This window comes from Saccharothrix deserti (assembly GCF_009769385.1).
Lineage (GTDB): Bacteria > Actinomycetota > Actinomycetes > Mycobacteriales > Pseudonocardiaceae > Actinosynnema > Actinosynnema deserti.
In genome coordinates, this window is the sequence record NZ_VKAB01000001.1 from 400,345 (window position 1) to 458,015 (window position 57,671).

Annotated in this window: 48 protein-coding genes and 2 tRNA genes (2 of these 50 only partly in view); 14 read left to right on the top strand and 36 right to left on the bottom strand. The window is 70.9% G+C overall.

Features of this window, described 5'->3' with window-relative positions; all coding sequences use genetic code 11:
- Window positions 1–206, bottom strand: partial view of a D-alanine--D-alanine ligase family protein gene (locus FM051_RS13435; protein WP_158843250.1) — the beginning only. The gene continues 862 nt to the left of window position 1, outside the view; 206 of the gene's 1,068 nt are visible here — the first part of the coding sequence; its start codon is at window positions 204–206; its stop codon lies off the left edge, out of view.
- Between the two features lie 338 nt (window positions 207–544).
- Complete coding sequence (gene pdxR / locus FM051_RS13440; RefSeq protein ID WP_158843251.1) at window positions 545–1,933, bottom strand: MocR-like pyridoxine biosynthesis transcription factor PdxR; 1,389 nt, start codon at window positions 1,931–1,933, stop codon at window positions 545–547.
- A gap of 67 nt (window positions 1,934–2,000) precedes the next feature.
- On the opposite strand from pdxR, the gene FM051_RS13445 reads away from it, so the two are divergent.
- Window positions 2,001–2,648 carry a pyridoxamine 5'-phosphate oxidase family protein gene (locus tag FM051_RS13445; protein WP_158843252.1) on the top strand — a complete coding sequence of 216 codons (648 nt, stop codon included), beginning with the start codon at window positions 2,001–2,003 and terminating at the stop codon, window positions 2,646–2,648.
- On the opposite strand, the gene FM051_RS13450 is transcribed toward FM051_RS13445, so the two are convergent.
- The 4 genes from FM051_RS13450 to FM051_RS13465 form a co-directional block, all read right to left on the bottom strand.
- Window positions 2,632–3,099, bottom strand: a complete 468-nt coding sequence (locus tag FM051_RS13450) for a cysteine dioxygenase (RefSeq protein WP_158843253.1) — start codon at window positions 3,097–3,099, stop codon at window positions 2,632–2,634. The two genes, FM051_RS13445 and FM051_RS13450, sit on opposite strands and share 17 nt — an antisense overlap.
- Window positions 3,100–3,356: 257 nt before the next feature.
- Window positions 3,357–4,460: a cystathionine gamma-lyase gene (locus FM051_RS13455; RefSeq protein ID WP_158843254.1), complete on the bottom strand. Its 1,104-nt coding sequence runs from the start codon at window positions 4,458–4,460 to the stop codon at window positions 3,357–3,359.
- On the bottom strand, window positions 4,457–5,461 hold the full coding sequence (locus FM051_RS13460) for an NAD(P)H-dependent glycerol-3-phosphate dehydrogenase (RefSeq protein WP_158843255.1): 1,005 nt from the start codon (window positions 5,459–5,461) through the stop codon (window positions 4,457–4,459). The genes FM051_RS13455 and FM051_RS13460 overlap by 4 nt, the downstream gene beginning before the upstream one ends.
- A gap of 1 nt (window position 5,462) precedes the next feature.
- Window positions 5,463–6,164, bottom strand: coding sequence for a lysophospholipid acyltransferase family protein (locus FM051_RS13465; protein ID WP_158843256.1), 702 nt, complete (start codon window positions 6,162–6,164; stop codon window positions 5,463–5,465).
- Between the two features lie 107 nt (window positions 6,165–6,271).
- On the opposite strand from FM051_RS13465, the gene cofC reads away from it, so the two are divergent.
- Window positions 6,272–6,880 (top strand): 2-phospho-L-lactate guanylyltransferase, encoded by a 609-nt coding sequence (gene cofC / locus FM051_RS13470; RefSeq protein WP_158843257.1) that lies wholly within the window; start codon window positions 6,272–6,274, stop codon window positions 6,878–6,880.
- 201 nt (window positions 6,881–7,081) lie between these two features.
- Here the strand turns inward: cofC and FM051_RS13475 are convergent, their stop codons facing one another.
- Window positions 7,082–8,641, bottom strand: a complete 1,560-nt coding sequence (locus tag FM051_RS13475; protein WP_158843258.1) for an LVIVD repeat-containing protein — start codon at window positions 8,639–8,641, stop codon at window positions 7,082–7,084.
- A gap of 86 nt (window positions 8,642–8,727) precedes the next feature.
- Here FM051_RS13475 and FM051_RS13480 point away from each other — a divergent pair, with 86 nt between their 5' ends.
- Genes FM051_RS13480 through FM051_RS13490 form a run of 3 tightly spaced genes read left to right on the top strand, consistent with a single transcriptional unit; the run spans window position 8,728 to window position 12,192 of the window.
- Window positions 8,728–8,934 (top strand): hypothetical protein, encoded by a 207-nt coding sequence (locus tag FM051_RS13480; protein ID WP_158843259.1) that lies wholly within the window; start codon window positions 8,728–8,730, stop codon window positions 8,932–8,934.
- A gap of 59 nt (window positions 8,935–8,993) precedes the next feature.
- Window positions 8,994–11,273, top strand: coding sequence for an RNA degradosome polyphosphate kinase (locus tag FM051_RS13485; protein WP_158843260.1), 2,280 nt, complete (start codon window positions 8,994–8,996; stop codon window positions 11,271–11,273).
- 7 nt (window positions 11,274–11,280) lie between these two features.
- Window positions 11,281–12,192, top strand: a complete 912-nt coding sequence (locus FM051_RS13490) for an NUDIX hydrolase (protein ID WP_158843487.1) — start codon at window positions 11,281–11,283, stop codon at window positions 12,190–12,192.
- Between the two features lie 891 nt (window positions 12,193–13,083).
- Here the strand turns inward: FM051_RS13490 and FM051_RS13495 are convergent.
- The 3 genes from FM051_RS13495 to leuC form a co-directional block, all read right to left on the bottom strand.
- On the bottom strand, window positions 13,084–13,776 hold the full coding sequence (locus FM051_RS13495) for an HU family DNA-binding protein (RefSeq protein ID WP_158843261.1): 693 nt from the start codon (window positions 13,774–13,776) through the stop codon (window positions 13,084–13,086).
- A 208-nt stretch (window positions 13,777–13,984) separates the two neighbouring features.
- Window positions 13,985–14,587, bottom strand: coding sequence for a 3-isopropylmalate dehydratase small subunit (gene leuD, locus FM051_RS13500; RefSeq protein WP_158843262.1), 603 nt, complete (start codon window positions 14,585–14,587; stop codon window positions 13,985–13,987).
- Between the two features lie 15 nt (window positions 14,588–14,602).
- Complete coding sequence (gene leuC, locus FM051_RS13505) at window positions 14,603–16,006, bottom strand: 3-isopropylmalate dehydratase large subunit (protein ID WP_158843263.1); 1,404 nt, start codon at window positions 16,004–16,006, stop codon at window positions 14,603–14,605.
- A 71-nt stretch (window positions 16,007–16,077) separates the two neighbouring features.
- On the opposite strand from leuC, the gene FM051_RS13510 reads away from it, so the two are divergent.
- Window positions 16,078–16,779: an IclR family transcriptional regulator gene (locus FM051_RS13510; protein WP_162470707.1), complete on the top strand. Its 702-nt coding sequence runs from the start codon at window positions 16,078–16,080 to the stop codon at window positions 16,777–16,779.
- A gap of 168 nt (window positions 16,780–16,947) precedes the next feature.
- On the opposite strand, the gene FM051_RS13515 is transcribed toward FM051_RS13510, so the two are convergent.
- The 4 genes from FM051_RS13515 to gltX all read right to left on the bottom strand — a co-directional run bounded on the left by FM051_RS13515 (window position 16,948) and on the right by gltX (window position 19,614).
- Window positions 16,948–17,020 (bottom strand) — tRNA-Glu (locus tag FM051_RS13515).
- 75 nt (window positions 17,021–17,095) lie between these two features.
- Window positions 17,096–17,167 (bottom strand) — tRNA-Gln (locus tag FM051_RS13520).
- Window positions 17,168–17,266: 99 nt separating this feature from the next.
- Window positions 17,267–17,950, bottom strand: coding sequence for an HAD family hydrolase (locus FM051_RS13525; RefSeq protein ID WP_158843264.1), 684 nt, complete (start codon window positions 17,948–17,950; stop codon window positions 17,267–17,269).
- A gap of 158 nt (window positions 17,951–18,108) precedes the next feature.
- A complete protein-coding gene (gene gltX / locus FM051_RS13530) occupies window positions 18,109–19,614 on the bottom strand; it encodes a glutamate--tRNA ligase (RefSeq protein ID WP_158843265.1) in 1,506 nt (501 codons plus the stop codon).
- Window positions 19,615–19,702: 88 nt separating this feature from the next.
- On the opposite strand from gltX, the gene FM051_RS13535 reads away from it, so the two are divergent.
- Window positions 19,703–20,950 carry an FAD-dependent oxidoreductase gene (locus FM051_RS13535; protein ID WP_158843266.1) on the top strand — a complete coding sequence of 416 codons (1,248 nt, stop codon included), beginning with the start codon at window positions 19,703–19,705 and terminating at the stop codon, window positions 20,948–20,950.
- Between the two features lie 194 nt (window positions 20,951–21,144).
- Here the strand turns inward: FM051_RS13535 and FM051_RS13540 are convergent, their stop codons facing one another.
- Entirely contained in the window at window positions 21,145–21,915 is a 771-nt protein-coding gene (locus tag FM051_RS13540) for a fumarylacetoacetate hydrolase family protein (RefSeq protein ID WP_158843267.1), read from the bottom strand.
- Between the two features lie 57 nt (window positions 21,916–21,972).
- Between FM051_RS13540 and FM051_RS13545 the strand changes: the two genes are divergently transcribed.
- Window positions 21,973–22,569, top strand: a complete 597-nt coding sequence (locus tag FM051_RS13545; RefSeq protein ID WP_158843268.1) for a S1 family peptidase — start codon at window positions 21,973–21,975, stop codon at window positions 22,567–22,569.
- Here the strand turns inward: FM051_RS13545 and cimA are convergent.
- The 7 genes from cimA to serA all read right to left on the bottom strand — a co-directional run bounded on the left by cimA (window position 22,550) and on the right by serA (window position 34,007).
- Complete coding sequence (gene cimA / locus FM051_RS13550; RefSeq protein ID WP_238412361.1) at window positions 22,550–24,145, bottom strand: citramalate synthase; 1,596 nt, start codon at window positions 24,143–24,145, stop codon at window positions 22,550–22,552. The two genes, FM051_RS13545 and cimA, sit on opposite strands and share 20 nt — an antisense overlap.
- A 214-nt stretch (window positions 24,146–24,359) precedes the next feature.
- Window positions 24,360–25,331, bottom strand: a complete 972-nt coding sequence (locus tag FM051_RS13555; RefSeq protein ID WP_202918814.1) for an ABC transporter substrate-binding protein — start codon at window positions 25,329–25,331, stop codon at window positions 24,360–24,362.
- A complete protein-coding gene (locus tag FM051_RS13560) occupies window positions 25,328–26,080 on the bottom strand; it encodes a heme ABC transporter ATP-binding protein (RefSeq protein ID WP_158843269.1) in 753 nt (250 codons plus the stop codon). Before FM051_RS13560 ends, FM051_RS13555 begins: the two co-directional genes overlap by 4 nt.
- Complete coding sequence (locus tag FM051_RS13565; RefSeq protein ID WP_158843270.1) at window positions 26,080–27,162, bottom strand: FecCD family ABC transporter permease; 1,083 nt, start codon at window positions 27,160–27,162, stop codon at window positions 26,080–26,082. The genes FM051_RS13560 and FM051_RS13565 overlap by 1 nt, the downstream gene beginning before the upstream one ends.
- Window positions 27,163–27,545: 383 nt before the next feature.
- Window positions 27,546–28,583, bottom strand: a complete 1,038-nt coding sequence (locus tag FM051_RS13570; RefSeq protein ID WP_077009438.1) for a 3-isopropylmalate dehydrogenase — start codon at window positions 28,581–28,583, stop codon at window positions 27,546–27,548.
- 227 nt (window positions 28,584–28,810) lie between these two features.
- Window positions 28,811–32,143 (bottom strand): S8 family peptidase, encoded by a 3,333-nt coding sequence (locus FM051_RS13575; protein WP_158843271.1) that lies wholly within the window; start codon window positions 32,141–32,143, stop codon window positions 28,811–28,813.
- A gap of 274 nt (window positions 32,144–32,417) precedes the next feature.
- Entirely contained in the window at window positions 32,418–34,007 is a 1,590-nt protein-coding gene (gene serA / locus FM051_RS13580) for a phosphoglycerate dehydrogenase (protein ID WP_158843272.1), read from the bottom strand.
- A gap of 354 nt (window positions 34,008–34,361) precedes the next feature.
- On the opposite strand from serA, the gene FM051_RS13585 reads away from it, so the two are divergent.
- The gene (locus FM051_RS13585) at window positions 34,362–35,174 is read left to right on the top strand and encodes a hypothetical protein (protein WP_158843273.1); all 813 of its coding nucleotides are present in this window, start codon (window positions 34,362–34,364) and stop codon (window positions 35,172–35,174) included.
- Between the two features lie 217 nt (window positions 35,175–35,391).
- Here FM051_RS13585 and FM051_RS13590 read toward each other — a convergent pair whose 3' ends face one another.
- The 6 genes from FM051_RS13590 to FM051_RS13615 all read right to left on the bottom strand — a co-directional run bounded on the left by FM051_RS13590 (window position 35,392) and on the right by FM051_RS13615 (window position 41,332).
- On the bottom strand, window positions 35,392–36,486 hold the full coding sequence (locus FM051_RS13590; RefSeq protein ID WP_158843274.1) for a CU044_5270 family protein: 1,095 nt from the start codon (window positions 36,484–36,486) through the stop codon (window positions 35,392–35,394).
- Complete coding sequence (locus FM051_RS13595) at window positions 36,479–37,084, bottom strand: RNA polymerase sigma factor (RefSeq protein ID WP_158843275.1); 606 nt, start codon at window positions 37,082–37,084, stop codon at window positions 36,479–36,481. The genes FM051_RS13590 and FM051_RS13595 overlap by 8 nt, the downstream gene beginning before the upstream one ends.
- Before the next feature lie 515 nt (window positions 37,085–37,599).
- The gene (locus FM051_RS13600; RefSeq protein ID WP_158843276.1) at window positions 37,600–37,869 is read right to left on the bottom strand and encodes a DUF397 domain-containing protein; all 270 of its coding nucleotides are present in this window, start codon (window positions 37,867–37,869) and stop codon (window positions 37,600–37,602) included.
- Between the two features lie 70 nt (window positions 37,870–37,939).
- Window positions 37,940–38,953: a ketol-acid reductoisomerase gene (gene ilvC, locus FM051_RS13605; protein ID WP_158843277.1), complete on the bottom strand. Its 1,014-nt coding sequence runs from the start codon at window positions 38,951–38,953 to the stop codon at window positions 37,940–37,942.
- Window positions 38,954–38,984: 31 nt separating this feature from the next.
- Window positions 38,985–39,491 (bottom strand): acetolactate synthase small subunit, encoded by a 507-nt coding sequence (gene ilvN / locus FM051_RS13610; RefSeq protein ID WP_053723072.1) that lies wholly within the window; start codon window positions 39,489–39,491, stop codon window positions 38,985–38,987.
- Between the two features lie 2 nt (window positions 39,492–39,493).
- Window positions 39,494–41,332: an acetolactate synthase large subunit gene (locus tag FM051_RS13615; RefSeq protein WP_162470708.1), complete on the bottom strand. Its 1,839-nt coding sequence runs from the start codon at window positions 41,330–41,332 to the stop codon at window positions 39,494–39,496.
- Between the two features lie 286 nt (window positions 41,333–41,618).
- Between FM051_RS13615 and FM051_RS13620 the strand changes: the two genes are divergently transcribed.
- The 3 genes from FM051_RS13620 (at window position 41,619) to ilvD (ending at window position 44,486) form a co-directional block, all read left to right on the top strand.
- Window positions 41,619–42,122 carry a PH domain-containing protein gene (locus FM051_RS13620; protein ID WP_158843278.1) on the top strand — a complete coding sequence of 168 codons (504 nt, stop codon included), beginning with the start codon at window positions 41,619–41,621 and terminating at the stop codon, window positions 42,120–42,122.
- A complete protein-coding gene (locus tag FM051_RS13625) occupies window positions 42,119–42,562 on the top strand; it encodes a vitamin K epoxide reductase family protein (protein ID WP_158843279.1) in 444 nt (147 codons plus the stop codon). The genes FM051_RS13620 and FM051_RS13625 overlap by 4 nt, the downstream gene beginning before the upstream one ends.
- Before the next feature lie 79 nt (window positions 42,563–42,641).
- The gene (gene ilvD / locus FM051_RS13630) at window positions 42,642–44,486 is read left to right on the top strand and encodes a dihydroxy-acid dehydratase (protein WP_158843280.1); all 1,845 of its coding nucleotides are present in this window, start codon (window positions 42,642–42,644) and stop codon (window positions 44,484–44,486) included.
- Window positions 44,487–44,764: 278 nt separating this feature from the next.
- On the opposite strand, the gene FM051_RS13635 is transcribed toward ilvD, so the two are convergent.
- Both FM051_RS13635 and FM051_RS13640 read right to left on the bottom strand, forming a co-directional pair.
- Window positions 44,765–45,496, bottom strand: a complete 732-nt coding sequence (locus tag FM051_RS13635; protein WP_158843281.1) for a DoxX family protein — start codon at window positions 45,494–45,496, stop codon at window positions 44,765–44,767.
- Between the two features lie 72 nt (window positions 45,497–45,568).
- A complete protein-coding gene (locus tag FM051_RS13640; protein WP_158843282.1) occupies window positions 45,569–46,483 on the bottom strand; it encodes a 2-hydroxyacid dehydrogenase in 915 nt (304 codons plus the stop codon).
- A 30-nt stretch (window positions 46,484–46,513) separates the two neighbouring features.
- Between FM051_RS13640 and FM051_RS13645 the strand changes: the two genes are divergently transcribed.
- Window positions 46,514–47,383 carry an alpha/beta fold hydrolase gene (locus tag FM051_RS13645; protein ID WP_158843283.1) on the top strand — a complete coding sequence of 290 codons (870 nt, stop codon included), beginning with the start codon at window positions 46,514–46,516 and terminating at the stop codon, window positions 47,381–47,383.
- A 10-nt stretch (window positions 47,384–47,393) separates the two neighbouring features.
- Window positions 47,394–48,584: a PQQ-dependent sugar dehydrogenase gene (locus FM051_RS13650; RefSeq protein WP_158843284.1), complete on the top strand. Its 1,191-nt coding sequence runs from the start codon at window positions 47,394–47,396 to the stop codon at window positions 48,582–48,584.
- 18 nt (window positions 48,585–48,602) lie between these two features.
- On the opposite strand, the gene FM051_RS13655 is transcribed toward FM051_RS13650, so the two are convergent.
- From FM051_RS13655 to gatA, 6 genes are all read right to left on the bottom strand, one after another.
- Window positions 48,603–51,089, bottom strand: coding sequence for a M14 family zinc carboxypeptidase (locus FM051_RS13655; protein WP_238412362.1), 2,487 nt, complete (start codon window positions 51,087–51,089; stop codon window positions 48,603–48,605).
- 95 nt (window positions 51,090–51,184) lie between these two features.
- On the bottom strand, window positions 51,185–53,767 hold the full coding sequence (locus FM051_RS13660; protein ID WP_338019470.1) for a CHAT domain-containing protein: 2,583 nt from the start codon (window positions 53,765–53,767) through the stop codon (window positions 51,185–51,187).
- Between the two features lie 147 nt (window positions 53,768–53,914).
- Window positions 53,915–54,193, bottom strand: a complete 279-nt coding sequence (locus FM051_RS13665; RefSeq protein WP_158843286.1) for a hypothetical protein — start codon at window positions 54,191–54,193, stop codon at window positions 53,915–53,917.
- Between the two features lie 379 nt (window positions 54,194–54,572).
- The gene (gatB, locus tag FM051_RS13670; RefSeq protein WP_158843287.1) at window positions 54,573–56,075 is read right to left on the bottom strand and encodes an Asp-tRNA(Asn)/Glu-tRNA(Gln) amidotransferase subunit GatB; all 1,503 of its coding nucleotides are present in this window, start codon (window positions 56,073–56,075) and stop codon (window positions 54,573–54,575) included.
- A complete protein-coding gene (locus FM051_RS13675; protein WP_158843288.1) occupies window positions 56,072–56,263 on the bottom strand; it encodes a hypothetical protein in 192 nt (63 codons plus the stop codon). Before FM051_RS13675 ends, gatB begins: the two co-directional genes overlap by 4 nt.
- Window positions 56,260–57,671 carry the 3' portion of an Asp-tRNA(Asn)/Glu-tRNA(Gln) amidotransferase subunit GatA gene (gene gatA / locus FM051_RS13680; protein ID WP_158843289.1) on the bottom strand. It continues 109 nt past the right edge of the window, so the window shows 1,412 of its 1,521 coding nt (coding positions 110–1,521); its start codon lies beyond the right edge, outside the window; the stop codon is at window positions 56,260–56,262. Before gatA ends, FM051_RS13675 begins: the two co-directional genes overlap by 4 nt.

Here is a 57,671-nt window from a genome sequence, read left to right on the forward strand (position 1 = left end):
GGCAGCTGCCGGTCGCGCACCTCCAGCGCCTTGGTGTCGTCGGCGCCGATCACCCAGGCGCCCTTGTCGGTGATGCCCACCGGCACGACGTCGAACCGGTCCCGGTCCAGGTGCGGCAGGACACTGCCGGCGGACAGGCAGGAGACCATGTGCTCGCTGCTGCGCCCGCCGAACACCACGGCGACCTTGGTCTTGCGCTGTGTCATGGCTCGGACCCTACCCGGATGGCGTAACCGACCCACCGGCCTTCGCCCACCCGAGCGTTGAATTCAGGCGTTCCGAACGCAGGACTCACCCAACGCGAACGTAGGACACACGCGAGAGTCGAACCCCCAGGACCCGAGAGTCGAACCTCCAGGAGCCCCGAGTTCAACACTCAGGTACCCCACCGGCCAACGCGAATGTTGAACTCAGGGCTCCTGAGCGTTCGACTCTCGCACCCTGAACGTAGGACTCTCGCGTGTGTCCTACGTTCAGAACGCGTGTGTCCTACGTTCGGGGGCGGTGTGTCCTACGGTCGCGGTGGGTGTGTTGAGCGTTTGGGTTAGCGGGTGGCGGCGGTGAGGATGCGGATCAGGTCGGGGAGGGCGGCGGTCAGCTGCTCGCGGGAGCAGGCGCTGTAGCCGATGGCGGCGCCGTGGACCTTCGGGCGGCCGGCGTGGTGGCGGCCCAGGCCGTCCAGGCGCAGGCCGCAGGCTTGTGCCTGGGCCAGCACATCGCGTTCCGCTTGGGGGGACGGCAGGGGCACGACGATGTGCGCGCCGGCGTCGTCCCCCAACACGGGAACGCCCGCGTCGGCGAAGGCGGCGGACAGCAGCGCACGGCGTTCGGAGAGTTCACGCCGGAGCTTGCGGAGGTGCCGGCCCAGGTCGCCGTTGCGGGCCAGTTCGACCAGGATCCGCTGCCCCGCCGCGGACGGGCTGGTGCCGGTCCGGTCGCGGTGGGCCAGGACTTCGGCGGCGATCGGTTCGGGTGCGACCATCCAGCCGGCGCCGAGGGTCGGCGTGAGGATCTTGCTCGTCGTACCGAGGTGCACCACGACGTCCGGCGCGAGCGCCGCCAGCAACGGCAACGGCGCGACGTCGTACCGCAGCTCGCCGTCGTAATCGTCCTCGACGACCAGCCACCCCTCCGCCCGCGCCCGCTCCACCAACGCCACCCGCCGCGCGGCTGACATGCGCCCGCCCAACGGGTACTGGTGCGCGGGCGAGCAGTACACGCCGCGCACACCCGGCGGCACGGCCTCCACCAGCAACCCCTCGGCGTCGACGGGCGCCTGCACGACCCGCACCCCGGCGGACCGCAACGCCCACACCGCCCGCTGGTACCCCGGCTCCTCCACGGCCACCGCGTCACCGGGCCGCAGCACGGCCGACCCCAGCTCCACCAGCGCCGCCGTCGTCCCACCGGTCGCCAGCACCAGCTCCTCCCGCAACCCGCCGCGCACGGCCAACCCCCGGTGCCGCAACAGGTGCTCCGCCACCACCGCCCGGTACTCCGGCAGCCCACCGCGAGCCGGCCGGAACATCGGCTGCACGTCCGCCGCCGCCCGCCACGCCCGCCGCCAAGCCGCCCGGTCCAGCCCCTCGGCCCAGGGCGCGCCCGGCGCGAGGTCGACGACATCCGCGGGCAGCGGTGGCGCGGCGGCACGCCGGGGCCGCGACTTCAACGCGCCGGGCGGCGTCGTGGTCACGTAAGTCCCGGAACCGTGCCGTCCCGCGATCCAGCCCTCGGCGTGCAGCTGCTCGTACGCGGCCGCCGCCACGGTCCGGCTCACGCCGAGCCGTTCGGCCAGCGCCCGAGTCGAGGGCAGCCGGTCACCGCTGCGCAGCCGCCCGTCGGCCGCCGCCGCGCGCAGGGCGTCCGCGAGCTGCACGGCCAGCGGCTCGGCCGACGTGCGGTCCAACACCACCGCCAACGCCGTCTCCGACAAAGTGGCCTCCTCAGAACGCCGAGAATTGGCACTTGAAGAATGCCACTCTACCCGAGAAAGTCACCCCATGACGCTGTCACCGACAGACCGCAGCACCATCAAGCGCGGCCGCAAGCGCGCCGTGACCGAACGCGAGGCGCTGCACGCCGTCCTCGACGCCGCCCTGGTCTGCCACCTGGCCGTGGTCGTGGACGACGCGCCGCTGGTGCTGCCCACCGGTTACGGACGCGACGGCAACACCCTCTACCTGCACGGATCGACCGGCGCGCGCAGCATCCGCCAGGCCGCGGCCGGTGTGCCCGTGTGCGTCGGCGTCACGATCGTGGACGGCGTCGTCTACGCCCGCTCGGTGTTCGACCACTCGATGAACTACCGCGCCGCCGTCATCCACGGCACGGCCGTCCCGGTCACCGGTGAGGACGCCAAGCGGCACGGCCTGCGGGTGATCACCGAGCACATCGCGCCCGGCTCGTGGGACTACGCCCGGCAGCCGACGCCGAAGGAACTCGCCGCGACCGCCGTGCTGTCGCTCGACCTCACCGAGGCGTCGGTGAAGATCCGCAGCGGCCCGCCCGGCGACGAGCCCGAGGACGTCGCCGCCAACGAGAAGTGGGCGGGCGTGCTGCCGCTGCGCGCGGTCTGGGGCGAGCCCGAGTCCGACCCGTCGCTGGTCGGCGCCTGGGACGTCCCGCCGCACGTCACCGCGCGGAGGTAGTCCCCGACACCGGGTCGAACCGGATCGGCCGCATGGTGCGCCCGCCGTCGCGGTAGACGTGGATCGTGACGGCGGGGTCGGTGCCGTCGTTGCGCACCTGGTGCACGTACGAAGGGCCGAACACCCGCGACTGCCCCGCCACGAGGTGGTGCATCACCTGGGCCGGGCCCGGTGTGACGATCTCCGTCAACGAGCCGCTGACCACGGTGAACGCGCCGCTGGTCGCGCCGTGGTCGTGCAGGTCGGCGTGCTGGCCGGGCAACCAGCTCATCAGCCACACCTCCTGCTCCTCGGTCTTCTCCACCAGCGCGGCGAAGCGGGTGTCGGGGTCGTAGCGGAGCAGGTGGGCCCAGCGCTCCCGCCGTGCCGCCGTGTCGAGCGCGATCCGCACGGGGTGCAGCGCGGCGTGCGACTGGGGCAGGGCGATGGTGTTCTCCGGAACGGCGAACATGGTTCCTTCTCGGGGTGAGTGCGCGGGAGTAGCGAACCTCACGGGTTCGCGGGACGCGAGTCGATCACCGAGAAAGACAGAGCGCGCTGGCGACCAGGCGGAGGTCGATGTGACCCCGCCCGTCGATCATGGCGCGGAAAGACATGGTGAAGAGGGTGGCAGCACGCCCGTCACCGCGCAACCACGTCCCACACAGTGAACCCACAAGGGGGAACCCGATCTAGGGAAACCCGTCAGCGGGAACGTCAGGCGGACCGTCAGAGGGAACGGAGCACGTCCTCGACCAGGTCGGCGGTGTCCTCGCAGCCCGCGGACAGCCGGACCAGGCCCTCGGGCACCGGGTCGCCCCACTGCGCACGCCGGTCCAGGCTGGTATGCAGGCCGCCGAAGCTGGTGCTCGCGAACACCAGCCGCGACCGCTCCAGGAACGCGGCCACCGCGTCCACGCCCGCCAGCTCGAACGTCAGCACCCCGCCGAACCGCCGCATCTGCCGTGACGCCACCTCGTGCGCCGGGTCCTCCGGTGCGCCCGGCCAGCGCAGACCGGTGACCGCCGGGTGCGCCTTCAGCACGTCGTACAGGGCCGCCGCGTTCGCCGCCTGCCTGCTCAGCCGCAGGTCCAGCGTGCCGAGGCCGCGGTGCGCCAGCCACGCCTCGAACGGGCCGGGTATCGCGCCGCCGGTCGTCCGCGCCGCGCGCACCCGCTCCGCCAGCGCCGCGTCCGAAGTGGACACGTGCCCGAGCAGCACGTCGCTGTGCCCGGCGACGGCCTTCGTGTCGCTGCTCAGCACCGCGTCCGCGCCCAGCAGCAGCGGCTGCTGCCCGAGCGGCGTCGCGGTCGTGTTGTCCACCGCCACCAGCGCGCCCGCCGCGTGCGCGGCCTCGGCCAGCGCCGCGATGTCGCACACGTCCAACCCCGGGTTGGACGGCGACTCCAGCAGCACCAGCCGCACCCCGTCGAACGACGGGTACGGCCCGGCGGTCGGCACCTCGACCACCTTCACCGGCATCTCGGCGACCAGCGTGCGGGTCAGGTAGTAGCCGTCGCCCGGCACCATCACGACGTCACCGGGCGCGAGCACCACGCGCAGGAACGTCGAGATGGCCGCCATGCCGGACGGGAACAGCACGGTCGTGCCGCCGTCCAACCCGCCGAGCGCCACCTCCAGCGCCCGCCACGTCGGGTTGTGCGCCCGGCCGTACGTGTCCTCGCCGCCCAGGTGGTAGGCCGACGCGAACACCGGTCCCGCCAGGAACGGCTCCCCCGGCGCGGCCGGCGTCGAGTGCACGACGCGCGTGCCGTCGCCCCAGGTCCCGTCGCTCCAAGTCCCGTCGCCCCAGGTCCCGTCGCCCCAGGTCACTGCCGTTCCGCCTTCGGCTCACGTCCGAGCAACGCGGCCGTCAGCACGCGCGGGTCCAGCCCTTCGTGGCACACCTGGTGCACGCCGTCGGTGATCGGCATGTCCACCCCGACCCGCACGGCCAACTCCCGGATGGACGAGCACGACTTCACCCCCTCGGCGACCTGCCCGTGCGCGGCTTCCTGCGCCTGCGCCAACGAGTCGCCGCGCCCCAGCCGTTCCCCGAACGACCGGTTGCGCGACAGCGGCGACGCGCACGTGGCCACCAGGTCGCCCAGACCGGCCAACCCGGCGAACGTCAACGGGTCCGCGCCCAGCGCCGCGCCCAGCCGGGCGGTCTCGGCGAGTCCGCGGGTGATGATCGAGGCCATCGTGTTGTCGCCGAACCCCATGCCCGCCGCCATGCCGCAGGCCAGCGCGATGACGTTCTTGCACGCGCCGCCCAGCTCGCAGCCCACCACGTCCACGTTGGTGTAAGGCCGGAAGTAGGAGTTGGAGCACGCGTGCTGGAGCTCGACCGCGCGGTCGTGGTCGGTGCAGGCGATGACCGTGGCGGTCGGCTGCTCGGCGGCGATCTCCTTGGCCAGGTTCGGCCCGGACACCACCGCGACCTGGTCCTCCGGCACGCCGGCGACCTCGCGGATCACCTCGCTCATCCGCTTCAACGTGCCCAGTTCCACACCCTTGGCCAGGCTCACCAGCGTCGCGTCCGGCGGCAGCGACGACCGCCAGCCGCTCAGGTTCTGCCGCAACGTCTGGCTCGGCACCGCCAGCACCACGGCCTGCGCGCCGTCCAACGCCTTCTCGGCGCCGGAGGTGGCGGCCAGGTTGCCGGGGAGGGTGATGCCCGGCAGGTAGTCGGTGTTGACCCGGCTCTTCGAGATGGCGTCGGCGACCTCGGGGCGCCGCGCCCACAGCACCACGTCCGTGCCGGAGTCCGCGAGCACCTTGGCGAAGGCGGTGCCCCACGACCCGGCGCCCAGCACCGCGACCCGGTCCACGTCAGGCCTTCTTGGTGTAGAAGCCGTCGGGCGCCTGCTCCTCGCGGATGTCCGCGAGCAGGCCCTTCACCTCGTTCATCAGCACGTCGGTCACCTCGCGCAGCAACGCGATGCTCTGCGGCTGGGCCCGGTAGGCGGACAGGTCGACCGGCGGGCCGACCTTCGTCACCACCGTCTTGCGCGGCAGCGGGCGGAACTTCTTGCGGTAGTGGTCGTAGAGGTCCCGGGTACCCCAGCGGGCGGCGGGCAGCACGGGGACGTCGTGTTCCAGGGCGAGCCGGGCCACGCCGGTGCGCGAGGTCATCGGCCAGCCGTCCGGGTCTCGGGTGATCGTGCCCTCGGGGTAGATGATCACGATCAGGCCCTGCTCCAGCGCGTCGTGCGCGGCGCGGAGGCTCTGCTGCGCGTCGGCGGTGCCGCGGTAGACCGGGATCTGCCGGGCGCCCTTGATGACGGCGCCGAGGACCGGGACGTTCCACAGGCTGTGCTTGGCGAGGAAGTGCGGCACGCGGCCCTGCCTGTGCGTGAAGACGGCGTCGTACACCGGGTCCAGGTGGGACACGTGGTTCATCACGACGAGCGCCCCGCCCGTCTTGGGGATCCGCTCCCCGCCCTCGTCGCGCCGCCGCGCCATCAGCGCGGTGGCGGGGTAGAAGACCGCCGCGGCGAGTCCCACCCAGAAGCCGCCCTTCTCCTTGGCCACGTGCACTCCTTCTCGTCGTGGACCTGGAGTCTTCCTCACGTCGGCAGGGCGGACAATCAGACCGGAGCCCCCGGCCAGGTCCAGCCGGCATCGGGGAGTATGGCGGGGTGGGAGCCGAAGTGGACCTGGTGGTGCCGGTCAAGACCCTGGACCGGGCCAAATCGCGGCTGGTGGGTGCCCGGCTGGACCGCCCGGCGCTGGCGCTGGCGTTCGCGTTGGACACGATCGCGGCAGCGCTGCCGGTGGTGCGCGGTGTGTTGGCGGTCACGTCCGACCCGGCGGTGGTGCTGGAACTGCGGGCGTTGGGCGTCGAGTCGGTGGCCGGGCCGGAGGGGTTGAACGAGGCGCTGCGGTTCGGGTTCGGGGTGCTGCGGTCCCGTGACGCCGGGTCGGTGGTGGGCGCTTTGCAGGCGGACTTGCCGGCGTTGCGGACGGAGGAGTTGGGGGCGGCTTTGGAGGTGGCCGGTGAGCGGGCGTTCTGCCCGGACCGTCAGGGCACCGGTACGACGCTGTTGCTCTCTGCGGCCGGCGGCGACCTCGCTCCGGCTTTCGGTGTCGGCTCGGCGGCTGCCCATGCGGCGTCGGGGGCGACGGCGCTCGTGGGGCCTTGGCCGTCGCTGCGGCACGACGTGGACACGGCGGAAGACTTGCGGCTCGCGGCGGACCTGGGCCTGGGTGCGCGCACGGCGACGGTCCTGACCCCGGTGGGCAGGTAGTTCACAACCCGGCTGTCCACAACCCAGCCCGGACGGCCTGAAATTGTCAGACCCTTCCGGCAGGATAAAAGCAGGGGTCCCCTTGGCGGGGACGCCTGCGAAGCCACTGCTGCGGCACGGGCGGCAGGGTGGCAGGGGCTTCGCCGGGGTCCTCGGTTCAGCCCCAAGGCCCCCGGCGAGACATCAGCACCGACAGCCGGTTCAGCAACAAGGTTCGCCCGGCGTGCAGCGGCCCACCAACATCGGGCACGCGAAGCCGTAGTCCGGGTCCGGAGCCAACGGCAGGCGTTTGCGCGGGTTCTCCGCCGACCGGAAGACCGCCGCGGCCGGCGACGTCTTCAACGTCACGTTGGTGTGCGAAGCCTGCGCCTCGTACGCGCCCGCCGTGAGCTTCACCACTTCCACACCACGCGCCAGGTCCGCCACGAACGCCCGTCCCCGGTGCCAGTACGGCGCGAACGACACCGCGCCCTCCGGCCGCCAGTACGCCACCTGGATCGGGTTCGCCGGGTCGGAGATGTCCAGGAACCGCGTCCCCTGCTCGTACCAGGAGTAGGCCACGATCCGCTCGTGCACGTCGAAGTAGTGCGCCGAGCAGAACGCGTCCGGCCCCGGCAGCGTGCCTTCCTGGTCGTCCGGGCTCCACACGCCCACCGTCTTCAGGTGGAACGGCTGCTCCGGAGTCGCCCGCCACGACTCGCCGCCCTTCGAACCCTCCAGCGACGAGATCACGAACCGCCCCTGGTCCTCGCACGTCGCCGAGCCGAACGCCTCCTCGGTGTGCAGCAGCAGGCTGCCCGCCGGGTGCTCGCGCGACGGCCTGGGCCCGTCCTTCAGCGTCCGCCCGACCGGCCGGAACGAGTTGTGCGAGAACGACGTCGGCATGTCCAGCTTCGGCGCCGCCCCGCCCGCGTACGGGATCGGGTCGTACGCCGTCGCCTCGCGCACCTGCCCGCTCAACGGATCGCGGTGCCAACCGCGCGTGTGATACCCACGCGTCCCGCCCGTCCCGGCGACCCACGCGATGCCCGCCGCGTCCACCTGGACGTCGTGCGTCATGTGCGTCTCACCCTGGTTGCGGTTCAGGTCCACGTACGTGGCCAGGGTCTTCGGGTTGCGCGGGTCGCGGATGTCGGTGACGAACACCTTGCCGGAACGCCGGTAGGTGTCCGGATCGGTGGACGGCGTGCCGTCGTAGCCGGTCGTCCACAGGTATGAGCAGTCGTTGATGCACGACGTGATGTGGCCGGTGCCCATCGACTGGAAGCTCAGCACCTCCAGCCGCGCCGGGTCGGCGGCGGACACGAAGTAGACGCCGGTCGGCCGTTCGTTGCCGGGCTGCCGGCCGAACGCGCTGCGCTCGCGCGCCAGGAACACCAGCTCGCGGTTCGGGTCGACGGTGACGTCCTCGTTCTCCCAGAACCGCTGCTCCGGGTCGTCGCCCGGCAGCGCCAGCTCCTGCTTGGTCAGGTGGTCCAACAGCTTCGGGTCGTCGACGTTCGTCACGTCGTAGGTCTTCAGCCCGAACGTGCCGCTGAGGAACATCACGTCACGGTGCCGGTGCTGCATGAAGTTGATGGAGACGGCGCCCTCGGTCTCGGGGATCGCGTTGCGCAGCTCGACGTTCTTCGCCGCCGCCTGCAGGCCCGTACGCTCGGCTTCCGCGGTCTCCGGCACCCGGGCGGATGCCGTGCCCTGGCCGGTGACACCACCGACCAAACCGACCAGCAACGCGGTCAGCACCCCTGCCACAACCCTCATGCCCGCTCCTTCCGGTAATGGGGCCACTGCGGAGCGTGGCAGCGACGCCTGATCTGCGACTACCTCCGATCGGCTAGCTTTGGCTCGTGACCGAGCACGGGACCGAGCAGGCGACGGTCAGCGAACATCACCCGGACGGCTCAGCGACCGTGCTGCGCGACGACGGTGTCCTGGTTGACGTGTCCGCCGAAGCGGTCGCCGAGGGCGGTTGGCGGTCACTGCGCGCAGGCCAACGCGTCACCCTCGTGCGCAACGCAGCGGGTGAAGTGTGGGGCGTCCTGCGGCCGGTGTGACGGGGAGTTCACCTCGCCGTCGGCTCCGATCAGCGCATAGTCGCCCATTCTGGGGAACAATGCTGATCGTGAGCACGGAAAACACTCCCGAGCAGCCCGCGCCGAAACGACGGACGAGGACGCCGCGGGCCAAGCCCGCTGCGAGCGCCCCCCGCCGCCCCCGCCCGGCCGTCCGCCGCGGCGGCACGCGCGCGGGCACGACGGCGGCACAGCAGCCGGCGGACACGTCGTCCCGGTCGTTCCCGAGCTCACCGCCCGCCGTGACGGCCACGGAGGCGCAGGCCGACCTGCCCGACGACCGGTACTTCAACCGGGAACTGTCCTGGTTGGACTTCAACGCCCGGGTGCTGGCGCTGGCCGAGGACGCCTCGCAGCCGCTGCTGGAGCGGGCGAAGTTCCTGGCGATCTTCGCCTCGAACCTGGACGAGTTCTACATGGTCCGGGTCGCCGGTCTGAAGCGCCGCGACGAGACGGGCCTGTCGGTGCGCAGCGCGGACGGGCTGACCCCGCGCGAGCAGTTGGCCGGCATCTCCAAGCGCACCCAGGAGCTGGTCGAGCAGCACGCCAGGGCGTTCCTCGACCACGTCCAGCCGGAGCTGGAGAAGCACGCGATCAGCATCGTCAACTGGGCGCAGCTGACCGATTTCGAGAAGCTGCGGCTGTCGAACTACTTCACCGACCAGGTGTTCCCGGTGCTCACGCCGCTGGCCGTGGACGCCGCGCACCCGTTCCCCTACATCTCCGGCCTGTCGCTGAACCTCGCCGTGACGGTGCGCGACCCGGAGGGCGGCGCGGAGCGGTTCGCGCGCATCAAGGTGCCGGACAACGTGCCGCGCCTGGTCCGGGTGGAGAGCGACCGCACCAGCCCGACGGCGACGTTCCTGCCGTTGGAGGAACTGATCGCGGCGCACCTGGGCGAGCTGTTCGCGGGTATGCAGGTGATCGAGTGCCACGCGTTCCGGGTGACCCGCAACGCGGACCTGGAGGTCGAGGAGGACCAGGACGAGGACCTGCTCAAGTCGCTGGAACGGGAGCTGGCGCGGCGCCGGTTCGGTCCGCCGGTGCGGCTGGAGATCGCCGACGACATGACCGAGCACATGCTGGAACGGCTGCTGCGGGAGCTGGAGGTCGACCCGCACGACGTCGTCCAGGTGCCCGGTCTGCTGGACCTGTCGTGCCTGTGGCAGCTCTACAGCGTGGACCGCAAGCAGCTCAAGGACGCGCCGTTCGTGCCGTCGACGCACTCGGCGTTCGGCGAACGTGAGACGCCCAAGAGCATCTTCGCCACCCTGCGCGAGGGTGACGTGCTGGTGCACCACCCGTACGACTCGTTCTCCACGTCGGTGCAGCGGTTCATCGAGCAGGCGGCGGCCGATCCGCGGGTGTTGGCCATCAAGCAGACGCTGTACCGCACGTCGGGCGACTCCCCGATCGTGGACGCGTTGATCGACGCGGCCGAGGCGGGCAAGCAGGTCGTGGCGCTGGTGGAGATCAAGGCGCGGTTCGACGAGCAGGCGAACATCAAGTGGGCGCGGCAGCTGGAGAAGGCGGGCGTGCACGTCGTCTACGGCCTGATGGGGCTCAAGACGCACTGCAAGACGTCCCTGGTGGTGCGGCAGGAGGGCTCGCGGATCCAGCGCTACTGCCACATCGGCACCGGCAACTACAACCCGAAGACGGCGCGGCTGTACGAGGACATCGGCATCCTCACCGCCGAGCCGACCATCGGCGCGGACCTCACCGACCTGTTCAACGTGCTCACCGGGTACGCCAGGCAGGACCACTACCGCAGCCTGCTGGTCGCGCCCTACGGCGTGCGGCGCGGGATCGTGGAGCGCATCGAGCGGGAGATCGAGCACGCGCGGGCCGGTGGGCCCGCCGGTGTGCGCATCAAGGTGAACTCGCTGGTGGACGAACAGGTCATCGACTCGCTGTACCGGGCGTCGCAGGCGGGCGTCCAGGTCGATGTCGTCGTGCGCGGGGTGTGCGCGTTGAAGCCGGGCATCAAGGGGCTGTCGGACAACATCCACGTCCGATCGGTCCTCGGCCGGTTCCTGGAGCACTCGCGGGTGTTCCACTTCGTCGGGTCCGGCGAGCACTGGATCGGCAGCGCCGACATGATGCACCGCAACCTGGACCGGCGGGTGGAGGTGCAGGTGCGGGTGACGGACCCGAAGCTCACCGCGCAGCTGGACGCGATGATGGACTCGGCGCTGGAACCCACAACGCGGTGCTGGGTGCTGCGGCCCGACGGCGAGTGGGAGGCGTCGCCGGCGGACGGCTCGAGCGTGCGCGACCACCAGACCGAGATGCTGCGCGCCCACCGCGCGGTGGGGTGAGGCGTTGATCCGGGCAGCCGGCGCCGTGCTGTGGCGCGATGGTTCCGTGGCGGTCGTGCACAGGCCGCGTTATGACGACTGGTCCCTGCCCAAGGGGAAGGTGGACGCCGGCGAGACGGTGCCCGCGGCGGCGGTGCGGGAGGTGCTGGAGGAGACCGGGTTCCACGCCGTGCTGGGCCGGTACCTGTGCCGGGTGACGTACCAGGCTTTCGGCAGGCCGAAGGTGGTGGACTACTTCAGCGCCCGTGCCGAGTCGGGGTCGTTCGTGCCGTCGGACGAGGTGGACGAGCTGCGGTGGGTGCCGTTCGCCGAGGCGGCTTCGCTGGTGACGCGGGACGAGGACCGGTCGGTGTTGGCGGCTTTCACGGCGGAGCCCGCGGATCTGGCGACGGTGTTGCTGGTGCGGCACGCGAAGGCGGGGAAGCGGGACAACTGGCCGGGGGACGACGACCTGCGGCCGTTGAGTTCGGCGGGGTGGCGGCAGGCGGGCGGGTTGCGTTCGATGCTGCCGTTGTGGGGGCCGGCCCGGGTCCACTCCGCGCCGCGGGTTCGGTGTGTGGAGACCGTTCAGGGGGTGGCGGAGGACTTGGGCGTCGGCGTGCTGCCGGAGCCCCGGCTGTCCGAGGAGGGGTACTGGCCGGACCGCGAGGCCGGGTTGGTGCGGCTGCTGGAGATCGCGGACGGGGTGGGGACGCCGGTCGTGTCCAGCCAGGGCGGGGTGATCCCGGACGTCGTGTCCACCCTCGCCGACCTGGGCGGTCTGTCGTTGGACGGGATGCCGTGCAAGAAGGGCAGCACGTGGCTGCTGGCGTTCCGCCGGCCGGAGCCGGGATGGTCTACTTCGGACTCGCACAACTCCTGGCCGCGGCTGGTGTCGGCCTACTACTTCCCCACCGCCCTCCCCACTCCGACCACCTGACCCCGCAGACCTTCGGCAAACCCACCCGCTCAGGCACCACGAATCGGCCACTCGGGCACCGAACTCGGCCGGTCGGGTCACGGCGAGGGACCACTCGAGCACGGGGAGTTCTCCACAGGCGCCGGTTAGTACGCCAGAAATGTCAGACCCCGCCGGCAATATGAAGAACGGGGGACCCCCTGGCGGGGACCCTTGCGAAGCATCTCCATCACGTCGGCGAGCGGTGGGTTCCTCGGTGTCGGGACGTCGAGTTCGCGGTGCCTGAGTGCACAAGTCGCGGGCATTGAGCCGACAACGTCAGGTCTGAACGCCCGAGCGCGGGCTCGGTTCGCAACTCATGGTGTCCGAGTGCACGACTCGCGGTGTCCGAGTGGCCGGGGTTCACCGTGCCCGAGTGCCCAGCTCGCGTGTTCTGAGCGTTGAACTCGGGGGTCCTGAACGTAGGACTCACCCGGTCTGAACGTACGACTCTCGCGTTCCGAAGGTACGACTCACGCGTTCCGAACGTAGGACACACCGGTTCTGAACGCAGTACTCGCGCGCGCTCCGAACAGGGGACAGACGCGTTCTGAAGGTGGGACACGCGGGTCTGGGCGTTCTGCTCACGCGTTCTTGGCGTGGGAGTCGCGGTGTTCCAGCGGTCGGCTCGCGGGGTTTGAGTGCGGCTCGCGGGAGTGGGCGCGATGGCGGGTGCGGGCGGGCAGTGGGTAGCGAGGGTGCGCGGACAGGTGGCGTGTGGGACACGGAGTGGGGGTGGAGAAGGGCTTAGAGGGCTGAGGTGGGGTTTGGGTGGGGTGGGTGGGTTTGAACGCGCTCAGGGCCCGATGCGCGTCCGCATCGGGCCCTGAGCGTGTGTGTTGCCTACCTGGCCGGCGATCGCCCGGCCCGGTTTCACTTCTTCTTGGCCGGGGCCTTCTTCGCCGCGGGCTTCGCGGCAGCGGCCGTGGTGGTGGTCGCCTTTGCCGGGGTCGCCTTCGCCGTGGTGGCCTTCTTGGCCGCGGTCGCCGGCTTCGCTGCCGGGGTCGCCTTGGCCGCGGTCGTCTTCGCGGCGGTGGCCTTGGTCGCGGTGCTCTTGGCAGGCGCGGCCTTGGTGGCGGTGGCGGCGGGCTTCGCAGCCGCGGTGGTCCGGCGGGTCGCCGGAGCCTTCGTGGCTGCCGCAGCGGCGCGCGTGGCAGTACCGGTGCTACGCGTCGCGCGCGCAGTGGTGGTACGCGCGGTGGTGCTGCGAGTGGCCGGGGCCTTCGTGCCGGCGGCCGGCTTGGCCGCCGCCGCGGCCGCGGGCTTGGCGGCCGTGACGCGCGGCAGCTTCTTCGTGCCGCTGATGACGTCCTTGAACGTCGAACCCGCGCGGAACGCGGGAACGTTGGTCTTCTTGACCTTCACGGTCTCACCGGTGCGCGGGTTGCGAGCGGTGCGGGCCGCACGGGCACGCTTCTCGAAGACACCGAAACCGGTGATGTTGACCTTCTCGCCCTTGTGGACGCTGCGGACGATGACGTCGACGAGCCCGTCGACAGCGGCAGCGGCGTTCTTCTTGTCGCCAAGGCGCTCGGCGAGCGCCTCGATGAGCTGGGCCTTGTTCACCTTCAGTCCCTCCCAGGACGCTCACGGCCCTAGTCGGGCCGACTGATTGCCCACGGTAAGCCCATATGCAAGGAAATACCAATCGCCACGCCAGATTTTCCGTTGTGGCGTGGGCAATTACGACCTGTCGAGGGACACCTGAGCGGCCCCGGAGGGATCGAAGGGGCCGGATTCCCGCTGTTCGGAGGGGAATCCGACCCCTTCGGGGTCAGCTCGCGGGCACTGGATCGGTAGTCGGCAACCAACCCTGCCTGCGCTGCTCGAACTCGGTGATGTCGTCGGCGTGCCGGAGGGTCAGCGCGATGTCGTCCAATCCCTCCAGCAGCCGCCAGCGGGTGTACTCGTCGACCGTGAAGGGCGCGGTGAAGTCCTTCGCCACAACGGTGTTGTTCGTCAGGTCGACGGTGACCTCGGTGCCGGGCTCGTTCTCGAGCAGCTTCCAGAGCAATTCGACATCGGACTGCTCGCACTGGGCGGCCACGAGGCCCTGCTTGCCCGAGTTGCCCCGGAAGATGTCGGCGAACCGGGAGGAGATGACCACCCGGAAGCCGTAATCCATCAGCGCCCAGACGGCGTGCTCCCGGGACGACCCGGTGCCGAAGTCCGGCCCGGCGACCAGCACGCTGCCCGCGCGGAACGGTTCCTGGTTGAGCACGAACTGCTCGTCGCCGCGCCAGGCGGCGAACAGGCCGTCCTCGAAGCCCGTGCGGGTCACGCGCTTGAGGTAGACGGCCGGGATGATCTGGTCGGTGTCCACGTTGGACCTGCGCAGGGGAACGCCGACCCCGGTGTGCGTGGTGAACGCTTCCATGTTCGTAGAACTCCCTCAGACCAGGTCGGCGGGCGACGACAGGGTGCCCCGCACGGCGGTGGCGGCGGCCACGAGTGGCGAAACCAGGTGGGTGCGGCCACCCTTGCCCTGCCTGCCCTCGAAGTTTCGGTTGGAGGTCGACGCGCTGCGCTCACCCGGCTTGAGCTGGTCCGGGTTCATGCCCAGGCACATCGAGCAGCCGGCCTGACGCCACTCGGCGCCGGCCGCCAGGAACACTTCGTGCAGTCCTTCGGATTCGGCCTGTGCCCGCACCCGCATTGAACCGGGCACGACGAGCATCCGTACCCCCTCGGCGACCTTGTGCCCGCGCAGCACGGCCGCCGCCGAGCGCAGGTCCTCGATGCGGCCGTTGGTGCACGAGCCGAGGAACACGGTGTCGACGTGGATGTCGCGCAGCGGGGTGCCCGGCTCCAGCCCCATGTACGTCAGCGCCTTCTCCGCGGCCACGCGCTCGTTCTCGTCGACGATGGCCTCGGGGTCGGGCACGCTGGCGCTCAGCGGCAGGCCCTGACCGGGGTTGGTGCCCCAGGTGACGAACGGCGTCAGCTCGTCGGCGTCGAGGTGGACCTCGGCGTCGAACTCGGCGTCGTCGTCGGTGCGCAGGGTCTTCCAGTACTCGACGGCCGCGTCCCAGTCCGCGCCGGACGGCGCGTGCGGACGGCCCTCGATGTAGTCGAACGTGGTCTGGTCCGGCGCGATCATGCCCGCGCGGGCGCCCGCCTCGATCGACATGTTGCACACGGTCATGCGGGCTTCCATGGACAGCGCCTCGATCGCGCGCCCCCGGTACTCCAGGACGTAGCCCTGGCCGCCGCCGGTGCCGATCTTCGCGATCACCGCGAGGATGATGTCCTTCGCCGTGACGCCGGGCTTCAGCTCGCCGTCCACGGTGATGGCCATGGTCTTGAACGGCCGCAGCGGCAGCGTCTGGGTGGCCATCACGTGCTCGACCTCGGACGTGCCGATGCCGAACGCCAAGGCGCCGAACGCGCCGTGCGTGGACGTGTGGCTGTCACCGCAGACGACCGTCATGCCGGGCTGGGTCAGGCCCAGCTGCGGGCCCACGACGTGCACGATGCCCTGCTCGGCGTCGCCCATCGGGTGCAGCCGGACGCCGAACTCCGCGCAGTTCTTGCGCAGCGTCTCGACCTGCGTGCGCGACACCGGGTCGGCGATCGGGAGCTCGATGTCGATCGTCGGGACGTTGTGGTCCTCGGTGGCGATCGTGAGGTCGGGGCGGCGGAGCTGCCGCCCCGCCAGGCGCAGGCCGTCGAACGCCTGCGGGCTGGTCACTTCGTGCAGCAGGTGGAGGTCGATGTAGAGCAGGTCCGGCTCCGCGCCACTGCCGTGGCGCACGACGTGTGCTTCCCACACCTTCTCCGCGAGCGTGCGGCTCATCGCAACTCTCCCAAGATCTGGACAGTCGATAGATCTGGACTTCCCAGACAGTGGGAAGTTAGTATCGGCTTGTGGGACAGCATAGCGGGATCGGCGTGCTGGACAAGGCAGTGGCTGTCTTGAACGCCGTCGCAAAGGATCCGTGTGGGCTCGCCGAGTTGTGCAATCGGACGGGCTTGCCGAGGGCTACCGCGCACCGGTTGGCGGTCGGGCTCGAGGTGCACCGGTTGTTGCGACGGGGTTCGGACGGTCGCTGGCGTCCGGGCGCGGCACTGGCGGAGTTGGCGGGCGGAGCCACCGACCCGTTGCTCGACGCGGCGTCCTCGGTGTTGCCGAGGTTGCGCGACATCACGGGCGAGAGCGTCCAGTTGTACCGACGGGACGGGATGCAGCGGATCTGCGTGTCTTCCGCGGAACCACCGAGTGGTTTGCGCGACACCGTGCCGATCGGCGCGCGATTGCCGATGACGGCGGGTTCCGGCGCGAAAGTCCTCGCCGCGTGGGCGGATCCCGGAACTCAACGTTCCGTTCTCGCCGATGCCGTTTACGGCGAGCGGACATTGTTGGAGGTTCGGCGTCGCGGATGGGCGCAGTCGGTAGCGGAACGGGAGCCGGGAGTCGCATCCGTTTCCGCGCCGGTAAGGGACAGCACGGGCTCGGTCGTCGCGGCGGTGTCTGTTTCCGGCCCCATTGACCGCATGGGACGCCGTCCGGGCGCACGGTGGGCCGCAGACCTCCTAGCAGCGGCTGAGGCCCTCCAGACGCGTCTCTGACCGCACCTGACCCCCGCCACCAGCAAGGTGGCGGGGGCGCGACACCGGACCACCGCTCGGGGGTGCAGGGGGCGAAGCCCGCCTACCCGGGGTTTGGGGGTAGGACCCCCAATGCAAAAAGCGAAAGATCCCCGTTTCGCAACAGCGAAACAGGGATCTCCCGATCTGTAGCCCCGATGGGATTCGAACCCACGCTACCGCCTTGAGAGGGCGGCGTCCTAGGCCGCTAGACGACGGGGCCAGGAACTTGATATTTACTTTGTCTTGCTGTCCTGCGTTGCGGGTAGCTTACCACACTCTGTTTTCTACCGCGCAGCTGGGGTACCAGGACTCGAACCTAGACTAACTGAACCAGAATCAGTCGTGCTGCCAATTACACCATACCCCATTGGTTTCCCGGCTTGCTCCCTGTGGGTCTTGCTTCAGGGGCTGTCCGTTCCGCCGGGAGGAATACTAGACCACAGGCCCGGCGGAACGGAAATCGGGGTCACGCCGAGGCCGTCGACAGCTCGCAGACGAGCAGTTCCGGCAGCTCAGCGAGGCTGCTGATGGCGGAGATGCCCGCGGGGAGCGCGCCCTCGCGCGGGCCTTGGCGGTTCAGCCACACGCCCTTCATGCCCGCGTCACGCGCGCCGATCGCGTCGGCGTGCAGGCGGTCGCCGATGTGCACCGTGTCGCCCAGGTCCACGCCCAGGTCGGCGCACGCGGTGTCGAAGATCACGCGGTCCGGTTTGGCGGCGCCGACTTCCCCGGCGATGAGCACGGTGTCGAAGTACTGGGCGAGCCCGAGCGAGGCCATTTTGACGCGCTGGTGACGCCCTGAGGCGTTGCTCACGGCGGCCATGGGCAGACCGGTGGCCCGCAGCCACTCCAGGCACGGCACGACGTCCGGGAACAACCGCCAGCCGGACGCGAGGACTTCCTGCCGGCGCTGTTCCCGGCGGGTCGCCTCCTCCTGGTCCAACTCCTCGCCGAGCGCCGCGAAGAAGGCACGGGTGCGGATGTTGCGCATCGTCTCGTATTCGAGCTCGCCGGTGAGGAGGCGTTCGCAGTGCTCGTCGGTGATGCGCTGCCACAGCGGCCAGGCGTCGGCGTTGCCGACCATCGCGGCCAGGGCGGCCCGGGACGAGGTGCTGTAGTCGACCAGGGTGTCGTCGACGTCCAGACACACTGCCCGGATCTCGCCGGTTCTCCGAGGGGTAAAAGTCGGGGCTGCGGTTGTCACCCCGTGAGGCTAGGTGCGGGCACCCCTCGTCCGACTCGACCAGCTAGGTGATATCTACCGGTTCTTGCACGGTCAAGCACCGCTGAACCGCCCGAACGAACCAGTCAGATTGCCCCGAGCGCGCGACGCAATCGCCCGATCGAGCGACTCCGACCGACCAGTTCCATGGATTCGTAGAGCGGAGGCGAGACGGTACGGCCCGTCACGGCAACCCGCACCGGGGCGTAGGCCTTACGCGGCTTGAGGCCCATTCCGTCCACAAGGGACGCCTTCAGCGCCTCCTCGATCGCGGGCGCCGTCCACTCCGGAAGCGATTCCAGGGCGCTGATGCTCGCCTCCAGCACCGGCCGGGCGTCCTCGCCCAACGCCTTGGCCGCCGAGTCCGCCTCCGGCGCGAAGTCCTCCTCCGCGACGAACAGGAACCGGACCATCCCGGACGCCTCGGACAGCACGACCAAGCGCTCCTGCACGAGCGGCGCGACGCCGGCCAGCACGGCCACCTGGTCCTCGGTCGGCTCGGGCGGCAGCACCCCGTCCTTGATCAGGTACGGCAGCACGCGGCTGACGAAGTCCTCGACGGGCAGCGCGCGCAGGTGCGTGGCGTTGATCGCCTCGGCCTTCTTCAGGTCGAAGCGGGCCGGGTTGACGCTGACCTTCTCCAGCTCGAACGCCTCGACCAGTTCCGCCACCGAGAAGATGTCGCGGTCGTCGGCGATGGACCAGCCCAGCAGCGCCAGGTAGTTCAGCAGGCCCTCGGGCAGGAACCCGCGGTCCCGGTACAGGAACAGGTTCGACTGCGGGTCGCGCTTGGAGAGCTTCTTGTTGCCCTCGCCCATCACGTACGGCAGGTGCCCGAACCGGGGCGTGAACGAGGTCACGCCGATCCGGATCAACGCCTGGTACAGCGCGATCTGGCGCGGGGTCGACGGGAGCAGGTCCTCGCCGCGCAGCACGTGCGTGATGCCCATCAGGGCGTCGTCCACCGGGTTCACGAACGGGTACAGCGGGTCGCCGTTGGCGCGCACCAGCACCGGGTCGGGCGTGCTGCCCGCCTTGAACGTGATCTCGCCGCGGACGAGGTCGACCCACGTGATGTCCTCGTCGGGCATCTTCAGGCGCAGCACCGGTTCGCGGCCCTCGGCGCGGAACGCGGACTTCTGCTCGTCGGTCAGGCCGCGGTCGTAGCCGTCGTAGCCGAGCTTCGGGTCCTGCCCGGCGGCCTTGCGTCGTGCCTCGATCTCGTCGGCCGTGGAGAACGACTCGTACAGCTCGCCCGCCTCGAACAGGCGCTTGGCCACGTCCACGTAGAGGTCGCGGCGCCGGCTCTGCCGGTACGGCGCGTGCGGTCCGCCGACCTCGGGACCCTCGTCCCAGTCCAGGCCCAGCCACCGCATGGCTTCCACCAGCGAGAGGTACGACTCCTCGGAGTCGCGGGCCGCGTCGGTGTCCTCGATCCGGAACACCGCGGTGCCACCGGTGTGGCGGGCGTACGCCCAGTTGAACAGGGCGGTGCGGATGAGCCCCACGTGGGGCGTGCCGGTCGGCGACGGGCAGAAGCGGACGCGGACCCCCGTGCCGGCTTCTTCTGGGGTGGCTGCTGATGCGCTCATGACCCGATCAGCCTATCGGGCTTGACCCGCGCCCCGCTCAGGAGCATCCTGAGTTTATTCAACCGACGTTGAAAAGAGAGGGTGGATCATGGAGAGAACGGGTGTCGTGGTCGTCGGGGGCGGCCCGGCGGGCATGGTGTGCGGGCTGTTGCTGGCACGGGCCGGCGTCGAGGTCACGGTGCTGGAGAAGCACGGCGACTTCCTGCGCGACTTCCGCGGCGACACGGTGCACGCGTCCACGCTGACGCTGCTGGACGAGCTGGGCCTGGGGCCGTCGTTCGCGGACGTGCCGCACCAGCTCGTGGACAAGTTGCAGGTGCTGTTGGACGCCGGCCCGCAGACGATGGCCGACCTGAGCAGGCTGCCCGGCCCGCACAAGCACATCGCGATGGTGCCGCAGTGGGACTTCCTCGACCTGCTGGCCGACGCGGGCAAGCGCGAGCCGACGTTCACCCTGCGGATGAACACCGAGTACACCGGGCTGCTGAAGGAGGGCGGCAAGGTGACGGGCGTCCGCTACCGCACGCCCGGCGGCGGGACCGGCGAACTGGCGGCGGACCTGGTGATCGCGGCCGACGGGCGGCGTTCGCTGGTGCGCGAGCAGCTGGAGCTGCCGGTGCACGCGTTCGGCGCGCCGATGGACGTGTGGTGGTTCCGGGTGCCGCGCGAGGAGGGCGAGCTGAGCGGCGCCACGGGCCGGTTCGGGCAGAGCGACGGGCTGGTGCTGATCAACCGCGGCGACTACTTCCAGTGCGCCTACCTGATCCGCAAGGGCACCGACGAGTTGCTGCGGTCCGAGGGTGTGGCGGCGTTCCGGCGGCGGATGGCGAAGCTCGTGCCGTGGCTGGAGGAGCGGCTGGAGACCATCGGGTCGCTGGACGACGTGAAGCTGCTGGACGTGAAGCTCGACCGGTTGCGGCGTTGGCACGCCGACGGCGTGCTGTGCATCGGCGACGCCGCGCACGCCATGTCGCCCATCGGCGGGGTCGGTATCAACCTGGCCGTGCAGGACGCGGTGGCCGCCGCGCGGATCGTGGCCGCACCGCTTCGGCGGGGTGAGTTGAGCCCGGCGGTGTTGGCGAAGGTGCGGCGCAGGCGGTGGCTCCCGACCGCGGTGACCCAGGGGATCCAGCGGCGGATCCAGGACTCGTTCCTCAAGCCGACGCTGGCGGGCACGTCGAGCGCCGCGCGGGGCGGTGTGCCGCGACCGATCCGGCTGATGCAGCGGTTCCCGTGGTTGCAGGTGGTGCCCGCCTACCTGGTGGCGATCGGGCCGCGGCCCGAGCACGCGCCGCGGTTCGCCCGGCGCGCGCCGGAGCGGATCAAGCGGAGCTGACGGCACGGTCGGCTTTGAGGCCGGGGGCATGCTCCGCAGGGGTCCTCGCCAGGGGATCCCCTGATGTTGATCCTCCCAGAGAGGACCGACAGTCCCAGGCCGTCAGGCCCGGCCTGTGGACAACTGCGCTGCACCCCAAAGGGGCCCAAGGGGAAGGAGACAGCCGGGTCACGGAGCCCGGCCGTCTCCACGGGCTAGCGGTTGGCCACCGTGTTCGTCAGCGTGCCCAGACCTTCGACTGTCACCGAGACGGTCTGCCCGGCGGCCAGCGGTCCGACGCCGGCGGGGGTGCCGGTGAGGATCACGTCCAGCGGTCGCAGGGTCATCACCGCCGAGATGTACTCGATCAGCTCGGGGATGTCGTGCAGCAGCAGCGAGGTCCGCGAGTCCTGCTTGACCACGCCGTCCACCTCGGTGCGGATGGCGACGTCGGCCGGGTCGAACTCGGTCTCCACCCACGGCCCCAGGGGGCAGAACGTGTCGAAGCCCTTGGCCCGCGTCCACTGCCCGTCGGCCTTCTGGAGGTCGCGGGCGGTGACGTCGTTGGCGATCGTGTAGCCGAGGACGGCCTGGCGGGCGCGTGAGGCGGGGATGTCCCGGCCGCCGACGCCGATGACCACGGCCAGCTCGCCCTCGAAGTCGACCCGCTCGGACACCGCGGGCAGCTTGATGTCCGCGTTCGGGCCGATCACCGCGGTGTTGGGCTTGAGGAACATCAACGGGTTCTCGGGCACCTCGTTGCCCAGCTCGGCGGCGTGCTCGGCGTAGTTGCGACCGATGGCCACGATCTTGGGCGGCAGGAACGGCGCCAGCAGGCGGACGTCGGCCAGCGGCCAGCGGCGACCGGTGAAGGTCGGGTTGGCGAAGGGTTCGTCGGCGATCTCGGCGGCGGTCAGGTCGTCGCCTTCGCCTTCGATCGCGGCGAAGGCGAGGCCGCCGGGTTGGGCGATACGGGCAATGCGCACGGAGATCACCCTAACCGGCGGCTTGAAACGCCACCGTGCGTGCCTAGCGTCGAAGGGATGCGAACCCTGCTGCTCGTGTCAGCCCTGCTGGTCGCCACGGCGACCCCTGCTTCAGCGGCGACCCCGCTGGATGCCGGCACGACGCTCACCACGTCCACCGGCGCGCGCTGCTCGAACGGTTTCAACGTGCGCGGCTACCTCCTGCTGTCACCGCGCTGCGGCCCGGTCGGCACCACCGTGCGCGCGGGCAGCGCCGTGGTCGGCCGGGTCGTCAGCGTCTCGACCACCTATGCGGTCGTGCGGATCGACAACCCGTCGGCCTGGGTCCAGCGCCCGCGCATCGTCGGCTCCACCACGACCGTCACCGGCTCGGTGGAGGCCGCGGTCGGCGGGGCGGTGTGCATGTCCGGCCGCACCACCGGCTGGCGCTGCGGCACCGTGCAGGCCAAGAACCAGACGGTCAACTTCGCCGAAGGCACGGTCCACGGCCTCACCCGGGTGGGCCTGTGCCCGCAGCCCGGCGACGAGTGGGCGCCGGTCGTGAGCGGGTCACAGGCCCAGGGGCACCTGTTCGGCGGCTCCGGGTGCACCGCCTACTTCCTGCCGGTGAGGCCGATCCTGTCCGCCGGCGGGTTCACCCTCGTGACGGGGTGAGGCGGGTCGCCTTGTGCACCAGCGCGTCGCACAGGGCGAGCCAACTGGCCTCGACGATGTTCCCGTGCACGCCCACGGTGGTCCACTCGCGCTCGCCGTCGGTGGACTCCACCAGGACCCGGGTGACGGCGTCGGTGCCGTGCTGGTCGGTGAGGATGCGGACCTTGTAGTCGTTCAGCTCCACCGCGTCCAGCCAGGACAGGTGGGGCAGCAACGCCTTCCGCAACGCCGCGTCCAGCGCGTGCACCGGGCCGTTGCCCTCGGCGGTGGCGATGACCCGCTCACCGGCCACGTGCACCTTCACCGTGGCCTCGGACACGATCACGCCGTCCTGGTGGTGGTCGAGCACGACGCGGTACGACTCGAGCACGAAGGGTGGCGCGTCCAGTTCGGACAGCTCGTCCTTGATGAGCAGTTCCAGGGAGGCGTCGGCGGCCTCGAACGACCAGCCGCCCGCCTCCAGTTCCTTGACCTTGCGCACCACGTTGGTGAGCGCGTCAGGCCGGCGGGTCAGGTCGATCCCGAACTCACGTCCCTTGAGTTCGAGACTGGCCCGACCCGCCATCTCCGTGACCAGCACCCGCATGTCGTTGCCGACGGTGTCCGGATCGATGTGGTTGTACAGCTCCGGATCCACTTTGATCGCGCTCGCGTGCAGCCCCGCCTTGTGGGCGAAAGCCGACGACCCGACGTAGGCCTGGTGGGTGTCGGGTGCGATGTTCGCGATTTCGGCCAACGCATGGGAGACCCGGGTGAGCTCGGCCAGCGATTCGTGCGGTAGCACCTGCAGGCCGAGTTTGGTCACGAGGTTCCCGACGACCGCGAACAGGTCGGCGTTGCCCGCCCGTTCGCCGTAGCCGTTCGCGGTGCACTGGACGTGGGTCGCCCCCGCCTGCACCGCGGCGATGGTGTTGGCCACCGCGCAGGACGTGTCGTCCTGGCAGTGGATGCCGACCCGGAAGCCCGTGCGGGCGACCACGTCGGCGACGGTCTCGGCCAGGCCCAGGGGCAGCTGGCCGCCGTTGGTGTCGCACAGCACGACGACGTCCGCGCCACCCTCCACTGCGGACTCCAGCACCCGCAGCGAGGTGTCCGGGTCGAAGGCGAAGCCGTCGAAGAAGTGCTCGGCGTCGAGGAAGACCCGGCGGCCCTCGTCCACCAGGAAGCGGACGGTGTCGCGGACCATCGCGCAGTTCTCCGCGACGTCGGTCCGCAGTGCCCTCTCGATGTGCCTGCGGTCCGATTTGGCGACCAGCGTCACGACCGGCGTCCGGGCGTCCAGAAGTGCCCTGACCTGCGCGTCTTCCTGCACTTTGACGCCCGCCTTGCGGGTGGAGCCGAACGCGACGAGCTGCGCGTGCTTGAGCGTGAGCTCCCCCTCGGCGGCACGGGCGAAGAACTCGGTGTCCTTCGGCATGGCGCCCGGCCAGCCGCCCTCGATGAAGCCGACACCCAGCGAGTCGAGCAGTCGGGCCACGGCCAGCTTGTCGTTGACCGAGTACGAGATGCCCTCGCGCTGGGCACCGTCCCGCAGGGTCGTGTCGAAGACGTGGAATGAATCGCCGAGGGGGGTCACGAGGGGGCTCCTAGAGATCTTGGAAAACAAAAAGACCCCCCGCAGGATGCGAGAGGTCAGCGCGCCGGGTGCTTCGAGGGAGCACTAGCCGGCGCGCTCAGAAATAATGATCACGGTGTGGAGAGCCACGTCGCTGATGGTGCCACAACCCGTCCGCGGAGACCAAGCCACGGACGGGTTGTCCCACTCTGTGAGCCGACTTCCCGGCTGTGGTTCAGCTGCCCGCCAAGAACCTGGCGAACGCCTCGATGGCCGCCGGGTTGCGCGGGCTCTCCACCAGAGCCGCGTAGGGCAGCACGAAGAACCGCTTGTCCTTGATCGCGGGCACGTCCTCGAGCGGCTGGTAGGACTCCAGGAACGCCCGCTTCTCGTCCGGTGTGGTCGCCTGGCCGTCCGCGTAGTCGTTGATCAGGACCACGTCCGGGTTCCGGGCGACGACGGCCTCCCAGCCGACCGTGGTCCAGCTGTCGTCGAGGTCGCCGAAGATGTTGTCGCCGCCCGCCTTGCCGATGATGTCGTGCGGCGCGGCGTTGCGGCCCGAGGTGAACGGCTGGTCGAGGCCGCTGTCGTAGAGGAAGACCTTCGGGCGCTTCCGGCCGACGAGCTCCTCGGCGTCCGCGACCTGCTTCCGGTAGCCCGCGATCAGCTCCTCGGCCTTGGCCTCCACGCCGAACACGCGGCCCAGGTTGCGCAGGTCGGTGTAGAGGGCGTCCAACGGCGGCATGATGCCGCGCTGCTTGCCCACGCCGTTCCGGCACGCCTCGGTGAGCTGGTAGGTGGCGATGCCGAGGTCCTCGAGCGCGTCCGGGGTGAAGCCGGTGCTCTCGGAGAAGCCGTAGTTCCACCCGGCGAACACGAAGTCCGCTTTCGCGCCCTGGACGAGTTCCTTGGTGATCTGCTCGCCGAGGTTGGGGACGCGCTCGAAGTCGGCCTTCCACGGTGACGTCTCGACGTCCTTCGCCTGCCCGCCGCCGATGACGTAACCCGCCATCCGGTCGCCCAATCCCAGCGCGAACATCAGCTCGGTGATGCCGGTGTCGTTGGTGACCACTCGGGACGGTTTCGGGTACGCGACCTGCTGCCCGCAGTTGGTGACGGTGACGGTGTCCGCCGCCGCGGTCGGCTCGATCCGGGCGCCGCAGCCCGCCGTGAGCAGGACCATGGTGAACGCGATGAGCCTCTTCACCGGACGACCTCCTGGTGTTCGAACAGCAGTTGGGGAACCCCGCTGGTGGGGTGGCGCACGACGTGGGCGCGGACGTGGAAGACCTCGTGCAGCACTTCGGGGGTGAGGACTTCCTCGGGCTTGCCGCTGCACACCACCCGGCCGTGGTCGAGCACGTGCAGGCGGTCGCAGTAGGCGGCGGCGAGGTTGAGGTCGTGCAGGACCGCGAGGACGGTGACGCCGAGGCCGCGGACCAGCGTCAGCACCGCGAGTTGGTGGCTGATGTCGAGGTGGTTGGTGGGTTCGTCCAGGACGAGGACCTTGGGCTGCTGCGCGAGGGCGCGGGCGATGAGGACGCGTTGGCGTTCGCCGCCGGACAGGGTGAGGAAGCTGCGGTCGGCGAGGTGCGCGGCGTCCACTCGGGACAGTGCGTCGGCCACGATTTCCTCGTCCTGTCGAGGGGTGCTCCGGTGCGGGAGGCGTCCCATCGCGACCACTTCCGCAACGGTGAAGTCGAATTCGACGTGGCTGTCCTGGGTGAGCGCGGCGAGGTCCCCGGCGGTGTCGCGGATCTTGGTGGTGGAGATGTCCCGGCCGCCGATGCGGACCACTCCCCCATCCGGTTCGAGCGCGCGGTAGACGCAGCGGAGCGTGGTGGACTTGCCGCTGCCGTTGGGGCCGACGATGCCGTGCACTTCGCCTGCCGCGGCGTGCAGGTCGACGCCGTGGAGGATGGCGTCGACGGTGACGTGGTCGAGGCGGACGTCCATCAGCGACCGCCGAACACGTAGCCGCGGCGGCGCATCAGCAGGATGAAGCACGGCACGCCCAGTGCGGCCGTGATGACGCCGAGTGGCAGCTCTTCCGGTGCGGCGAGCAGGCGTGCGGCGACGTCCACCCAGATGAGGAAGCAGGCGCCCGCCAACGGGGCCACGGCGAGCACCTTGCGGTGGTCCGCGCCGACCGTGAGGCGGACGAGGTGCGGCAGCATCAGGCCGACGAAGCCGACGGCGCCGCTGACCGCGACCAGCACGCCGGTCATGGCGGCGGTGACGAGGAAGAGCGCCTTGCGGGTGCGGGAGACGTCGATGCCGAGGGTGATGGCGGTCTCGTCGCCCATGGAGAGGGCGTTGAGGTGCTTGGCGCGGCTCTGGAGGTAGGCGACGCCTGCCAGCACGACCGCCGCCGCGATCGGCAGCGATGCCCACGTGACGCCGCCCAGGCTGCCCAGCAGCCAGAACATGGCGGCGCGTGCCGCCTCACCGCGTGGCGACTGGAAGACCAGCAGCATGGCGATGGCGGAGAAGCCGTAGGCCATGGCGGTGCCGGTGAGCACGAGGCGCAGCGGGGTGAGGTTGCGGCCGGCGACCAGGTAGACGACGGCCATCGCGGCGAGCGCGGCGAGGAACGCGGCCGTGGACAGGGCGTAGATGCCGAGTGAGGCGAACAGGCCCGTGGTGGCCACGGCGGTGGCGCCGACGCTCGCGCCGGAGGAGATGCCGAGGACGTACGGGTCGGCGAGGGCGTTGCGGACCATGGCCTGGATCGCCACGCCGACCACGGACAGGCCCGCGCCGACGACGGCGGCGAGGAGGACGCGCGGCAGGCGGATGTCCCAGACGATCCGGTAGGGGCCCGCTTCGGAGGCGTCGATCGTGCCGCCGGTGAGGGCGGCGTGGAGGAAGCGGAGGACGTCGGCGAACGGGAGGCTCACCGGCCCCAGCGCGACACCGCAGACGACCGAGGCGGCGAGGACGGCGGTGAGGATCAGGCACAGGCCCGTCGTCGACGGCCGTCGTGGTGTGGGTGGCGGGGTGCGTTCGGTTGTCGGCGGACTGCTGGGCGAGGTCACCGGTCGCCTTTCGGACAGGTGGCCTCGACCGGTCGGCCGGCACCCGCTCGTGGCAGGCCGGCGCACCCGTCCCGCAGACCACGGCAGGAGTGGAGCTTCTTCCCACCGCCCACGGGTGATCGGGCTCGCCGAGCGGGGTGCTCGGCCTACCGTTGCGGGTCAGCGCCGGAATTCGACCGGACTTCCCCCACGGGCGGCGACTGGTGACCCTACGGCTCCGAAGACGACCAAGGCCACCACGACGGGGTCGTGGTGGCCTTGGTCACGCGTTCCCAGCGTTCAACCCGGGTGTTCCGAACGTAGGACACACGCTTGCTGAAGGTAGGACTCACGCGACGCTAACGTAGGACACACGCGCGCTGAACGTAGGACACACGCGGTGGTCAGCCGGTTCGGACGTTGGACGAGACCAGGGCGGCCAGGCGGTCGCCCACCGCGTAGGTGGCGCCCGGCGACGAGTGGTCGCGGGTCGCCAGGTCGAACGCCACCGACGCCTCGATCCGGCGCGCCGACTCCGACTCGCCCAGGTGGTCGAGCATCAGGGCGACGGAGAGGACCGCCGCCGTCGGGTCGGCGATGCCCTGGCCCGCGATGTCCGGCGCGCTGCCGTGCACCGGCTCGAACATGCTCGGGTTGCGCCGGGTCACGTCGAGGTTGCCGGACGCCGCCAGACCGATGCCACCGGTCACGGCCGCCGCCAGGTCGGTCAGGATGTCGCCGAACAGGTTGTCCGTCACGATCACGTCGTACCGACCGGGGTCGGTGACGAGGTGGATCGTCGCCGCGTCCACGTGCTGGTAGGCCACCGTCACGTCGGGGTGCTGCAACGACACCTCCTCCACCACCCGCGACCACAACGACCCGGCGTGCGTGAGCACGTTGGTCTTGTGCACGAGCGTGAGGTGCTTGCGCGGCCGGTTCGCGGCACGGGCGAACGCGTCGCGCACGACCCGCTCCACGCCGAACGACGTGTTGATCGACACCTCGGTCGCGATCTCGTGCGGCGTGTCCTTCCGCAAGAGCCCGCCGTTGCCGGCGTACAGGCCCTCCGTGCCCTCGCGCACCACCACCATGTCGATCTCGGGCGGGTCGGCGATCGGGCTGCGCACGCCGGGGTACAGCCGGGCCGGGCGCAGGTTCACGTGGTGGTCCAGTTCGAACCGGAGCCGGAGCAACAGACCGCGTTCCAGGATCCCGCTGGGCACCGAAGGGTCGCCCACGGCGCCGAGCAGGATCGCGTCGTGCTGGCGGAGTTCCCCGAGCACGGACTCCGGCAACAACTCACCTGTGGCGTGCCAGCGCGCCGCGCCGAGGTCGTAGCGGGTGATCTCAGCCGCTGGAACGACCTCACCGAGCACCTTCAGGGCCTCGGCGACGACCTCGGGCCCGATCCCGTCTCCTGGGATCACTGCGAGCCGCATCCACACACCTCCCAGGTATCAGTCCCAACTCGCGGGACTAGTTTCCAATGCGAAAGGCTACCTGTCCGAAGCGGTGCCACCGCACTCGGAACACCCCTCCGTGGCCATATCTCCCGGACTGCGGGACACCCGAACGGTTCAGTGCCCCCGTTCAGTCGTCACCCGAAGCGCGTAAACGGCTCTGGCCGGCCGGGGCAACCCCGACCGGCCAGAGCGGTGCACGACGATCAGTCCGCTGAGCGGTTGTCCGTCCTCGCCCGCACCTTCACCACGTCCGCCTTGTCACCCGAGGCGTTGTGGTGGTGCAGGACCAGCAGGCTGTCCGCACCGTCGGTCGCCAGCGCCGCGGCGTCGCGGTTGACCACCAGCGCGGTGCCCGGACGGGACTGGTAGGACAGCGCGGCGTCGCCGCCGCCCTGCGCCCACAGGCCCGGCTTGAGCGGGTCGAACGACAGCGGGTTCGGCAGCGAGTCGATCAGGCCGTTGGACGTGCCCGGAGCCACGTAGTAACCGGCCACACCGACCTGGTAGCCGATCCGCGAGGTGTCCGCCGACGCGTCGATTCCCAGCGCCGACAGCAGCACCGGCAGCACCACCACGTTCGTGTCGGACACGTTGGTGTCGACGTCGCCGAACTGGCCGTTGACGCCCTGGATGTCGACCGTGGCGCCCGTCTTCAGGTTCACCGTGGACGCGACCAGCAGGTCGGTGTCGGTCAACTTGGTCGCGTAGACCTCGTAGTCGAACGCGCCGTCACCGTTGGTGTCGATGTCGATGAACGGGATGGTGTTGTTGCCCAGGCTGTACCAGTTGCCCCAGGTCGCGACACCGAACGCGAGCATCGCGTTCTCCGGCGTGCCCTGCGCCTTGGCCAGCGGCGCGGTCGACGCGGCGCCGACGTAGCGCAGGTCACCGCCCTTGGCCGTGTTGTTCAGCACACAGTTGGTGGTGACGTTGCGGCGGCACTCCGGCAACTGCGGCGAGGACGCCTGCAGCTCCAGGACGCTCACCAGGGACTTGTACGCGCCCTGGTTGACGCCCCGGCCGGTGAGGTTGAGCACGGTCTGGCCGGAGGAACCGGGGACCCGCACGCTGCTCGGCACGTTGATGTCCGACACCGGCTTCGGCGCCGAGTACACCGGCACCCGCAGGGAGACCGCGGAACCGCTCGTCGGCGTGAGCACGACCCGGCCCGACGCGTCGGCCAGGAACTGGCGCGGCACGCCCAGGTGGTTCGCCTCGATCGTCGGGTCGACCGTCTTGCGCAGCGCGGCCGGGTCGTCGATCTTCAGCGTGACGGTGACCCGGGCGATACCGCGCGGGCTGAGCCGCACGGTCTTCGCGGACAGGTCGTAGCGCACACCCGGGATCTGGGTCAGCGCCTCGTAGCCGACGGTGTAGTCGACCCACTTGGTGGACTTGTTGACCACCTTGACGGTCTTGGTCTTCGACACCGGCTGGGACACCTCGACCACGCCGAACGACGCGGACACGGCGCCCGGGTCGTCCTGCACGTAGGCGAGGACCTGGTTCTCCACCGCGGCCTTGCCGTCGACGCGGCCGGCGCCGACGCGGTTGGGCGCGTAGGTCTTGCCGTTGGCCTTGACGTCGGAGCCCGCGCTGTTCATGACCGCGGCCTTGACCTCTTCCGGCGTCCAGTCCGGGTGGACCTGGCGCACCAGCGCCGCGATACCGGCGATGTGCGGCGCGGCCATCGACGTGCCCGAGTTCACCCGGGTCTTGTTGCCCGAGCCGACCAGCGCCGAGGCGATGGTGTCACCGGGTGCGGCCACGTCCGGCTTCACGACCGGGCCGCGCACGCCGCGCGAGGTGAACGAGCTCGGGGTGTCGGTGATCGACGCGTCGTAGGTCGGCAGCGAGGTGCGCAGGTCGCCCGCCTGGCGGACCACCAGCGTGCCGGCGGTCAGCGCCGGGCGCAGCGCCGCGGTGGCCGAGCCGGTGAGCTGGAGCACCGGGATCGCCGCGTTGCCCGCGATACCGGCGTTGAAGTGCTCCAGGTTCGAGGTGAACAGCGCGCCCACCGCACCGGCGGCGGTCGCGTTGTTGGAGCGGCCGGCCGAGCCGCAACGACGCGTGGCGTCGTTGTCGTCCCATTCCAGCCACACCATCTTGCCCGCGACGGCGGCCTTGTCGGCGGCCGAGAACGGCAGGCAGCCGTCCTTGTTGGCCGCGTCGGTCATCGCGACGACCGGCGCCGCGACGTCCTTGCCCTCGTAGTTGAAGTTCTGGCTGTACTGGCCGGGCTTCGGGCCCGCCGAGCCGGCCGGTGCGGTCACCTCGACCGCGTCGCGCAGCACGTACTCGTCACGGGTGCTGGCCACGGTCAGCGCCTCGGGGGTGCTGCCCGGCGAGCCGCCGATGTCGTACAGGTCGCCGCCGTTGCCCGCGGAGAACACGGTGAGCACGCCGGAGGCGTTGAGCTTGCGCACGAACAGGCTGTCCGGGTCGTCCGGGGAGCCGTAGTCCTGGCCGAGCGAGAGGTTGACCACGTCGAGGTGGTCGGAGAAGTCGCCGTCGCCGTCGGGGTCGAGCGCCCAGTCGAGGGCCTGCGCGGTGACGTTGGTCGAACCGTCGCAGCCGAACACCTTCAGCGCGTACAGCAGGGCCTTCGGCGCGGTGCCGGGGCCGATGCGCATCGCCTTGAGCGCGTCCGGGGTGAGCTTGGTGTAGTCGCCCTTGAAGGTGCTGCCGTCGGCGTTGACGCCGAAGCCCGCCGCGGTGCCGGCGACGTGCGAGCCGTGGCCGTTGCAGTCGAGCGGGTTCGGGTCCGGCTTCGGCGTGTTCAGCGCCGGGTCCTTGCTGGAGCCGTCGTAGGTGTTGCCGACGAAGTCGTAGCCGCCGACCACCTTGGCGGTCGGGAAGTACGAGGCGTCGACCTTGGTCGGGTCGATCGCCGCGAACGCCTCGATGGTGCCGGGGCCCGCGAAATCGCTGTGGGTGTAGTCGATACCCGTGTCGATGATGCCGATGCGGGTGTCGTCACCGAGCTTGCCGTACTCCTGCCACGCCTTCAGCGTGTTCGTCAGCTGCACGGCGCTGGAGTTCTGGCGGGTCTTCGGCACCACCGTGCGCACGGACTTCACGTCCGCGCGCTGCGCCAGCTCGCGCACCTTGGCGGCGTCGGCCTGGACGACCACGCCCGGCACGCCGTTGGCGGTGCGGTACAGCTCCTTGGTGGCGGAGTCCTTGCCCTGGAGGGCGGTGACCACCTGGTCGACGATCCTGCCGGTGTCGTTCTTGGTCGCCTTCGCGGCGTCCTTCGCCTGCTGCTTCGTCGCACCCTGGCCGGTCTTCTCGGCGAACGTGTCGACGGCCGGCTTGGCATCGAGCTCCACGAACGCGGTGACCCTGCCCGTGGCGGCGGTCAGCCGGTCGGACACCTTTAACTGCAACTTGCCCGCATCCAGTCCGCGCGCGGTGGCGACGGACGGCGCGAGTGGATCTTCCGCGGCCAGCGCGGTACCGGCGGTGGACCCGGCGACGAGTATCGCGGCCAGCACCGGTACGGCTGATCTGGCGACAACGCGAGATCGGCTCACAACGTGCCCCAAGCGAGGTCGGATTCGACCGGGCAGGCAGCATCGTCCAGTGAGGGAACTGCCCGCGTGGTGCCGTGCCCTCTACGGCACCGGGTCAACCTCGTGGGGAGGAACCTAATCGCTCGATCGAGCTGATCAATTAAGCCGAACGAGTGACGGCACCCACAGATTTGCTTACCAACAGTCAACTGTGACACCGCCGAGACCTGCGACGATAAACATCAACAGGTCTCGGCGGCATTAGTCCGTTTCGGGGACTTCGTGCGTCGGCCGATCAGTCGAAGTTGACCGAGCGCACCGTGCGCGCGCCGACGGCCGCACCGATCGGGTTGAGCACCGCGGTGTCCACCGGGCGGTCGACGCGCAGCAGCATGAACGCGTCCGCGCCGTCCCTGGTCTGGCTGATCTGGGCGGCCTCGACGTTCACGCCCGCCTCGCCGAGCAGCGTGCCGACGGTGCCCATCACGCCCGGCCGGTCCGGGTACTCCAGCAGCAGCACGTTGCCCTCGGCGCGCAGGTCGAAGCTGCGGCCGTTGATGCCGACCAGCTTCTCGACCTGGTCCAGACCCGTGAGCGTGCCGGACACGGTGATGACCGCGCCGTCCGCCTGCACCGCGCGCACCGTGACCAGGCTGCGGTGGTTGGCGCTCTCCGGCTCCTTCGCCAGGTCCACGCTCACGCCGAGCGAGTTCGCCAGCGCCGGCGCGTTGACGAAGGTGACCTGCTCCTCGACCACGCTGGAGAACACGCCGCGCAGCGCGGCCAGCGGCAGCACCGCGACGTCCTCGCTGGACAGCTCGCCGCGCACCTCGACGGTGACCGCGGTCGGGGCCTTGGCGCTCAGCGCCGCGACGACCGTGCCCAGCTTCTGCACCAGCGGCAGGTACGGGCGGACCTCCTCGCCGACCACGCCGCCGCCCTGCACGTTCACCGCGTCCGGCACGAAGTCGCCCGCCAGCGCGAGCAGCACCGACTTGGCCACGTCCGTGCCCGCCCGGTCCTGCGCCTCGGTGGTGGACGCGCCCAGGTGCGGGGTGACGACGACGTTCGGCAGGCCGAACAGCGGGCTGTCGGTGGTGGGCTCGGTGGAGAACACGTCGATGCCCGCGCCGCCGACCTGGCCCTCCTTGACCGCGTCGGCCAGCGCCTGCTCGTCGATGAGACCGCCGCGGGCGGCGTTGACGATGATCACGCCGCGCTTGGCCTTGGCCAGCTGCTCGGCGCCGATGAGGCCCTTGGTCTCCGGGGTCTTCGGCAGGTGGATCGAGATCGCGTCGGCGCGCTCCAGCAACTCCTCCAGGGAGACCAGCTCGATGCCCAGCTGGGCGGCGCGGGCGGCGCTGACGTACGGGTCGTAGGCGATCAGCGTGGTGCCGAAGGCGGCGATGCGGGCGGCGAACAGCTGGCCGATCTTGCCCAGGCCCACCACGCCGACGGTCTTGCCGTTGATCTCGACGCCGTTGAACTTGCTGCGCTTCCACTCGTGGTTCTGGAGGGTGGCGTGCGCGGCGGGGATCTGCCGGGCGGTGGCCAGCAGCAGGGCGACCGCGTGCTCGGCGGCGCTGACGATGTTCGAGGTGGGTGCGTTGACCACCATCACGCCGCGCTCGGTGGCGGCGGGCACCTCGACGTTGTCCAGGCCCACGCCCGCGCGGGCGACGACCTTCAGCTTGGTGGTCGCCTTGAGGACCTCGGCGTCGACCTTGGTGGCGGAGCGGACCAGGAGGGCATCGGCGTCGGCGACGGCTTCGAGCAGCGCGGGACGGTCGGTGCCGTCGACGTGGCGCACCTCGATGCCATCACCGAAGACGTCGAGAACGGACGGTGCGAGCTTCTCGGCGATGAGGACAACGGGCTTGGTCACGGACGTCGCTCCCGGTGGTGTGATCAGGTGGGGAGCGCGGGGGCCGTCGAGCAGGTCGTCACCCGCGCCGGCCGGCCACGGCAATGTGTCCGGGTTGTTAACGAGCATAGTCAGCGTCCGCTCGGCGGTTGACACCCGGGTCTCGCGTTTCACCTGCTGGAACCCGGTACGCGCGTCCTGCGAGGGCACCTCCCGGTCACCGGGGCGGATGCCCGGTGTCGGGGCGGCCACTTTTCGGCTGACGCCCGGTCACGGCCGTATCACCCGTGGCGTCCCCGGCATCGGGTCCCACATGACCGACAACCCGTTCCGGCCGACGGCCGGGGAGCGGCGCCGGGTGACGATGGGGGTGGCATGACGGACCAGCAGCCGATCAGCTGGCGACCGACGTCGAGGGAGTGGACCGAGGGCACCACGATGGCGGTGCAGTTGGTGTCGACGCTCGTGCTGGGCCCGTGGGGCCCGCCGGTGGCGTTCCTGGCGCAGTACCTCTTCACCCGCCGCGAGCTGCTGTTCGACTCGTACGGCGGCCCGGCGCAGGCGGTGAACGCGTCCGGCCAGGCGGTTTCCCTGCCCGCGTTGCGCGCGACGCCCACCACCCGGCAGGGCGTCCTGTCGCTCAACGCGAGCCTCACCGACTCGGCCCGGCGCCAAGGGCTGCGCACGGGCGACCCCGTCGGCTTGGTGGTGACCAACCACACCCCGGCCGCCGGCGGGATTCCCGGTGGCCGGCTCGTGGTGCCCGCGCGGATCGGTGAGCGGGTGGACGTGACGGTCCCGCACGGCACCTACTCGCTGGGCGCGTTCGCCGGACAGCGCGCCGTGCTGTTCGCGCGGCCCGACCCGTTCACCGCCGGCACCGGGCACACCGCCGTGCTCGGCGGGCGGCGGCTCGAACTCGGCCTACCCCTGGCGGCCCGACCGGCCGCACTGCAACTCGCCAGGCCGATCGCGCCGGTGGCGGCCACCCGGCCGGTCGTGCACCGGCCGGCCGCGGTCCGCGTCACGCACTGCCACCTGTGCTCGGCGACGTACAGCGGGTACGAGGCCCAACAGGCCCACATCCGCAACGCCCACTCCCGGGAGTGCTGGGCCTGCGGGTACACCGAACTCCACTGCGACTGCCTGGTCGGTTCCCTGCGGCGCTACTGGAACGGCGGGACCTGAGCGGACGGCGTTCGGGCGCGGTTGTCTTACCGGTGGGCGGCCGAACGCTTCGAGCAAGCCACCGGGAAGCTGCCCGGCGGACCGTGGGAACTGCACCAGTTGCGGCACTCCGCGCTGCCCCATGCCGCGAGGAGGGTGCGAACGCCTCGACTGCCGACCAACCGATGACATTCTGGTGGTGGGCTTTTCGTCGCGCCCACCACCAGAATGCTTCGGATCAGCGGGTGGGTTCGGCGCCGATGCGGTCGACCACCGCCGTGGTGATGGAGGAGTAGCTGGTGACGGTGCCCTTCGGGATGTCGGCGAACATCGAGTCGGACACCTTGCGTTCCCCGATCACCTCGCCGGTGCCGGGGTCGAGGATGATCTCCTGGCGCTCTCCGCCCTCGGAGATGCCCAGCGCCACGCCCTTGTGGCCGTCGAGATCGGCGGCGCGGTCGGTGACGTCCAGTCCGGGGAGGTGGGCCAACGCCCGCAGCAGGTTCGCGCGGGCCGCGGCGGGCATCAGACCGGTGCGCAACGCGTCCGCGGCGTAGACCAGGGATTGCATACCGCCGCCGCTGTCCTCACGCAGCCTTTCGTACAACTGCTCGGGGTCAGTGGGCAGGCCGGCGAGGAACTCCGGTTCGGGGAACTGCCAGTTCCCGTGCTCGGGAGCGCCCTGGACGAAGTCGCCGCCCTTGGCGCGCTGCTCCGGCCACGGCATCTCCTCGATCACGGCCCCGGCCGCACGGGCTTCGGCCTCGGTGCCCTTCACCCACTTGCGGTTGCCGGTCTCCCGGCGCCGCTGCAGCCACTCCCCGTTCGGATCGGCGGGAATCCAAGTCTCGACGAGGTTCTCGTTGAGGAAGGAAAAGCTCCTGCTCTCCGCGCCCGTCGTCTTGATCCACCAGGCATGGGTGGCCACATAGCGGTACTGGCCGCCCGCCAACACCGGATCGTCGGCCCGCGCGGCGACATCGGCGGCGCTGGTCAACGCCTCCTGCGCTTGGGCGGTGGCGGTGTCGGCGGAGAACAACACCGTCTGTGCGAACACACCCCCGGTCGCGAGCACCGCGACCGCGGCCGCCGCGGCCAACCAGCGGCGCAACGGCCGCCGCCGACGCGCACCCTCCCCGATCTCGACCGTGCCGGTCTCCACCAGGCCCAGCCGCGGCTGGGCCTGGCCGTCCGCGGCCGCCATCAGGTTCTCCCGCACCCCGGCCAGACCCCGTTGATCAGTCTTGATGTCCATGTACAGTCCGGCCAGCGCGCGGTCGAGCTCGTCCTCGGTCCACACCTGCCGCATCCCGGCCCGATCCCCGTCACGCATCGCCGTCCTCCATTCCACTGGTCGCGACAGAACTGTGTGACTGCAGCCACCGGCGCACCCTGTGCAGGCGCGAGTAGACCGTGCCCACCGGGATGCCCAAGGCCTGGGCCACCTCGGTCGAGCTCAGACGACTCCACGAAGTCAGCAGCAGCACGTCCCGGTCCCCGGGCTCCAGCGCGGCCAGCGCACCGGCCAGCTGCCGGACCTGCTGCTGCGCGGTGACCCGCTCGGTCGTGCGGACCTCAGGCGACTCCGCCTGCACCCGCTCCGACCCCACCATCCGGGCCCTGGCCTGCCAGCCCCGAACCTCCTGCCGCACATGCCGCCGCAGCAGGTTGCCGGCAATCCCGTACAACCACGGCCGCACCCCAGCCCGAGCCGGGTCGTAGGTGTGCCGTTGCTGCAACGCCACCAGAAACGTCTCCGACACCAGGTCATCAGCCGTCTGGTCCCCGACCCGACGAGCCAGGTAAGCGTGCAACGACCCGGCGTGCTCGTCGAAGAGCCGCCCGAACACCGACCTCGGATCCGGCCCCGACAGATCCAGGCCATCCCCGAGCGGCGGCCCCGGGCCGGGGCCGGCTGAATTCGCGGTCATCCTTGTCACGCCTCTACTTGCCCGCGGCCCACCACGCCCTTCACGAAACCAACGTGTCCTGCAACACCCCTGTTCACCCACCGCCCTACGCGCACCCGTGGCTCGGCCGGTTCACCCACTGACCGAGAAGGTGCGGCGAGCAGCCAGGCGCAGCGGTCATCCCAGCGGCCCTGGACTGACTTCAGGTCAAATCCGACGGGTGCCCCGCGAGCAGATCCAGATCCCGACGGGCAGACGCCCAGCCGCGGACGGGAAAGTCATCGGTCCGGAGAACCGCGGTCCTTCCACCCGGTCCGCGTCGACCACGACCGCGCCGGGGAAGCCCGTGGTAGTGCCACACAGCGCCGGCAGGCCATTGCGGTGGCGCCGGGCGAGGTTGGACGGGCCCGTTCGAATCAACCGCAACCCACCCGAACGGCCCCCGCCCGAGGAACCGGCTTACCCGGATCGCTTCAGATACGAAGCGGAGTCGAACTCATCCCGGGGAACTCGAAGTGCCCCGGCGGGCACCTGCATCACCAGGGTTCGTCGAACTCGCCGTCCTTGACGCCGAGGATGAACGCCTCCCACTCGGCGGGCGTGAAGACCAGGACCGGGCCCTCGGGGTGGGCGGAGTTGCGCATCGCCGTGTACGTCACGCCGTCGGTGTGCTCGACGAACGCGATCTCGACGTGCTCCTCTTCCTCCTCCGCGCCTTCGTCGCTGCGGATCCACTCGGCGCCGGTGAGGTCGAGGTTGCCCCGGACATGGGCCTTGTCGTCGTAGATGGGCGCGCTGTCGGTCATGGCACCTAGGTATACCGGAGCCCGCAGCGTTCGAGAACACTGCGGGCTCCGATGGGTGAAACAGCTGGTCTCAGGCCGTTTCGGTGATGGGGCGGTCGACCCACGACATGAGGCCGCGCAGCTTCTTGCCGACCTCCTCGATCGGGTGCTGTTCGCCCTCCTGCTGCAACTTCTTGTAGTTGCCGCGGCCGGCGTCGTCCTCGTTCACCCACTCGGTGGCGAACGTGCCGTCCTGGATCTCGCCCAGGATCTTGCGCATCTCCTCCTTCACCGACGGGGTGACGACGCGCGGGCCCCGGGTGAGGTCGCCGTACTCGGCGGTGTCGGAGATGGAGTACCGCATCCGGGCGATGCCGCCCTCGTACATCAGGTCCACGATCAGCTTCAGCTCGTGGAGGCACTCGAAGTAGGCGACCTCGGGCGCGTAACCGGCCTCGGTCAGCACCTCGAAACCGGCCTGCACCAGCGCGGACGCGCCACCGCACAGCACCGCCTGCTCACCGAACAGGTCGGTCTCGGTCTCCTCCTTGAACGTCGTCTTGATGACGCCCGCACGAGTGCCGCCGATGCCCTTGGCGTAGGACAGCGCCAACGCCTGCGCGTTGCCGGAGGCGTCCTGCTCGACCGCGATCAGCGCGGGCACGCCCTTGCCGTCCACGAACTGGCGGCGGACCAGGTGGCCCGGACCCTTCGGGGCGACCATGGCGACATCCACGTTGGACGGCACGGTGATCAGGCCGTAGCGGATGTTGAAGCCGTGGCCGAAGAAGACCGCGTCGCCGTCCTTGAGGTTCGGCGCGATGTCGTTGGCGTAGATGTGCCGCTGCGCGGTGTCCGGCGCCAGGATCATGATCAGGTCGGCCTCGGCCGAAACCTCGGCGGGCGTGCCGACCGGCAGGCCCTCCTCCTCGGCCTTGGCGCGGGACTTCGAGCCCTCGGGGAGGCCGATCCGGACGTCGACGCCGGAGTCGCGCAGGCTCAACGCGTGCGCGTGGCCCTGGCTGCCGTAGCCGATGACCGCGACCTTGCGCCCCTGGATGATGCTCAGGTCGGCATCGTCGTCGTAGAAGATCTCGACGCTCACTGGTGGTACTTCCTTCCTCGGAACCGGAAAATCAGCGCACCGCGGTCGCGGTGATGGAGCGGGCGCCACGGCCGATGGCGACCATGCCGGACTGGACGATCTCGCGGAGCCCGTAGGGCTCCAGCATCCGCAGCAGCGCGTCGAGCTTCTCAGACGTGCCGGTGGCCTCGACCGTGACCGCCTCGGGCGAGACGTCCACCACCTTCGCGCGGAACAACTGCACCGTCTCCAGGACCTGGCTGCGCACCGTCGCGTCGGCGCGCACCTTGACGAGCAGGAGCTGCCGCTGAACCGACGCGGCGGGCTCCAGCTCGACGATCTTGATGACGTTGATGAGCTTGTTGAGCTGCTTGGTCACCTGCTCCAGCGGCAGCTCGTCGACCGAGACCACGATGGTCATCCGGGAGATGTCGGGGTGCTCGGTGCGGCCGACGGCGAGCGACTCGATGTTGAAGCCGCGCCGGGAGAACAGGCCCGCCACCCGGGCGAGGACACCGGGCTTGTCCTCGACCAGAACGCTCAGGGTGTGCCTCGTCATCGTCACTCGTCCTCGTCGAACAGCGGGCGGATGCCACGCGCGGCCATGATCTCGCTGTTGCCGGTGCCCGGGCCGACCATCGGCCACACCTGGGCGTCCTTGCCGACCACGAAGTCGATGACGACCGGCCGGTCGTTGATCTCCATGGCCTTCTGGATGACCGCGTCGACCTCGTCGCGCGACTCGGCCCGCAGGCCGGCGCAGCCGTACGCCTCGGCGAGCAGCTTGAAGTCGGGGATGCGGTGCTTGTGCGTGCCCAGGTCGGTGCTGGAGTAGCGCTCGCCGTAGAACAGGGTCTGCCACTGGCGGACCATGCCCAGGTTGCCGTTGTTGATCACGGCGACCTTGATCGGGATGCCCTCGATGGCGCAGGTGGCCAGCTCCTGGTTGGTCATCTGGAAGCAGCCGTCGCCGTCGATCGCCCACACCTGGACGTCCGGCACACCGGCCTTCGCGCCCATCGCGGCGGGCACCGCGTACCCCATCGTGCCGAGGCCGCCGGAGTTGATCCACGTGCGCGGCGTCTCGTACTTCACGAACTGCGCCGCCCACATCTGGTGCTGGCCGACGCCCGCGGTGAACAGGGTGTCCGCCGGGGTCAGCACACCGATCCGCTCGATCACGTACTGCGGCGACAGCGTGCCGTCCTCGGGCCAGTCGTAGCCCAGCGGGAACGTCTCGCGCAGCGCGTTGATCTGGGCCCACCAGGGCGTCAGGTCGACCGCGCGGGCCGCGTTCTCCTTCTCCACCCGGACCGCGTCGACCAGCTCGCCGATGATCTCCTTGCAGTCGCCCACGATCGGGACGTCCGCGCGGCGGTTCTTGGAGATCTCCGCCGGGTCGATGTCGGCGTGCACGACCTGCGCGTCCGGCGCGAACGTGGACAGCTTCCCGGTGACCCGGTCGTCGAACCGCGCGCCGAGGGCGATCAGCAGGTCCGACTTCTGCATCGCGGCGACCGCCGACACCGTGCCGTGCATACCGGGCATGCCCAGGTGCTGCGGGTGCGAGTCGGGGAACGCGCCGCGCGCCATCAGCGTGGTGACCACCGGGATGCCGGTGGACTCGGCCAGCTCCAGCAGTTCGGGCGACGCCTCGGCCTTGATCACGCCGCCGCCGACGTAGAGCACGGGACGGCGGGCCGCGGCGATCAGCTTCGCGGCCTCGCGCACCTGCTTGCCGTGCGGCCGGGTCGTCGGCCGGTAACCGGGCAGGCGCAGTTCCGGCGGCCAGGAGTACGAGGTCATCTCCTGGAGCACGTCCTTGGGGATGTCCACCAGGACGGGACCGGGTCGGCCGGTGGAGGCCAGGTGGAACGCCTCGGCGATGGCGCGCGGGATGTCCGCGGCGTCGGTGACGAGGAAGTTGTGCTTGGTGATCGGCATCGTGATGCCGCAGATGTCGGCTTCCTGGAACGCGTCGGTGCCGATCAGCGGCCGGGACTGCTGACCCGTGATGGCGACCACCGGGACGGAGTCCATGTTGGCGTCCGCGAGCGGCGTGACGAGGTTCGTCGCGCCGGGGCCCGAGGTCGCCATGCAGACACCGACCTTGCCGGTGGCCTGGGCGTACCCGGTCGCGGCGTGGCCCGCGCCCTGCTCGTGGCGGACCAGGATGTGGCGCACCTTGGTGGAGTCGAGGAGCGGGTCGTAGGCAGGCAGGATCGTGCCGCCGGGAATGCCGAAGACCACCTCGCAGCCCACCGCTTCCAGTGAGCGGACGAGGGCCTGGGCACCGGTCACGCGGATGGGAGCGCCGCTCGGCGGGGCCGGTTTCGGCCGCGGTCCAGGGCGGGGCGACGGAGGCTCACCGGGAGCCGGTCGCGAGGTTGCGCTGGTCATCTGTCTGCCTCGTGGGTAAGGAGAATGCACGGTCCGGGCACGAAAAAACCCTCGCCAACCCGAACGGGTCGTACGAGGGTCGCGCGTCGACGCAAGCTCGAATGCCTAGGCGTCGACGCGCCTGGGAAGTACGAGAACGAGGTTGCGCTGCATGGCGCTGACGTTAACCGCACCGGGTGCGGAGCGTCAACTCTGCGGGACGACGCTCCCGGATGGTGGAAGTCCCCGGGTGCGTGGACGTGGGCCGAAGTCACCCGCTCGGACGACCGGTGGCAGCATCTCCGGGGTGCCGAAGGTCGTGTTCCGCATCCCCACCCCCGCCCTGCTCGCCGCCGGTCTCGCCGCGATCGGCGCGACGCCGTTCGCGTTCGCCGCGCCCGGTCTGCAGGCCGTCTACCTGCTGCCGGCGGCGTTCGCGGTGTGGGTGCTGCGCAACCGGACCACGGTGGACCGCGAGCGATTGGTAGCGCGTTCGACGTTCGGTCGGCGTGAGGTGGCGTGGGCGGACGTGAAGGCGATCAAAGTCACGCCCAGGGGGTGGCTGAGCGCCGTGCTGACCGACGACTCGCTGGTCCGGCTACCTGCCGTCCGGGCCGGTCACCTGCCCGCGCTGGCCGCGGTGAGCGGTGGCCGCATCCCCGACCCGAAGGCCGCCGATGAGCCGGCCGAGGCGCCTGCCGACGTGGAGACCGAGGTCACCGAAGAGGTCACAGAGGAGAGTGGCTCCACTCCGGCGCGCCCCGTCCCTGACCAGGACACAACGCCGCCGTCCCTAAAGTCTGAAGAGTGAGTTCGAACACGCGGACCTTGAGCTGGGTGCCGGTCGTCAGCCTGGCGCTGTCGCTGGCGGGCCTGGCCGTCTCGACCTACCTCACCATCGCGCACTTCACCGCGGGCGCCCTGTTGTGCGCCGAAGGCGAGGTCATCGACTGCGGCACGGTCACGACCAGTGAGCAGTCGGAACTGCTCGGTATCCCGGTCGCGGTCCTGGGCCTGGCGTTCTTCGCGTTCCTGACCGTCGCGTGCCTGCCGTTCGCCTGGCGCAACGAGGCCCTGCACTGGGCCAGGCTGGCGTCGGTCGGCGTCGGCGTGCTGTTCGTGGTCTACCTCGTCGCGGCCGAGTTCCTGCTCATCGGCAAGATCTGCCTGTGGTGCACGGCCGTGCACGTCATCACACTCGCGCTCGCCGCCGTGCTGGTCATCGGCGCGTTGCGGCGGAGTAACCTCTGAGGCACCGCTCCCACCCCTCGCGCCCAACCCCCGCGCGCCGTTCGCGAATCACTTGGCAGAGAGACTTCCTGGAGGAGCCGTGCCACCGCTCCGTTCCCGCACCACGACCCACGGGCGCAACGCCGCGGGTGCTCGCGCGCTCTGGCGCGCGACCGGTATGACCGACAGCGACTTCGGCAAGCCGATCGTGGCCATCGCCAACTCCTACACGCAGTTCGTGCCGGGGCACGTGCACCTGCGCGACCTCGGGGACATCGTGGCCGAGGCGATTCGCGAGGCGGGCGGGGTGCCGCGCGAGTTCCACACGATCGCGGTGGACGACGGCATCGCCATGGGGCACAGCGGGATGCTCTACTCGCTGCCGTCGCGGGAGATCATCGCCGACTCGGTCGAGTACATGGTCAACGCGCACCAGGCCGACGCGATCGTGTGCATCTCCAACTGCGACAAGATCACCCCCGGCATGCTGAACGCCGCGATGCGGCTCGACATCCCGGTCGTGTTCGTCTCGGGCGGACCGATGGAGGCGGGCAAGGCGGTCGTGGTGGACGGCGTGGCCGTCGCGCCGACCGACCTGATCACCGCGATCTCCGCGTCCGCGTCGCCGGACGTGGACGAGGCCGGGCTGACCGAGGTCGAGCGGTCCGCGTGCCCGACCTGCGGTTCGTGCTCGGGCATGTTCACCGCGAACTCGATGAACTGCCTCACCGAGGCGCTGGGCCTGGCGCTGCCGGGCAACGGCTCCACGCTGGCCACGCACTCCGCGCGCCGCGAGCTGTTCGCCGAGGCCGGCCGCACGGTCGTGGAGCTGTGCAGGCGGTACTACGAGCAGGACGACGAGTCGGTGCTGCCGCGCTCGATCGCCAACCGCAAGGCGTTCGAGAACGCCATGGCGCTGGACATGGCGATGGGCGGCTCCACGAACACCGTGCTGCACATCCTCGCCGCCGCGCAGGAGGGCGAGATCGACTTCACGCTGGCGGACATCGACGCGGTGAGCCGGCGGGTGCCGTGCCTGTCGAAGGTGTCGCCGAACTCGGACTACCACATGGAAGACGTCCACCGGGCGGGTGGAATCCCGGCCCTGCTGGGTGAACTCTGGCGCGGCGGTCTGCTCAACGAGGACGTGCACACCGTGCACAGCCCGGACATCGCGTCGTGGTTGGGCGAGTGGGACATCCGCGCTGAGTCGCCGTCCGAGCGCGCTCTGGAGCTGTTCCACGCCGCACCAGGTGGTGTGCGCACGACGCAGGCGTTCTCCACGTCCAACCGGTGGTCGAAGCTCGACACGGACGCGGCCGGCGGCTGCATCCGCGACGTCGAGCACGCGTACACCAAGGACGGCGGCCTGGCCGTGCTGCACGGCAACCTGGCCGAGCGCGGCGCGGTGATCAAGGCCGCGGGCATCGACGAGGAGCTGTGGCACTTCGAGGGACCGGCGCGGGTGGTGGAGTCCCAGGAGGAGGCCGTCTCGGCGATCCTGAAGAAGGAGATCCAGCCGGGTGACGTCCTCGTGGTCCGCTACGAGGGCCCCGCGGGCGGTCCGGGCATGCAGGAGATGCTGCACCCGACCGCGTTCCTCAAGGGCGCGGGCCTGGGCAGGAAGTGCGCGCTGATCACGGACGGCCGGTTCTCCGGCGGCACGTCGGGCCTGTCCATCGGCCACGTCTCGCCGGAGGCGGCGGGCGGCGGCGTCATCGGCCTGGTCCAGGACGGCGACCGGATCCTGATCGACATCCACGAGCGGCGGCTGGAGCTGCTGGTGGACGAGATGGTGCTGGCCGAGCGGCGGGCCAAGATGGAGGCGTCCGAGCGGCCGTGGCAGCCGGTGGACCGGGTCCGCCCGGTGACCGCCGCGCTGCGCGCCTACGCCCGGATGGCGACCGACGCCTCGACGGGCGCGGTGCGGGACGTCAACAAGTAGGCGAGTCTCGGGAAAACCGGCCGGCGGACAGTCCGTCGGCCGGTTTCCGCTGTTCAGGACCTGTGGAGTAGCCAGGCGAGACCGAGTGAGGCGAGGAACACCGCCCACCCGGCCAGCGGCCCGGTGACCGGTCTTCGCGGGAAGGCGACCACCGCGCGAGGTCGCGTCGATCGTTCGCGACTCATTTCCCGGCGATCACGCTTTTCGATCGTCGGGAAATCAGGCGCGAACGATCGACTTCCAGGCGACCGAGCCGCCGTCTGCGGAGCAGCGGCCATTTAACGGAAGACGTAGAGGGTTGCTGCCGTCGCGCCGGCTGCGATCACCAGGCAGATGAACCCGGCCAGCAGCGGGTGGCGGAACCAGCTCCGGTTGTAGTCGATGGCCGCGCGACCGGGGCCGGCGAACAGGACGCCGAACGCCATCGCCGCGTACGCCACCTCCAGCTCCACGCCGTCGGGCAGGAAGAACCCGCCCCGGTACTTCAGCGCGATGACGTTGGCCATCACGCCGAGCACACCGGCCGCCGCGAGGGGCGTGAACAGGCCGAGGACCAGCAGCGCGCCCCCGCCCAGCTCGGTCACGCCGGTGACCCAAGCCAGGATGCGCGCCTCCCGGAACCCGCTCGACTGGAGGTTCTGCGCGAACCCGTCGATGTCCGGCCCGCCGAACAGGCCGAACACCTTCTGCAACCCGTGCAGGACGAACGCGCCGCCCAACACCAGCCTCAGCGCCAGCAGGCCGAGGTCGGCGCTGCCGGTCCAGCCGAACCGCTTGCGCTCCTCGTCCTCGAAGGAGTCGTAGTGCGAGACGGGCTTCTCGTCCAGGTCGGTGATCGGCGTGTACCCGGTCGAGTCGAAGCTCGAGGTGTCCTTGTCGTAGGTGTCGCTCTTGATCGTCTGGGTGCCGTCGTCGAAGTGGTGCACTCCTCCGCCCACGCCACTCGTGGAGTAGAACCCGTCGTCGGAGTAGCCGCTCGAAGCCCTCGAGCGGTCGTCGTGAGTAGCCACGCACCCGCACGTTAGGAGGTTCGGAGGACGACCGCGAGCGTCCGTTCAGCTGTGCAGGTTCACCCGAATAGTCTAATATTCGCCCTTGACCAGGTTCACCGGCTGCTCACCGCGGGCGAAGCGGGCGACCTCGGCGGCCACCACGGCGTACGCGCGCTCGGCGTGCCCGGTGCAGCTGCCGGCCACGTGCGGCGTGAGGAAAAGACCCGGCGCAGTCCACAGTGGATGGTCGGACGGCAGCGGCTCGGGCTCGGTCACGTCCAGCGCCGCGCGCAGCCGTCCCGACGTCAGCTCGGCCAGCAACGCGTCCGTGTCGACCACCGCGCCACGCGCCGCGTTGACCAGGATCGCGCCGTCCTTCATCCGGGACAGGAACTTCGCGTCCACCATCCCGGTGGTCTCCTCGGTCAGCGGCACCACGACCAGCACCGCGTCGAAACCGCCCAGCAGGTCGGGCAGCTCGTCCACGCCGTGCACACCGGGCCGCGCGGTGCGGCCGACTATGGTCGCGGTCGCGTCGAACGGCTCCAGCCGACGCCGGAACTGCTCGCCCAGGTCGCCCGCGCCGACCACGAGCACCTTCTTGTCCTGCAACGTCTCCGTGGCGTGGTAGTCCCAGCGCCCTTCCTGCCGGGCCCGCTCGAACACCGGGAAGTCGCGGTAGATGGCGAGCAGCGCGCCGATCGCCCACTCCGCCGTGCTGCCGCCGTGCGCGCCCCGGCACGTCGACAGCATCACGCCGCCGGGCACGACGCCGACGAACCGCTCGGCGCCCGCCGACAGCAGCTGCACCAGCTTCAGCGACGGCAACTGCGCGAACACGTCACGCGGATCGGTGCCGTGGAGGAACTTCGGCACCAGGACTTCCGCCTGCGCGGCTTCGGCGGGGAGCGGCTGCCCCGGCTCGTAGCGGACGGGCCGCACACCCTCCACGTCGGACAGCGCGCGGACACCGAGATCATCGGGGACCAGAACGGTGAGGCTCACGGGTTCGCACGTTACGGCACACTTGCCGCCATGCGGGAGCACGACGTCTTCTCCGCGGACGGCACGCGGATCAGGTTGTGGCGCACCGACGCCGACGGGCCGGACGTGCTCCTGAGCCCCGGTCTGGGAGCGGTGCCGACGCTGTGGCCGGAGCTGCCGTCGGCGCGGGTGCACAGCTGGTACCACCGCGGCACCCTGGGGTCCGGCCGGCCCGCCGACCCGCGCCGCGTCGAGTTGGCCGACCACGTCGCCGACGCGCTGGCCGTGCTGGACGACGGTGACGTGGGGCAGTGCGTGGTGGTGGGCTGGTCGATGGGCGCGACGGTGGCCGCCGAGCTGGCGTTGCGGCACCCGGACCGGGTCAGCGGCCTGATGCTGGTGACGGGCGCGCCGGGTGACACGTTCGCGGGCGTGCTCGGGCTGCCCGGTGTGCCGGTGGAGCTGCGGCGGCTGATCGGGGTGTCGAGCGCGACGGCGTTGAAGGTGGCCGGGCCGCTGCTGGACGCGGTGCTGCACCGGGTGCCGGTGCCGGACGTCGGCGGGCCGTTGACCTCGTCGCTGCGGCGGTACCTCAAGCACGACTGGGGCTGGTACTTCACGCTCGCGCTGGCCCTGGGCCGCACGCCCCGGCTGGACCTGACCGGCGTGACGTGCCCCACAACGGTGCTGGCCGGGCGGTACGACCTGCTCGCGTCGGCGGACGGGGTGGTCGGCCCGGTCGCCGGGTTGCCGCAGGCCAGGGTGCGGATGCTGCCGAACACGCACTTCCTGCCGCTGGAGGACCCGCAGGTGGTGGTGGAGGAGTTGGAACTCCTGCTCGACCGGGTGGACGCCGTGCAGCGGGCCGTGCACGACGACGTCGACGGGCCGCTCACCTCGCGTTCACGGCCGCGCGCCTAACCTGGGTCTCGTGTCGCGACTGCGTGGAGTGCTGATCGGGTCGGCCCTCGGCCTGCTGGCCGCGGGCTGCGCGAGCTTCCCCGAGCAGCCGGGACCGGCGGGGTGGAGCGCGGCCCAGCAGCTGACGCCGCAGGCCGGGCCGGTGCCCGAACTGCCGGGCGAGCTGCCGAAGGGCCCGGCCCAGGGCCAGCAGCCCGGCGGCCAGCCGCCGACGCCCGTGCCGCCGCCGCAGGGCTGCACCGACTTCAACCCGACCGTGATCGCGACGTGCCTGGACCCGGTGTCCGGGGTGGCGCTGACCGACGTCAACCAGACGACCGGCGCGGTGACGGCGCTGGCGACCGAGCGCGCCACCGGGCGGCTGCTCAAGGTGACCAAGGACGTCCCCCCGGTCGAGGTGGCGAAGTTCGAGGTGGACGCGTCCGGGGACGGCGGGCTCAGCGGGCTCACGCTGTCGCCGACGTACCCCGAGGACCAGCTGGTCTACGTGTACCTGACGACGGCGACCGACAACCGGGTGATGCGGATCGCGCCGGGTGACGTGCCGAAGCCGGTGCTGACCGGTATCCCGAAGGGCCCGAGCGGCAACCGGGGCGTGCTGGCCTACGACCGCACCGGTGCGTTGCTGGTGGCGACGGGTGACGCGGGCAACCCGGCGCTGGCCGCCGACCCGAACTCGCCGGCCGGGAAGGTGCTGCGGATCGACGGCGCCGGGCAGCCGGCGCGCGGCAACCCGACGGCGGGGTCGCGGGTGCTGGCGAGCGGGCTGAAGTCGCCGGGTGGGTTGTGCGTGTCGGGTGACGGCACGAAGACGTGGGTGACCGACGTCGGCGCGTCGGCCGACCTGCTGTACCGGGTCGAGGCGGGCAAGGCGCTGGGCGACCCGGCGTGGTCGTGGCCGGACCGGCCGGGGGTCGGCGGGTGCGCTTCGTTCACGGACATGGTGATGGTGGCGGCCGGCGGCAACACGCCCGGCCTGCTCAACCTGCCGATGAACCCGGACGGCAGCTTCACCGGCAAGCCCGAGGTGACCGGGAACGGCGAGGACGGCTTCGGCCGGCTGGGCCCGTTGGTGATGCTGGACGACACGGCGACGCTGGTCGGCACGGTGAACAAGAAGCCGGGCGGCACGCCGGTCTCCAGCGACGACCGCGTGGCGATCCTCGTGCGCCCCACGGGTGGGCCGGGCGGTAGGGACTGACGGCTGACCGTCAGGCGGTCAGCCGGCCGCCGACGGGGCCGCGGTGCGGTAGATGGCGTCCGCCACCTGCCAGTACAACCCCTTCGGGTGGTCGCGGAAGAGTGGTTCGGTGCCGAACAGCACCGCTCGGGCGCCGCGCGGTGACGTGCCCGCCACGACCGCCGCCTGGCCGGCCGCCTGCTCCTGGCCGCCCGACCCGTCGGCGCGGGCGATCCAGTGCCCCGCGACCAGGTCCTGGTAACGCTGCCGCGCGCTCACCCCCGGCCCGAGGTCGGTGAACCAGTGCGGCGCGTACACGAACGAGTGGCCGACCGCGCCCGATTCGTCCACCACCGACACGACACCGTTCGCGTCCTCCCGGCCCGCGACCGCCCGCACCGGCAGCACCCCGGCGTCGGCGTTGAACCGCGCGCCCGTCGCACCGCGCGTCACCACGCCACCGCGCGCCAGGAACCCGTCCACGGCCGCCTTGCCCGAGGCGTTCAGCTGGTCGTACCGCAACCCCGACGACACGAACAGCACGTCCACCCCGGACAGGTCGAGCCCGGCGTTCACCGTCGCCGTCGACACGGGCCGCACGTCGAAACCCATGTCCCGCAACGCCTTCAGCTCGTCCGCCGCCACCGCGCCGGCCACCACGGGACGCCGCAGCGGCACCCCGCCCGGCCCGGCCGCGGTGAACCTCACCCCGTACCGGTCCGACACCTCCTCCGCCGCCGACCGCGCCGACGCGGGCACCACGACCGTGCCGTCGTCCTGCCGCCGCAGCTCCAGCCCGCGTCCCAGCAGGTCGTTCACCGCCGCCGCGTCCTTGCTGTCGGCCAACGCCAGCGCGAGGTCGCCGCCCACGGCCGCCTGGACCGATCCGGTCGGCGAGGCCGCCTGCACGTCACGTCCGCGCACGTCCACCCGCCCGTCGCGCACGATGTCCACCGAAGCGCCCCACAGCAGCCGGTGGCTCCAGCCGCTGATGTCGTACATGACCGGCACCTTGTCCGAGATGTCCCGCCCGGCCTCCAGCATCACGTTGGCCAGCGCGCGTTTCGGCTGGTGCATGTCGACCACGTACGACCCGGCCGGGTACGCCCGACCGCCGAGCGAGAACCCGCGATCGGCTCGCGTCACCCGCACGTCGTGCGCGACCAGGTGGTCGACCAACCGTGCCGCGGCGGGTCCGGAACGCTGGCCGTCACCGACCGGGATGACGTACGCGCGCGGGAACTCCGTGGTGTAGCGGTCTTCGGGGCCGAAACCCGGCACGAGACCGTCCGGCAGGAACCGCTGCGCCTCGCCCGCCAGCCCCCGGCGGAACATCTCGATCTGGTTGTCCAGCATCGAAACCCGGTGCTCCTTCACGTACGTCAGCGCGCTGCGGATCGTCGCCTCGACGACGTCCGTGTTGATCGCCGAACGCCGCCGCAGTTCCGTCACCGGCTGTGTCGTGTAGTCACCCCGGTTCACTCGCATGGGAATCTCGATCGTGTAGGACACCGCGCCGTGGTACATCGAGTACTGCGCGGTGTAGATCGGCGCCCAGCCGTCCCACACGCCCGGCTCGTAGTCGCGGAACGGGATCTCCGGCTTGGCCGCCTCCGGGTGGCCGAGGTCCTGCACGGCGTCCTCCATGTGCAGGCCGCCCGCGTAGCCGTGCTTGATGTAGAGGTCGAAGTCGTAGTTCTGGCCGTGCGGCGGGGTGGTCGGCTCGATCAGCGTGTTCGACACGTACCCGTGCTCGTCCAGCATCAGCAGCGGCTGGATGCGCTTGACCACGTCCCGCATCGCCCGCGACTCCGGCTGCGAGGACGTGACGAAATCGCGGTTCAGGTCGAACCCGGCCGCGTTGGCCCGCGTCCCGGCCACCCGCCCGTCCGGGTTCGCGGTGAGGTTCACGTACACCCGGTTGCGCCGCAGGAAGTCCACCGCGGAACGGTCGTTCGTCACGGCGAGGTCCTCGATCACCCGCAGCGCGCCGTCGGTGCCCTCCCACTCGTCGCCGTGGATGTTGGCGTTGATCCACACCGGCGCCTTGTAGCCGCTGCGCAGGAAGACGTCGCGGCGCGCGCCGACCGGGTCGTTCTCGATCCGGTCGCGCCACGCCTCCTGCCTGCGGGTCTCCGCCGGGCTCTCCGGTGCGGTGAGGGTCACCAGGTAGAGGTCGCGTCCCGATTGCGACTGGCCGACGACCTCGACGGACACCCGGTTGCTGCGGCGCTGGAGGTCGTTGAGGCGCGGGGCGAGCGAGTGGTACGGCGCGAGACCGAGCTTGATCGACTTGTCGGCCTGGTCCTCCGGGTAGACGCGGAGTTCGGTGCGGCGCGGGTAGCCGGGGTTGGCGTCCGGCCGGTTGTCGCCGCGCGCGGTGGCGTGCAGCGGTGGGTCGACGGCGGCGACCTGGTTGCGCTCCGGGCCGTTGCCCGGCTCCTCGGCCCGGCCGACCGCGGGCGCGGCGGTCGCGGGTGTGGTCATCGTGGCCAGCAGCAGCACCGTGAGCAACAACGAACGCACCGGGCCCCCTCCGATCGATCGCCGAAGAACTCCTCCACCCTGAGTAGTGGGTGGAGTGATCTCCGGTCAACCGGTCGAAAGGCTGGTCAGCCGTGTTAACCCGAGCCCAGGCACACGAACGGGCGACGCAACGGGTCCACCGCCACCGCGTCGGCCAGCGCGACCGCCGGTGACGCGCCGCCGGCCAGGTTGCGGTGGAAGTCGGCCATCGCCGCCGCCGACGGCTCGTCACCCACCCGGCTGGACGCGGCGATCACCGTCCGCGCGCCGCCGGCCAGCAGGGCGCCGGCGAACCCGAGCGGCTCGTCGCCGGGACGCACGCGGTTCAGCGCCAGCTCGCACGCGGCCAGCACGACCTGGTGCGGCGGCCGGCGGACGCGGCCGACCTCGTGCGCGAACATCGCGCCGTCCACCAGCTCCAGCCGGGAGAACAGCGCGTTCTCCGGCTCGTGCTCGCCGTGCGCGGCGATGTGCGCCAGCTCCACGCCGTCCAACGCCTCCAGCACCGCGCCGACCTTGGCCTCGGTGACGCCGAGCAGCTTCGCGTCACCGTGGTAGCCCGCGAGCCGGTCGATCTCACCTTGCGCGGCCTGCAGACCGGGACCGCGCACCAGCAGCACCCCGCTGGCCGCGTCACGTTCCTCGCGGATCGCCGAAATCCACGCGGTGGCCGACGGGACGACCGTCGTCGGCCGGTTCGCGCACATCGGCAGCACGCCCCAGGGCACCACGTACAGCGCGCCCGTCGGCACGACGACCAGTTCCCGGTCACCGATCATCGGGGCCAGCGGCTGCAGCAGCAGTCGGTCCAGCTTCTCCGCCTCACGGCGCGCGGACGCCGAGATGACGTCCGCCAGCGGCTGCGGGAGGTGGTCGGGGGCGAGCGCGTTGAGGTCGGCGTGCAGGCGGCGGGCCCCCTCCGTGACGGCGGCGGCCGACCCGAGGCGCACCATGCGCACCCGAACGCCGGCCAGCACGACGGCGACCAGCTCGTCGCCGGACACCGCGAAGCTCACCATCGCCCGCCCGCCCAACCGGGCCAGCACGTCGTCCGACGTGACGACCGGGCGCGGTGTGCCCCACGGGCCGGCGCTCCACCCCATCCGGGTGGCGGCGCGCTGGCTGGCCTTGAGCCGCTCCTCCAGTTCCGCGGTCGGCAGGCCGTCGAGGCGGGCGCGCAGCAGGGCGCGGCTCAACCGGCGCACCTCGGTGATCCGCTCACCCACCTCGGAGTCCACAGTGGATTCCGCCGGGTCGTACCGGTACAGCTGGGCCCTGGTGCGCTCCAACCAGGCGAACAGGCGCTTGGCGTCGGCCGCCGAGTCACGGCCCTGCAGCACCAGCCGCACGGCGAGTTCACCCAGCTCACGGCCGTGCACGGCGGTGCCGGAGACGAGTTCCAGCCCACCGAGCCGGTCGCGCATCCGGCCCAGCTCGGCCAGGCCCGCCTTCGCCTGCGCCAACGCCACCCGCCGGTTGCCGCGGGCCAGCGCCAGTTCCGCCCGGCACAGCCGCAGCAGCATCCGGTGGTCGATCGGCGTGATCCGGCGGGACTTGGGCACGCTGCGCAGCAGCTCGGCGCCCCGGTCCGGGTCGCCGCGGCGGATCTCCAGCCGGGCCGCCAGCACCAGGGCGAACGCGGCCTGGTCGTGCAGCTTCAGCCCGGCCAGCTCGGCGGACAGCTCGATCGCCTTCGCCACCACCCTGGCCGCCGGCCGCCGTGACTCCAGCGCGCGCAGCGCGTCCACCCGCAGCGTGATCAGGCCGGCCACCGCCGCCCACGCCGGGCTGCCGCGCTGGACCAGCTTGCGCTGCGCGGCGTTCGCCATCCGCTTGGCCAGCACGAGGTCGCCGTCCTGCAACGCCGCCGCCGCGCGGAACAGCTCGGCCTCGGCGACGTCCTGCCCGATGCGCTGGCGGCGCAGTTCCGGCAGCACCTCGTCGAGCAGCCGGCCCGCCTCGTCGGCCAGGCCGACGCTGATCATCGCCTCGGCCTGGTCGATGCGCAGGCGCAGCAGCAGGCCGGGTTCGAGTTCCTGGAACGCCCGGTTGGCCTCGTGGTAGTGGCGCAGGGCGCTCGGGATGTCGCCGGCGCGCTGCACCGCGTTGCCGAGGGCGTGCTTCGCGATCGCGGCGCGCAACGGCAGGTCGTGCGCGTCGGCGAGTTCGACGGCGCGGTTCAGGTCGCGGACGGCCTTGTCGTAGCGGTGGACCTCGCCGTGCGCGTTGCCCCGGTTGGACAGCGCGACCGCGAGCAGGTCGACGGCTTCGGGGTCGGTGTGCGCGTCGAGGCGTCGTTCGCTGCGGTCGATCTCCCGGTCGAGCTGGGCGATGCCCTCGTCGATGCGGCCGACCCGGCAGAGCAGGGCGGCGCGTTGGAGGTTGACCCTGGTGGACAGGTGCGCTTTCAACGCCTCGTCGCGCAGGCCCGCGAGTTCCTGGTCGACGCCGGCGAGCTGGGTGAGGCCGTCGTCCACCTTGCCCGTCTCGGCGAGGCAGAAGGCCAGGGTGTTGAGCAGCCGGACGCGGACTTCGAGCCGTTCCTGGGGGTCGATCCCGGGGTTCTCCAGCAGCGCCAGGCCCCTGCGCATCTGCCGGATGGCGGACGGGTGGCGGTCGGCGGTGGCCGCGTCCAACGCGCTCCGGTGCAACTGCCGGGCCAGTGCGACCGGGCGCACCGGTCTGGAGGAGCCGCGCGTCCCGCGTGGTCTGCGAGCGGATGTTTGCGCAGGCACGTTCATATGAGATCACAGTCGGCATGCGAATGCCGCCGGCCTTTGAGCCGGCGGCATTCGTGCGCCGTCACCGTTGTGTCACTGACGGTATTACTTCGTCTGGGTGGATGCCGCCGGGTCGTCGGTCGGCTTGTAGGGGCCGCCCGTCGGCTTCACCAGCGGGTCGTCGGTCGGCTTGTACGGGCCGCCCATCGGCTTGACCAGCGGGTCGTCGGTCGGCTTGTAGGGGCCGCCCGTGGGCCCGACACCCCCGCCGTCGCCCGGCTCGGCTTCGGTTTCGGTTCCGGTTTCGGTTCCGGTCCCCGCGTCGATGACCTCGTCCTCGGTGGCGTCGATCTCGGCGACGAGCTTCGGGTCACTTCGAGTCATGACGTTGTCCCTCCCCTACAACGGCCCCTGTTCGGGGTTTCATCCGCGTCTGTTTGATCATTCGACCGGCCCCCCGACCTCTGCCGAATGGGCTCAAGCGTGACACAGATGGACGCAGCCATGAGAGAAAAACTTACTAAGAGCAACCAGAAACCCGATCTTGAGCCTCGCTGACCAGCACCGAAGCAGCAGTTCGAGAAGTGTTACCACTCGAATGGGCGAATGTGTTAACAGAGTGCAGGCACTCCGAGGGCCGCAATTAGGCGACTCCAGCCGGACCGCCCAACCCGGAATCCGCCCCTCCGGCCCCGGAAAACAGCGGCGGGGTGGGGCTCGCGTCGCAAGCCCCACCCCGCCGTCGAACCCGCCTGCACCCGCCCTACGAACAGCGGGCGATGATCAGTTCACGCACGCGCTTCGCGTCCGCCTGACCCTTCGTCGCCTTCATCACCGCGCCGACGATCGCACCGGCCGCCGCGACCTTGCCGTCGCGGATCTTCGCCGCCACGTCGGGCTGCGCGGCCAGCGCCTCGTCCACCGCCTTCTCCAGCGCCGAGTCGTCCGAGACGACCTTCAGCCCCCGCGCCTCGATGACGGCCTCGGGCTCGCCCTCACCGTCGAGCACACCGGTGACGACCTCGCGGGCGAGCTTGTTCGTCAGCTCACCGGAGTTCACCAGCCCGATCACCCTGGCGATCTGCACCGGCGTGATGGCCAGCTCCGACAGCTCGACGCCGCGGTTGTTGGCCTCCTTGGTCAGGTAGGCCACCCACCACGACCGGGCCTCGGCGGGCGTCACGCCCGCGTCCACCGTCGCCGCCACCAGGTCCACCGCACCGGCGTTGACCAGGTCGCGCAGCTCGGCGTCGGTCAGCGACCACTCCTGCTGCACCCGCTTGCGCCGCTCCCACGGCAGCTCGGGCAGCGTCCCGCGCAGTTCCTCCACCCATTCGCGGGACGGTGCGATCGGCACCAGGTCGGGCTCCGGGAAGTACCGGTAGTCCTCCGCCGTCTCCTTCGTGCGCCCTGGGGAAGTGCTCCCCGTGGACTCGTCGAAGTGCCGCGTCTCCTGGGTGACCTTGCCGCCGGCCACCAGCACCGCCGCCTGGCGGGTCATCTCGAACCGCACCGCCCGCTCGACGCTGCGCAGCGAGTTGACGTTCTTCGTCTCGGTGCGCGTGCCGAACTCGGTCGCGTCCTTGGCCATCAGCGACACGTTCGCGTCGCACCGCAGCGAACCCTGGTCCATCCGGACGTCCGACACGTCGAGCGCCTTCAACAGGTCGCGCAACGCCGTGACGTAGGCGCGCGCCACCTCGGGCGCCCGCTCGCCGGTGCCCGAGATCGTTTTCGTCACGATCTCGATCAGCGGCACGCCGGCGCGGTTGTAGTCGAGCAGCGAGTGCTCGGCGCCGTGGATACGGCCGGTCGCGCCGCCGACGTGCAGCGACTTGCCGGTGTCCTCCTCCATGTGCGCGCGCTCGATCTCGACCCGGAACAGCGAGCCGTCGTCCAGCGTCACGTCCAGGTAGCCGTTGTACGCGATCGGCTCGTCGTACTGCGAGGTCTGGAAGTTCTTCGGCATGTCCGGGTAGAAGTAGTTCTTCCGGGCGAACCGGCACCACTCCGCGATCTCGCAGTTGAGCGCCAACCCGATCCGGATCGCCGACTCCACCGCCTTTCCGTTGAGCGCGGGCAGCGCGCCGGGCAGGCCGAGGCAGGTCGGGCAGACCTGCGTGTTCGGCTCGCCGCCGAAGACGTTCGCGCAACCGCAGAACATCTTGGTGTTGGTGTGCAGCTCGACGTGCACCTCCAACCCCAGCACCGGGTCGAAGCGCTCGATGACCTCGGCGTAGTCCATCAGCTCGTGCACCGACGTCATGCCTTCCCGTCCTTCCGCAGACCCCGCACGGCCAGCGCCGCACCGGTGATCGCCACCAGGATGCTCGCCGCCGCGTTGACAAGCGCCAGCTTGTCGTTCTTGCCGCGAGCCGATTTCAACGTGGAGAACGCGCTGGTGGCCGCACCGGCGGCGCCGACCAGCGCGAGGACCGTCCGTGCCTTCTTCACCGGGCCGCACCCGCCAACTGTGGCACGCCCTGGATCACCGGCGCGCCCAGGGCCGCGTCGCGCGCGACCTCGTACGCCGCCGCCACCCGGTACATCCGGTGGTCCTGCAACGCCGGTGCCATGATCTGCAGACCGACCGGCAGACCGTCCTCATCGGACAGTCCACTCGGGACGCTCATGGCGGCGTTGCCGGCCAGGTTCGCCGGGATCGTGCACAGGTCCGCCTTGTACATGGCCATCGGGTCGCCGGCGCGCTCACCGATCGGGAACGCGGTGGTCGGCGTGGTCGGCGAGACCAGCACGTCCACGGTGGCGAACGCGGCCTCGAAATCGCGGGAGATGAGCGTCCGCACCTTCTGCGCCGAGCCGTAGTACGCGTCGTAGTAACCCGACGACAGCGCGTACGTGCCGATCATGATGCGCCGCTTCACCTCGGGGCCGAAACCGGCCTCGCGGGTCAGCGACATGACCTCCTCGGCGCTGCGGGTGCTGTCGTCGCCGACCCGGATGCCGTAGCGCATCGCGTCGAAGCGGGCCAGGTTGGACGAGGCCTCGCTGGGCGCGATCAGGTAGTACGCGGGCAGCGCGTAGTCGAAGCTCGGGCACGAGACCTCGACGATCTCCGCGCCCAGCTGCTTGAGCTGCGCCACGGCCGCCTCGAACGAGCGCAGCACGCCCGGCTGGTAGCCGTCACCGCTGAACTGCGTCACCACGCCGACGCGCACGCCGGTCAGGTCGCCGTTCGCGCCCTCGCGGGCCGCCGCCACCACGGGCGGCACGGGCGCGTTGATCGAGGTGGAGTCCATCGGGTCGTAGCCCGCGATGACCTCGTGCAGCAGGGCCGCGTCCAGCACGGTCCGGGCGCACGGCCCGGCCTGGTCCAGCGACGACGAGAACGCCACCAGGCCGTACCGGGAGACACCGCCGTAGGTCGGCTTCACGCCGACCGTGCCGGTGACCGCGCCGGGCTGGCGGATCGAGCCGCCGGTGTCCGTGCCGATCGACAGCGGCGCCTCGAACGCGGCCAGCGCCGCCGCCGAGCCACCGCCCGAACCGCCGGGGATGCGGTCAAGGTCCCACGGGTTGTGGGTCGGGCCGTAGGCGGAGTTCTCGGTGGAGGAGCCCATCGCGAACTCGTCCATGTTGGTCTTGCCGAGGATCACCACGCCGGCTTCCTTGAGCCTGCGGGTGACCGTGGCGTCGTAGGGCGGCACCCAGCCTTCGAGGATCTTCGAACCGACCGTGGTCGGCACGCCCTCGGTGGTGAGCACGTCCTTGAGCGCGACCGGCACGCCGGCCAGCGGACCGACGTGGGCGCCGGCGGCGATGTCCTCGTCGACCTTGCGGGCCGCCTTGAGGGCGCCCTCGGTGTCGACGTGCAGGAACGCGTTGACCGCGCCGTCGACCT

Excerpts from the sequence above, each read along its gene's own strand:
- FM051_RS13445 (WP_158843252.1), top strand. The coding sequence starts at position 2,001 with ATGACGCTGTCACCGACAGACCGCAGCACCATCAAGCGCGGCCGCAAG.
- FM051_RS13450 (WP_158843253.1), bottom strand. The coding sequence starts at position 3,099 with ATGTTCGCCGTTCCGGAGAACACCATCGCCCTGCCCCAGTCGCACGCC.
- FM051_RS13475 (WP_158843258.1), bottom strand. The coding sequence starts at position 8,641 with ATGAGGGTTGTGGCAGGGGTGCTGACCGCGTTGCTGGTCGGTTTGGTC.
- FM051_RS13485 (WP_158843260.1), top strand. The coding sequence starts at position 8,994 with ATGCTGATCGTGAGCACGGAAAACACTCCCGAGCAGCCCGCGCCGAAA.
- leuD (WP_158843262.1), bottom strand. The coding sequence starts at position 14,587 with ATGGAAGCGTTCACCACGCACACCGGGGTCGGCGTTCCCCTGCGCAGG.
- leuC (WP_158843263.1), bottom strand. The coding sequence starts at position 16,006 with ATGAGCCGCACGCTCGCGGAGAAGGTGTGGGAAGCACACGTCGTGCGC.
- gltX (WP_158843265.1), bottom strand. The coding sequence starts at position 19,614 with ATGAGCGCATCAGCAGCCACCCCAGAAGAAGCCGGCACGGGGGTCCGC.
- FM051_RS13535 (WP_158843266.1), top strand. The coding sequence starts at position 19,703 with ATGGAGAGAACGGGTGTCGTGGTCGTCGGGGGCGGCCCGGCGGGCATG.
- FM051_RS13545 (WP_158843268.1), top strand. The coding sequence starts at position 21,973 with ATGCGAACCCTGCTGCTCGTGTCAGCCCTGCTGGTCGCCACGGCGACC.
- FM051_RS13560 (WP_158843269.1), bottom strand. The coding sequence starts at position 26,080 with ATGGACGTCCGCCTCGACCACGTCACCGTCGACGCCATCCTCCACGGC.
- FM051_RS13570 (WP_077009438.1), bottom strand. The coding sequence starts at position 28,583 with ATGCGGCTCGCAGTGATCCCAGGAGACGGGATCGGGCCCGAGGTCGTC.
- FM051_RS13585 (WP_158843273.1), top strand. The coding sequence starts at position 34,362 with ATGACGGACCAGCAGCCGATCAGCTGGCGACCGACGTCGAGGGAGTGG.
- FM051_RS13590 (WP_158843274.1), bottom strand. The coding sequence starts at position 36,486 with ATGCGTGACGGGGATCGGGCCGGGATGCGGCAGGTGTGGACCGAGGAC.
- FM051_RS13595 (WP_158843275.1), bottom strand. The coding sequence starts at position 37,084 with ATGACCGCGAATTCAGCCGGCCCCGGCCCGGGGCCGCCGCTCGGGGAT.
- FM051_RS13600 (WP_158843276.1), bottom strand. The coding sequence starts at position 37,869 with ATGACCGACAGCGCGCCCATCTACGACGACAAGGCCCATGTCCGGGGC.
- ilvN (WP_053723072.1), bottom strand. The coding sequence starts at position 39,491 with ATGACGAGGCACACCCTGAGCGTTCTGGTCGAGGACAAGCCCGGTGTC.
- FM051_RS13615 (WP_162470708.1), bottom strand. The coding sequence starts at position 41,332 with ATGACCAGCGCAACCTCGCGACCGGCTCCCGGTGAGCCTCCGTCGCCC.
- FM051_RS13645 (WP_158843283.1), top strand. The coding sequence starts at position 46,514 with ATGCGGGAGCACGACGTCTTCTCCGCGGACGGCACGCGGATCAGGTTG.
- FM051_RS13665 (WP_158843286.1), bottom strand. The coding sequence starts at position 54,193 with ATGACTCGAAGTGACCCGAAGCTCGTCGCCGAGATCGACGCCACCGAG.
- gatB (WP_158843287.1), bottom strand. The coding sequence starts at position 56,075 with ATGACGTCGGTGCACGAGCTGATGGACTACGCCGAGGTCATCGAGCGC.